The following is a 55500-nucleotide window of genomic DNA, read 5'->3' as shown; positions in this document are numbered from 1 at the left end:
CCCGGGGGCACGGCGGTGGGGGCCGGGGTGCGGGCGGCGGCGAGGGTGAGCAGGATGTGGCCGGGCGCAACCGTGCCGGAGGGTGCGGCGGTGACCCCGTAGCGGCCCGCGAGCTGCTGGGCGTCGGCCTTCGCACCGCTTCCGTAGGCGACGGTGGTGACCTTGGTCCTGGCCGGGGCGTCGCCGATCCTGCCCGCCTGGTAACCGAGTTCGGCCAGCGCCTTGGACTCGTTGGAGGCCGCGCCGGCGCCGGCCGCCGCGTTGACGTCGACCACCGCCTTCGCTTGCCCGCTCGGCTCGCTCCGCGCAGCGGACGCGGTCGTCGCGGCCGACGCGGAGGCGGCGGGAGCGGCGCCCGCGTCGCCCGGTGCGTCCCCGGCGGGAGCGGCCGCGGCGGCCGGATCGTGGTTGAACAACTGCCGGACGATCTTCTTGATCAGGTCCGGGTTGACGGTGTTGACCTCCTGCCCGCCGACCGTCCTGAACCCGGCGATCGGCAGGGTGTTGAACTCGACGTTGCCGCCCGTCAGGTTGGGCGCCTGCTGGGCGAAGTCGAGGATGTTCCACTCGTTGTCGATGACGACGTCCTTCTTCACCACCCCGAACAGCTTCTGCATCTGCCCGAAGTCGTTCAGGATCCCCTGCTGCTTGAGCTTGTACTCGACGGAGGAGATGAACGCCTGCTGCCGGTGGGTGCGGTCGAGGTCGCCGTTGGCGAGGTGGTGGCGCTGGCGGACGAAGGAGAGCGCCTGGGCGGCGTTGAGGGAGCTGATCCCGGCGGGCAGTTTGAGGCCGGTGCCGCCGCCCTCGTGGGTGGCGGTCCGGGCGGTGATCGGATCGTCCACCGGGTGGTTGAGGCAGACCTGGATCGGCTCCACCGCCTTGGCGATGTCGTAGAAGCCGATCAGGTTCACCTCCGCGAAGTGGTCGATCGGGACGTCCAGGAGGCTCTGCACGGTCTGGATGGTGGCCGAGCGGCCGGCCTCCCGGCTCTGCCGCTCCAGGTCCGCCTTGGAGAGCCCCTTGCCGGCCAGCTTCAGCTCGGCGGCGTCCTTCGCGATGCCGTACGCCTCCTTGATCTTGTGCATCCTGCCGTCGGCGCCGACGGTCTGCACGTAGTCGTCGCGCGGGACGGACAGCGCGGAGACCTTGCCGCCGTTGGCCGGGATGTGCAGCACGATCAGGGCGTTGGTGTTGTAGCCGCCGATCCCGCTGGAGCCCGCGTGCAGTTCGTCCTCCACGAACTGCTTGGGCAGGTCGTTGCCGTCCATGTCCTTGCGGCTGTCCAGACCGATCAGCAGCAGGTTGACGGACTTGTCGAGGTGCGGCGGGGCGTTCTTCTTCGCCTCGCTCAGCGCCATGGACTTGATCATGCCGTCGTCCAGGCTGCGGTACTCGTACCAGGTGAAGCCGCTGGCCCCGAGCACCGCGATGGAGACGGCGCAGGCCAGGGTGCGCCCGGCGACGGTCAGCGGGGCGGGGCCGCGATCCTGGGCCCGACCGCGCGGGCCGCCGGCCCGGCCGGCACCAGCGGCCCCACCGGCAGGAGGGGCACCACCGGTACGAGCACTGCCGTCGGTACGAGGGGCACCACCGGTACGACCGGGGACACCGGAACGGCCCGCGCCCCGGCCCCGGTTGTTGCGTTCAGCCACGACGGCTCCCCCCGGTCGGGGCGCCCGGACCGTCGGGTCGTCGCCGGTCGGGCACGGCCCGGCGGCGGTCGGCCACCGCCCGGCCGACGACCACCGCCAGCGCCACCCCCACCGCGGCGGCCATCACCGGGAACGCCTCGACGACCCAGCGCAGCGTGCCGGTCCCCAGGTTCCTGCCCCGGTACTTGTCGGGGTGCGCCGCGAACTCCACGCCCGCCGCGGCGAGCAGCACCACGACCGGAGCGGCCGTCACCACCCACCACCGGCCCGGCCGGCTGCACAGCGCCGCCGCGACGCCCGTCCCGAGCACCGAGCCGGCCGCGAACAGCAGGCCGACGCCGGGCCCGCCCGACTCGTCCGCGACAGCGCCCAGTACGGGCAGCCCGACCGCGGAGCACGCGGCCACCAGACCGCCGCGCCGACGCGCCTGCTGCCGGCGGCGCGCCGCCCCCGTCCGCGGTGCCCGCGCCGACGGCTCCGCGCCGGCGTGAGCGGCGTGCGCGGCGTCCACCGGGCCTCCCGGGGCTCCGGCCACCCGGGAGCGCTGGGCGGGGAAGGCACGGTCCTCGGGGCGCGGTCCCGCGTCCTGGTACGGCGTTCTCGCCCGCTGGCCGGCCATGCGCACTTCCCTCGATCGTTGCGGCTGCGGCGACGCGATCGCACCGCCGCGGTCGCCGGGACGCCTTCGGTCCCGGCGACGGACCCGTCTTCTACACCTCTGTAGAAGTAGGGCTGGAGCATACAAACCCATCTCACCAAAGTCACCCGCCGCCGACCGGCAGCAGGCGAACCGTTCGGTCGGCCGTCGTTAGGATGGTCATGATCCCCGCCACGTCGGCACACCATCAGGAACGCATCAGAGGAGCAGAGCGTCACCATGCTTGAGGGTCCGAAGAACCTGGCGGACAAGGCAACCGACCTCGCCCGCGAGCACGGTGACGTGATCGGGAAGGGCCTGGAGAAGGTCGGCGACGCGATCGACGACCGCACGGACGGCAAGTACAGCGGGCAGATCGACACCGGCGTCGAGAAGGCGAAGGACTTCCTCCGCACCCTCGACGGCGACCACGGGAGCGCCGAGTAACCTGCCGACGGAAGGCGGTCGACCGTACGGCGGTCGAACGGGCGCACGGGCGAAACGGGGAGGGACCGGCAGCGGTGAGCGAGGAACAGAAGGGCCCGGGCTGGGGGCGCTGGCTGGTGATCGGCGTCGTGGTCGTGGCCGGACTGGGCCTCGTCCGCGGCAACGGCCACGACGGCGCGACCTCCGCCGACCCCACGCCGTCCGCCGCGGCGTCGTCGGCGCCGACGTCCGGCGGCGCACCGTCGGCCGCCCCCTCGGCCGCACCGTCGAAGGCCTCGGGCCGCTACGACCCCGCCGACTACGCCGCGCCGGTGCGCCGGTTCGCCGCCGAGGCCGGGGTCAACCCGCAGCTGCTGATGGCGATCCTCTACAACGAGGCGTACAAACCGCACGACCCCGAGCTCGAACGGGCCTGGCAGCGCAGCAAGCCGGACGCCTCCTTCGGCATCGCCAACATGCACCGGGCCGCGTTCGACGACACCAAGCCCGGCCGCCCCTTCGCCTCCCGCCGGTGGGAGGAGCTCCCGGACGACCGCGACCTCGCCGTCCAGGCCGCGGCGTGGCACCTGCACGACCTCGCCGAGCAGCTCCCGGCCCACCCGGGCGTGTCGCTGAGCCGCGACGAACTCGTCGCCCTCGGCTACAACGCGGGCGCGGGCAACATGCTGGCCTTCGCCCGGGGCGTCAAGATCGGCTCCCAGGCGCAGTCCTACCTGGACCGGCTGCGCGACAACTGGACGAAGTCCGGCGAGGCCGTGAAGTAGGCCGCGCCGCCGGGCCCGTGGGGTGGAGCGGGCGGGGCCCGCCCCCGTCCGCCCGGCACGCGGCGACGGGCGGTACGCGGGCGGGCCCCGGGACTGCCGACCGGTCAGACGCCCAGGCGGGCGGCCCACTTGGCGCGCCAGGCGAGCGCGTCGGCGACCGCCTCGGCGATGCCGCGGCGCGGCTGCCACTCCAGCAGCTCGCGGGCGGTGTCGACGGCGGCGTAGCAGCCGATCACGTCGCCGGGGCGCGGGCCCGCCTCGCGGACGTCGAGCCGGGCGCCGACGGCCTCCTCGAAGGCGGCGATCAGCTCGCGGACGGTGGTGCCGTCGCCCGTCCCGACGTTGATCACGCGGTAGCGGTCCGCCGCACCCGGGGCGACCACCCCGTCGAACCGCAGCAGCGCCGCGACGTGCGCCTCGGCGAGGTCCTGGACGTGGACGTAGTCGCGGATGCCGGAGCCGTCGCGGGTCGCCCAGTCGACGCCGGTCACGGTGAACGGCGCGCCGGTGGTGTGCGCCTCGATCAGCTTGCCGAGGGCGTGGGTGGGGTTGAGGTCCTGCAGTCCGGTGCGCAGCTGCGGGTCGGCACCGATCGGGTTGAAGTAGCGCAGGGCGATGACCCGCTGCCGTTGGGCCCCCTCGCCGCGGGTCCAGTCCTGGAGCACCTGCTCCATCATCTGCTTGGTGCGCGCGTACGGGCTGTTGGCGTCGACCGGGCAGCTCTCGTCGACGCGGGCGTCGGGGGTGGGCGCGTAGATGGAGGCGGAGCTGCTGAAGACGACGCGGGTGCAGCCGTGCCGCTGGAGGGACTCCAGGAGTTCGACGGTCTTGGCGACGTTCTCCCGGTAGTAGTACAGGGGCTTGGCCACGGACTCCGGTACGACGATCTTCGCGGCGCAGTGCACGGTGGCGTCGATGTCCGGGTGGTCGGCGAAGATCCGGTCGAGCAGGGCGGCGTCGGCGATGTCGCCCCGGTAGAAGATCCGGTCCTCGACGAACTCGGCCCGGCCCTTCGAGAGGTCGTCCAGCACGACCGGGGTGATCCCCCGGTCGAGCAGGGCGGACGCCACCGTGCTCCCGATGAACCCCGCCCCGCCGGTGATCAGCACCTTCTTCATCCGCGGACGCTCCCTTGCGATCGGCCGGGCGCCCGGTGGCGCCCGATGACCGAGGAGGACGTCGGTTCGTGCCCTGCTGGTTCCCCGGCGGGGCGCCCCGACGGCCGGGGGCGAGCGGCTGCGGGCCGGCGGCTCAGGCCCGGCGGCGACGGAACCAGAGGCCGGCACCGGTCAGCAGGACGACCGCGACGGCGGTGCCGACGGCGGCCCAGGTGGTGGCGTCGGAGGTGGTCTCGTGCGCGGTGGCGGCCGTGGTCTCGCGGACGGGTCCGGCGGTGGCCCCCTGCGTGGCGGCGGGGCCGGAGGTGGCGGACCGGGTGGGAACGGGCGCCGGGGTCGGGGCGGTCCCGGAGCCCGTCCCCCGGGTCGGGCCGGCGGTCGGCTGGGGCGGCGTCGGGTGGGCCGCGGTGCCCGCGGGCACCGGGTCGTCGATCGCGGTCGCGTCGACGTCGAGCTCGCGCTGGGCGTGCCCCAGCGAGGGGAACGCGCACTCCACGGTCACCGTCCAGTGCCCGGCGGGGACGATCTCCCGGGTGGTGTACGTCCCCGGCTGACCCGGGACGGCGACCAGGCGCCAGGGCCCGACGGCACGGCCGTCCGCGGCGGTGGCGGAGAGCGTTCCGGCGAACTCCTCGGTGACCGGGTCGTGGTCGTTCTCCCAGGTGGCGACGGTGCTGACGTGGCCGTTCTGCTGGCCGGTGACGTCGAGGTGGACGGTGTCGCCGTGGGAGACCGCGGGCGTGGCGGCGGCGAGGACGGCGGCCGCGGCCAGGACGGCGGCGGCGAGGATCGAGCGGGTTCGCATGGCGGGACTCCTCGTGGCGGTGTGGGGAACGGGCGCGGGAAGCGGTGAGCCGGGCGCGGCCGCCACTGGGTCAGTGGCGGCCGCGCCCGGCGTGTCGGTCCGAACGGCGCACGGGCTCGGCGACTTTCGGCCGGCGGCTGTCGGCCGCCGACTAGCGAGCCGGTCCGACGGGCCCGCGGGCCGGCGATCCGGCCGGCATCACGAGGTCTTCAGCAGCGACCAGTTCTGGTACGGCTTGCCGTTCGGCTGCTGCAGCTCCAGCAGCCAACCGCCGTAGTACCAACGGTTGCTGAGCCCCAGCGCCAGCGAGCCGCCGTCCGCCGTCACGGTGAAACCGCCGTCACCGGCGTTGAGCTGCCACTTCTGCGCGGCGGCGTCCGAGCACGGCTGCTGGGCCACGTACTGGCCGGCGACCGCGGCACCGCCGAGCTGCAGGCACTTGTTGGAGCGCACGGACTTGATCCGCACCGCGCCGTTCCCGGCGTCCTCGAACTGCCACTTCTGGTTGGCGTAGCCGGTGCGCTGGTAGGCGATGGCCACGGTGCCGTCGTTCATCGAGCTGCCCCACAGGTCGGCCGCCTGGCCGGTGAGGCTGTTGACCATGGTGTAGCTCGCACCCGGCTGCGGGCGGCCCGCGTCGGTGACGGTGCGGAAGGTGGCGGCGCGGCCGGGCTTGCCGACCGCACCGGCGGCGTCGCGGACGGCGACGGCCACGGTGTACGAGGTGCCGGGGGCGAGGCGGACCACGCCGACCACGGTCGAGTGGACGGTGCCGATGGTCTGGCCGTTCAGCAGGACGTCGTAGCCGGCGGCGGCGGGAGCCGCCTTCCAGCTCAGCATCACGGAGTTCTGGGTGATCTGGCTGACGCCCACGTCAGGGCCGCCGGTGCCGGTCGTCGACGTCGGAGTCGGGGTCGGGGTCGGCGTCGGGGAGCCGGTCGGCGTGGGGGTGGTGCCGCCGGTGGGCGTCGGGGTCGGAGTGGGCGTGCGGGTCGGCGTGGCCGTCGGAGTCGGGGTCGGAGTGGGCGTGGGCGTCGGGTTCGGGTTGCTGCCGCCGCCGGAGATGAGGAAGCGGTTGTTGGCGACGTTCCAGTGCGTGGTGAGGTAACTGCCCGGCGCGGGCGAGGTGTTGTAGTAGTCGTCGTGGTTGCAGTCGAGCCGGTCGTCATGGGCGCGGTCCGGGCAGACGGTCCGCATCTGCGGGTAGTTGGGTGCGTCCGAGTAGCACATGATGTCCCACTCGTCGACGCAGTGCCCGGCCTTGCTGGAGTTGGGGGCGCTGTTGTTCACCGCACCCAGGTTGTGGCCGAGTTCGTGCGCCGCGGTGCTGCCGCTCCAGCAGCCGGAGTCGGTCCGGCCGTACGAGGGACCGAAGTTGCTGAGGTTGTCCTGGCTGGGGCGCTCGTCCCCGGCGAAGGTGCCGATCCCGCAGTACACCTTGGCGTCGGTGAACATCATGTACTTGCGGTCCTTGCGGTTGAACCCCTGCGCGGCCAACGCCCGGTTGCTCGCGTTGAAGTCCTGGATCTCGGAGTCGGAGATCTGCACGTTCAGCACGGACGCGGTGCAGTCGGACTCGGTGACGAAGCGGACGTGCCGCTCGCCGCCGGTCTCCGCGGCACTGGCGTTGTAGATGACGTCGACGTCGGCGGCCCACTTCTTGAACGAGGGCAGGTACTGGGCGAAGCGGTCGTTGCCCGGCGAGTGCACGTACACCACCTGGACGCGGTTGCCGCTGCTGCCGTCACCGTCACAGAGGACCTTGGACCCGGCGGGCGCCGTGGGAGCGGCCGGCGAGGCGTCCGCGGCGGCGCTGCCCGAGCCTCCGAGCAACGTCTTCTGGGTGGCGTCCAGGACGGGCGCGCCGCCCTTCAGCAGGTCGGCGGCGGCCGGCGGCTGGGCACCGGCCGACGGGGTGAGCGCGGGCGCCTGCGCGGCCGGGGCCGCGACCGGGGCGACGTCCTGACGGATGTCCACGCCCTTGGGCGGCACGTCCGGGCCGTGGCTGCACTGGGTGCTGCCGGTGACCTCCAGGGTGCCGCCGCAGCGGTCGCTGCTGGGCAGGCTCAGTCCGGCGTAGACCAGTCCGCGGTCGGGCTCGTCCTTGGGTATCGCCTTGAGCGGCGCGGCCTTCTGGTCGCGCTTCGGGGCGGGCGCCTGGGTGGCGCCCTCGGCGGTGCCGGTCTCGCCCGGCCCGCCGTCGTCGCCGACCAGTCCGGCCTGCGATCCCGAGCTGTCGACCGCGTCAGCCGCGGCCGTGACGGCGCTGTTCGCGCCCGTCGGCTCCAGCGCGGTGCGGATGCCGAGCGTCCCCGCCACCAGTCCGGCCGCCACTACTGCGGCGACCAGGACGCTCCTGCGGGTGAGCCTGCGGCGCTTGCGCCGGCGAAGCTCGCTGCTCCGGTGTCCCATCGCGTTCCTTTCCTCGTGCGACGACCCGCGCCCTGTGGTGAAGAGGGGCTCGGGCCTTCCGACACTCAGGAGAGCCAGTGGGACTGGTGGGAATAACAGAAACCTCTTGCGAATTTCTTCGACCAGTTCGACCGGGCCGTCGGCTCGGCGCGGTGGCATGCGAAGCACCGGGCGCCGGCCCGGCCGGCGGCGGGGATCGTCCGGTGCGGGTCAGGAGCCGGGGAGCGCACCCGGGGCGTGTGACGGTCGACACATGACGTGCGGCGGGTGACGGCCGGTGTGACGGTCGGTGTGTGACGGGCGGTGTGACGGCCGGTCACCCCGACACGGGATCAGGCCGCAGCCTTCTCGGCCCCCGGGCCGAAGGCCGCCGCGACCGCGGCGGCGCCGCAGCCGCCGTGCAGCCGGGCCAGGGCGCCCGCCAGGGCGACGCGGTCCCCGGTGAGCCAGAGCCGCAGGGCCGCGGAGAGCGCGGCGCTGGCCGACCCGGCGAGCGGCCCGCCGGTGCGGGCGAGCCGCTCGCCGAGCAGCGGCAGCAGGTCCGCGACCGGCGCGGGCAGCCACAGGGTCAGGGCGAAGGGCGCGGGCCGGGCCAGGACGCGCTGCAGCGGCAGGACGGACGCGTCGTCGTGCAGGGCGGGGACGATCTCCAGCAGGCCGTCCACCGCCACGTCGGACACGTCACCGCGGTGCCCGCGCGCCAGCTCGCGCAGCAGCGCCCGCTCGGCCGCGGTGATCCGGACGGTCAGCATGACCTCGTCGCAGTCCATGGTCCCGGTCCCCTGTCGTGGAGTTCGTGGAGTGGAGTACTGGCGTACTGGGAGTTCGTGGAAACCCGTGTGCGGTGGTGCCGTGCCGTTGTCGTGTCAGTTCCGTGCCGACAACAGGGTTCCTGCCCCGATCCGGCCGCCCGACACCGGCTCGATCAATCCGTAATGGCCGTCATAGCGGCGGTAGAGCACCCGGACGCGGTCGTCGCCGGGCCCGGTGTAGCCGACGAAGGGGCGGCCGCCGAGCCAGAGCCGGCGGGCCGCCTCGGCGAGTTCGAGCCGCGGCAGGGGCCGGCTGCCCGCGGCGCACGCCTCCACGACACCGCTCGACGGGCAGCGGTGCACCAGGCCGTCCCGTCCGGTCGTCACGTCCGCGAAGAGGTGGAACCGCCGGTCCAGCGCGAGCAGTTCGCGCGCGGCCTGCCCGGGGGTGCGGCGGGCGAGCAGCACGGTCTTGTGCCGGGCGATCCGCCGCCGGGCCAGCGGGCGCTCGACGTACTGCGGGCGGTAGGCGCTCTCGTACGTGACGGCGAAGCCGATGTCGCCCTGCTCGCGCAGCCGGACGGCCCGCCCCGCGAGCGTCCCCAGCACCAGGTCGACGGCCTCCCGGGCCGTTCCGGTGGCCAGCTGCACCCGCAGCGGCCCGGCGTCGTCGAGTCGGACGTCCGCCTGCGCGAGCGCGGGCCGGCTGATCGACCGGTCGCGCGCCCGGGTGAGCCGCAGCCGCAGCGCGCGGGCTCCGGGGCCGAGCGCGGTGGCCGTGTCCAGCGCCCGGGCCCTGGCATACTCGGCGTCCTCGCGCGGCAGCTCGCCGCGGATCTCCACCCGGACGTCGAGTGCGGGCCGGTGGCGCAAACGGGTCATCAGGCTCCTCCTTCTCCGCCACCATGCTGGCCCTCCCACGACCCCGCGGCGAGGGTCCAAAGACCCTGCGGCCGGGCCCCGTCGAGGACCTTCCGACCCGGGCCATCCGCGCAGGTCAGCCCGGATCTCCGGACGGGCCCGGACGACACGGCGGGATCGGCCGTTGGAGTGATCCCCGCGCGTTCGGCGCAACGCCCGTGGAACCGGCGCGTTTGCCATGGCGAGCGCCCTGGTGCGCGCGGGGTCCGCGCTGGCCGGGCCCCGAGCCGCGGTCGGCCCGCCGGTGCCCACCCGCACCGCCCGGCGCCTGCCCCTCTGTGGAAGGTTGTGTCATGACCCTGCTGACCGAGTCCCGGAAGCGGATCGTCCCCCCGAGAAGCGCGCCGCGCCCCTCCCCCCTGGCCCGGTCCGCCGTCCCGCCGCTCGCCCCCGGCGCGCTCCCCGGCCTCGGACACGCCGCCGCCCTGCTCCGCGACCCGCTCGGCTTCCTCGGCTCCCTCTCCCCCCACGGCGGCGTGGTCCGCATCCGCCTCGGTCCGCGGACCGTCTGCGTGGTCACCGACGCCCGGCTGGTCCACACCCTGCTGGTCGCCCTCGCCCACGACTGCCCGCGCGGCGCCGTCCAGGACACCCTCAAGACGGCCTTCGGCGACGGCCTGCTGATGTCCGAGGGCCAGGCCCACCGCGACCGGCGCCGGATCATCCAGCCCGCCTTCGGCCCGGACCGGATGGGCGAGTACCTGGCCGTGATGCACCGGGTCACCGAGGAGCGGGCCGGGCGCTGGCACCCCGGCCAGGTCCTGGACGTGGCCAAGGAGATGAACCACCTGGCGCTGGAGATCGTCACCCGCTCGCTGTTCGGCGCCCGGCTCAGCGAGGACGCCACCCTGGCCTTCCACCGGGCGCTGCCGGACATGGTGAAGGGCCAGATCGTCCAGTCCCTCTACCCGACCCCGTCGCTCGCCCGGCTGCCGCTGCCCGTCAACCGGCGCTTCGACGCCGCCGTGCGGGTGCTCAACCAGGTCGTCGACCAGGCCGTCAACGGCCCCACCGAGAGCCCGGGTTCGGAGGACGGACCCGGCCCTTCGCAGGAGGGACCCGGCACCCTGCCCGCCCTGCTGCGCGCCGCGACCGACCCGGCCACCGGCTGTCCGCTCACCGAGGCCGACGTCCGCTCCGAGGCGATCACCATGTTCGGCGCGGGCACCGAGACCGTCTCCACCACCCTCACCTGGCTGCTCGACGAACTGCTGCGCCACCCCGAGGTGGAGGCGCGCGTCCTGGCCGAGCTGGACGAGCACCTGCCCGCCGGCGCCGTCCCCACGCCCGCGGCGCTGGCCCGGCTCACGTACACCAGGAGCGTCACCCAGGAGGTGGTGCGCCTGCACGCGCCCAACGCCTTCCTGATGCGCACCGCCCGCGTCCCGGTCGAACTCGGCCCGTACCGGATCCCGGCCGGCACCGAGCTGCTGTACAGCCTCACCGCGCTGCACCGCGACCCGGTGCGCTACCCCGAGCCGCTCGCCTTCCGCCCCGAGCGCTGGCAGGACGGCGGCGGCGCCGGCCGGCCGTCCTTCCTGCCCTTCGGCGCAGGCAAGCACAAGTGCATCGGGGAGGCCTTCGCCTGGGCGGAGCTGACCGTCGCGGCGGCCGCGATCCTGCGCCGCTGGCGGCCGGTGGCCGTAGCGGGCTCACGGGCCCGGGAGGTGGTGTGGACGACGGTCCAGGCGCAGGGGCTGCGCGTCCGACTGGCGCCGCGCGAGCAGCGGGCGGGCGGCTCCCGGCGGGCGGCCCGCGGGGAGCGGACGGCGGACGGCCGGGGTGCGGCGTCCTCCTGCGACGAACCTGCGACAGCGGGCCGCTGTCCGTTCACCGGAGCCCCTGCGGCGAGCCCGGCGAGCCGCCCGCCCGGCGAGCTGCACGCCGCCGCACGACGACACGACGACTGGGCGGTCCGCCACGGCCTGCTCACCCCCGCGCAGCTGCCCGGCTACCGCGCCTACGCCCTGCAGGAACTGATCGGCCAGGCCTTCCCCCGCACCCGGGGCACCGAACTCGACCTGCTGCTGGACATGCTGGGCTGGTTCACCATCCTGGACGACCGCTTCGACGGCACCCCCGGACGCCGCCCCGCCGAGGCGCACGCCCTCGTGGACCCGCTGATCTCCGTCCTCGACGGCGGCGACACCCCGCCGCAGTCCCGACTCCTCGACTCCTGGCGGGAACTGTGGGACCGCCAGAGCGCCTCGATGTCACCCGCCTGGCGCGCCCGGGCGGCCCGCGAGTGGCGGGAGTGCCTGGCCACCTTCCCCGCCGAGGCCGAGCACCGCGCCCGCGGCACCGTGCCCGCCCACGGCCTCGGCCTGGCGGACACCATGCGGCTGCGCCGACACGGCAGCTGCCTCTACCCGTTCATGAACATACTGGAACGGGTCCACGACGCCGAGGCCCCCGCCGCCCTGCACGCGGATCCCGCACTGCACCGCCTGCGCGCCCACACCGCCGACGCCGCCACCCTGATCAACGACCTCTACTCGCTGGAGCGGGAGGAACGGCAGACCGCGGCCGCCTTCAACACCGTGCTCACCCTGCAGCGGGCCCGCGGCTGCACCCGCAGCCGCGCCGTCCGCGCCGTGCGGGACCGGGTGGCGGCGCTGCGCCGGGAGAGCGAGGCGCTGCGCCGCGACCTGCAGCGCCGCCACCCGGCCGGGCGCTGGTACCTGGACGGGACCAGGGAGCTCGTCGCGGGCGTGCAGGCCTGGAGCAGCACCAGCGGCCGCTACCTGGTCCCGGACGACGGGCGGCGCCGCTGAGCAACCGGCGCGGTCGGCACCCCTGAGCAGCCGGCGCGGTCGGCACCCCTGAGCAGCCGGCGCGGCCGGCGGCGCCGAGCCGGCCGCCCCGGCCGCGCTACTTCCGACCGCCGAGCGCGAACAGCAGCAGCACGAAGCCGGCGAACAGGTGCGTGGCGAAGATGTAGATGCCCGCGCGGATGAGCATCGCCTTGCGGCGCCTCTTCTCGTCGCTGGTGCCGTCGCTCGTGCTGTCGCTCATGGTGGGTGGTTCTCCTCGGATCTGTCGGACGGGCCGGGCGCGGCTCAGCGGAGCTGCCGGCCGCCGGACGCGCGCAGCTCGGTGAGCAGCGCGCCCTGGTCGGTGATCAGCTCGGTGAGGATCCTGCGCGCCGCGCGCAGCAGGTCGGCGACGTCCGGGGTGCTGAGCGCGTACACCACGGTGTTGCCCTCGCGGGTGGCCGTGACGAGCTGGGTGCGGCGGAGCACCGCGAGCTGCTGGGAGAGGTTCGACGGTTCGACCTCGATCTCCGCCAGCAGCTCGCGCACCGGCCGGGGTCCGTCCTGGAGCAGTTCCAGGACCCGGATCCGTACGGGGTGGCCGAGGGTGCGGAAGAACTCCGCCTTGGCCTGGTACAGCGGGACCGGCATCGTCCGCGCGCCTCCCTCGGGGCCGGATCGGGTCCGGCTCGGTGGTCGTCCTGGCCGGGCGGTCCGTGCCGCGGCCGGTAGGCATCATCGCGGACAGATGAAGACTTCTTCAAGTCGTCACAGCTTGACGACTCCCGGTCACCGCGCGCACGGGCGGCCCACCGCGCACCGGCGCCCGCGCCGAGGCATGCCGACGCCGAGCCCGGGACGCTGCCAACTCCCGGGCTCGGCAGTCACGGTGACGAGCCGTCAGCAGACTACAGGCACATCGACCGTGACCGGGGCCGGTCCTCGCCACATCGCCTCGACGGAGAAGGATGCGTGCACGGTCGAACCGCACGGCACCGTCGCGGTGATCCCGTCGACGCGCACCGTGCTGACCGTGAAGACGGTGCGACCGTTCACCGCGCCGAGCGAGTTGCCGCCGGCCACGTCGGCCGACAGCCGGGTGAGCAGCTCCTGCGGCGCCGGCGGCCACGGGGTGCCCGGGGACGGCGGACCGGCCAGCCCGATCTGCCCGTAGAGCACGACGCTGTCGCCGGTGACGTCGGCGCAGACCTTGGTGGACAGGCCGGCCTGGAGGCCGGACCACCCGCAGGTGGTGACGGTACCGGTGGCGGCGGGGGCGGCAACAGGGGCGGCGGCCGTCTGGGTCGCGGCGAATGCCGGCACGGGCGTCGCGAACAGGGCGACGGCGCCGGCGGCGCCCGCCGTGATCCTGGCGATGCGGTTCATGGGTTGCTCCTTGGGAGACGAGGACGGTCAGAGACAGGTGGCGTGGTACATATGACATTTCATAGGCCCACGGACAGAAACTGTGCCATGCGATTCCTATGCCCGAGTGCGTTTCACCCTTAGAAGTGCCGCCTCGACCGAAACCAGACCTTCGATGGCGCGATCACCCTCGGACGGGCGAACGCCCATAACCCGCCGGGCAACGCCCGCGTTGACCCCAGGTGAACCGACTCCGCACCGCCGCCGCAGCCGTCCTCGCCACCGTCGCCCTGCTGGCCGCCGCCCCACCGCCCGCGGCACTCCTGGGCACCGAGATCCGTCGACTCCCCACCGACGAACGCGTCCTCGCACTGACCTTCAACGCTGCCTGGAACGAGACCGGGCTCGACGCCGTCCTCACCGTCCTGCGCGACCGCGGCGTCCCGGCCGCATTCTTCCCCACCGGCGACTTCGCCGACCGCCACCCCGGAGCGGTCCGCGCCATCGCCGCCGCCGGGCACGGCCTCGGCAACCACTCCTACAGCCACCCCCACTTCTCCGCCCTCACCGCCGACCGGGCCCGCTCCGAGGTCCGGCGCGCCGACACCGCGATCCGCCGCGCGGCCGGGACGGAACCGCTGCCGTTCTTCCGCTTCCCGTACAGCGAGACCACCCCGCAGAGCATCACCACCGTCAACGAACTCGGCTACGCCGACCTGGAGTTCACCGCCGACACCAACGGCTACCTGGGCCCCGGCCACGGCATGACGGCGGACCGCGCGGTCGAACGCGCCCTCGCCGCGCTCACCCCGGGCGCCGTCCTCCAGCTCCACGTCGGCGCCACCGACGAGGGCGGGCCGGACACCTGCCTCGACGCCGAAGCGCTCCCGCGCATCATCGACGGGGCACTGGCGCGCGGCTACCGCATCATCGACCTGCGGACACTGCTCGACCGGTGAGCCCCGCCGGCGGGCCGGCCGGGCCTCGAAGCACCGGCGCCCCCGCCCGCCGGCCGCCCCGACGGTCACCCGAGCGAGGCGCGCAGGGCGTCGACCCGGGAGACGGCGGCGGTGAAGGCGCGGCGGTCGAGCCGGCCGTCGTCGAGGGCGGCGGCCAGGGCCACCGCGGCGTCCTCGGCCTGCTGCGGGTCACGGGCGGAGCAGAGCATCAGGTCCATCCCGGCCTCGGCGGCGGCCACCGCCCGGTCCCCGGTGTCCCCGTACGGGGCGAGCGCGCCGGCCTCCATGGCGTCGGTGACGGTCACGCCGTCGAAGCCGAGCCGCACGCGGAGCTCGCCCTGGATGACGGCGGGCGACAGCCCGGCCGGGCGTTCCGGGTCCAGCGCCGGGTACACCGCCCAGGAGGCCATCACCAGCCGCACGCCCGCCGCGATGGCGGACCGGTAGGGGGCCTCGTCGTGGGCCCGGATCCGCGCCAGCGGGGCGGTGAGGGTGACCGGGCCCTCGTCGGTGTTGGCCCCGCGGACGGCGGCGCCGAGGCCCGGGAAGTGCTTGGCGGTCGCGGCCACACCGAGACCCTGCTGGGCGGCGAGGAAGGCGGTGCCCAACTCGGCCACCGTGGAAGGGTCCTGGCTGTAGGAGCGCTCGGCGTGGTCGATGAAGTTGTCCGGGGTGTCGTAGACGTCGAGCACCGGGGCGAGGTTGACGTTGAGGCCGGCGTCGGCCAGGTTCCGGGCGGCTCCGATCCCGGATTCGACCGCGGCGGCCGGCGGGTTCGCAGCCGACCCGGTGCGGCGGGCGGAGAGTTCGGGCGCGCCCGGCAGTCGACGGACCTTGCCGCCCTCCTGGTCGGTCATCAGCAGCAGGGCCCGCGGCTCCGGTGCCTCGGCGGCGGCCTGCTTCAACGCGGCGACGGCCTCGGCCAGTTGGTCCGGGCCGGTGATGTTCTCACCGAACAGGATGACCCCGGCCGCGCGCCCCTCCCGGATCGTCTGCAGCACCCCGGGCGGTGGCGTCGGCCCCGCGTACGAGAGCACGATCCGCCGTCCGGCGAGCACCCGCGAGTCCTCCTGGTCCTGGGTGGCCACGGCGACGGTCCTCTCGGGGTGGGCGCTACCGGCCACGGAAGCCGATCCGACCGGTACGGGGCCGAGCGCGGCCCCCAGGGCCGTCAGCACCACTCCGAACCGGGCGGCTCGTCGGAAGGCGGCCATCACGTCTCCTGGATCGATGGGAGTGACTGGAGCGATGCAACGTCGGAGCGATGCAGCGTCGGAGCGGTTCGGTCGACGGCGGACCACGGCCCGTCAGCGTACCCGGGCCCGACCCGCCGGTTCCCTCCCCGCACCAGCTTCGTCCGGTACTCCGATCGGCGCTACACCGCAGGGCCATAGGGTGGACGCGTGTTCGACCGACTGGAGATCAGGATCCTGCCGCCGGGCCGGCGCCTCACCGCCGAGCTGCGGGTCCGCGTCAACGACGAGGACCTGGTGGCCGAGGCGGCCGGGCCCGACGGCCAGGGGCCCTGGGCCGGTCTGCTGTTCCCCGACGGCCGCCCGAGCCCGCTGCACGCGACCGGCGAACCGCACCGCGTCCGCCTGGGCGAACCGGAGTGCACCGGCGGGTGCTGCGGTTACCTCTCCGCCGAGGTGCAGCGCTTCGGGAACGTCGTCCGCTGGTCCGCCTGGGAGGTGCCTGACCAGCAGTCCCGCCCGCCGGAGTTCGACTTCGAGGCGGAGCAGTACGACGCCGAACTCGCCCGTGCCGCGGCCGACCCCTGGTGGCACGCCGCCCGGCCCGCCCCGCCCCCGGCCGTCACGACCGACGGAGCTGCGCCGGGAGCGTGAGGGCGGGCAGGCCCTCCGGCTTCCCCTCGTCGTCCACCCGGGTGTCCTCGGGGTAGCGGGCGCACTCCGCGCCGGCGCTGAGGTGGAGGTAGCCGTTCGCGTAGTCCACGGTGGCGGAGACACTGGCCGGGACCGCGTCGGCGGCGGACCCGGCGGAGCCGGAGGGCGCGACGGCGCCACCCGGCTTCGGCGGCTCCAGGACGAGCCGGACGCGGTCGGGCTCCCGGGACACGGTGACCGTCCACCCCTGGTCGTTCAGCGTTCGCTCCGCGCTCCGGACGGCGGCCTCCGCCTGCGCAGCAGTGAGCCCCCGGACGCTGAAGCCCGCGTGGATCGCGGCGGTGCGGGGCTCGTGCGGAGCGGAGTCGTCGATGCCGTCGAGGGCGTGGGCGAACCCCCGGCGGTGGCAGTCGTAGACGTCGGCCTCGACGGCCGGGGTGACCTGCGGGTCGAGCTCCGGAGCCCGCGACAGGCCGAACGCGTCGTAGGCGGCCAGGAGCCGGTCGTTCACCCGCGTCGCGGTGGCGGCCGGGTCGGCCGTCGGGTACGGCTCGCCCGCCCAGGCGCGGCCGAGGCTCCGTACGCCGAACACGACGCCGAACACCAGGGTGGTCGCCAGGCCCAGGCCGATGAACAGGTAGGCCGCGTTGCGAGCGCGTCGAGGGGTCGGGGATCCGTTCTCCATGGTCGTCATCGTGCCCGGAGCCGGCCGGCCGCCGCCTGAGTAGCCCTCCGCTTCCGTCCTGAGTACGCGTACTCGTTTGCCCGCCGGCCGGCTGCTCCGCCGGGCGGGCGTCCGGGCCGCCCGCTCACCCCGACCGGCGGAGCAGTCGGCCGAGGACGGCGACGCCCTCGGTGATGTCGGGCGGTGAGCCCGCCGCGTAGCCGAGGACGAGTCCGGGCGGGTACGGCAGCCGGGTGTGCCAGGACAGCGGCTGGACCTTCACGCCCAGGGCCAGCGCGGCGGTGGCCAACTCGGTGTCGGTGCAGCCGGGTTCCTCCGGCAGGGTGAGCATCAGGTGGAGACCGGCCGCCGCGCCGTGGACGGTGGCGCCGGGGAGGTGGGTGCGGATGGCGGCGATCATGGCGTCCCGGCGGCGCCGGTGGCGGCGGCGCAGCAGCCGCAGGTGGCGGTCGAGTTCGCCGGATTCCATCAGCCGGGCGAGGACGAGCTGCGGCAGCACCGGGTTGCCGAGGTCGGCGAAGCGTTTGGCGTCGAGGACGGCGTCCCGGAGGCGGGCCGGCACCAGCAGCCACCCGGTGCGCAGCGCGGGGGCGAGCAGTTTGGAGATGCTGCCCGCGTAGCAGACCCGGTCCGGCAGCGCGGCCCGCAGCGCCGGGACGGGCGGGCGGTCGTAGCGGTGTTCGGCGTCGTAGTCGTCCTCGATGACCAGGCCGCCCTCGGCTGCCCAGCGCAGCAGTTCCCAGCGGCGGTCGCCGCCGAGGACGACACCGGTCGGGTACTGGTGGGCGGGGGTGAGCAGGACGGCCGGCGCTCCGGTGGCGCGCAGGGCGTCGACCCGGATGCCCTCGGCGTCGACCGGCACGGGCGGGGTGGCGGCGAGCCAGTGGGCGAGGTGCTGCCGGGCGCCGAGCGAGCCGGGGTCCTCGACGGCGACCTCGGTGATGCCCGTCCGCCCGAGGGCGCGGCCGAGCAGGGCGAGGGCCTGGGCCGTGCCGGCGACGACCAGCACCTCGTCGGGGTCGGCGCGGATGCCCCGGTTGCGGGCGAGCCAGTGGGCGACGGCCCGGCGCAGCGCCGGGGTGCCGCGGACGTCACCGTAGCCGAGGTCGGGCGCGGCGAGGCCGTCGAGGACGGCGCGTTCGGCGCGCAGCCAGGCGGCGCGGGGGAAGGCGGCGAGGTCGGGCACGCCGGGGGTGAGGTCGATCCGGGCGGGGGTGCCGCGCAGCAGGTCGAACACCTCGGGGTCGGGGTCGTCCCGGAAGAGGGCGGGCGCCAGGGCGGGCGCCGTCGGCGCCGGAGGGCGGAGCGGTTCCGGGACGGGCACGGCGGGCGGGGCCGGGGCGGCGACCACGACGGTGCCGCCCCGGCCCCGTCCGGCGATCTGCCCCTCCTCGGCGAGGCGGCGGTAGGCGTCGGTCACCACGCCGCGGGAGACGCCGAGTTCGGCCGCCAGCACCCGGCTGGCGGGCAGCCGGCTGCCGGCCGGGAGCCGGCCGTCGGCGACGGCCTCGCGCAGTCGGCGGGCGAGCCAGTCGGTGAGGCCGCCCGACGGGGCGTCGGCGGTGTCGAGCTGCAGGAAGTCGGCGCCGGTCTCCCGGGGGCCTCCGGGCTCTTTGGACCTGTCGGTCGGGCTGGTTTTGGACCTGTTCACCGGACCATGGTGACGCGAGGGTGGTGGCCATGACCACGGAAACGGCCCGGCCGACACACCGGAACGAGAACGAGAACGACGGCACGACCTACGTCCACGGCTACTCGGACACCGAGGCGCGGCGCCTCGGGGACCAGGCGGACACCCTGGCCGAGTTGCTGCACGCGGGCACGGCGTACCCGGCGGGCAGCCGGGTGCTGGAGGCGGGCTGCGGGGTGGGGGCGCAGACGGTGCACCTGCTGGCCGCCGGCCCGGGGATGCTGCTGACCGCGATGGACCTCTCCGCGGACTCGCTGGCGCAGGCCCGCGCCCGGGTGGCGGCGCAGGCACCGGACGCGGACGTCAGCTGGCACCACGGCGACCTGCACCGGATGCCGTTCCCGGACGGCGCGTTCGACCATGTCTTCCTCTGCTTCGTGCTGGAGCACCTGCCCGACCCGGCGGCCGGGCTGGCCGCGCTGCGGCGGGTGCTGCGGCCGGGCGGGACGATCACGGTGATCGAGGGTGACCACGGCTCGGCCTTCTTCCACCCGCAGAGCCCGGCCGCCGGCCGCACGATCGACCACCTGGTCCGTCTCCAGGCCGCGGCGGGCGGCGACGGTCTGCTCGGCCGTCGCCTGCACCCGCTGCTGACGGCGGCCGGGTTCACGGACGTGACGGTGCGCCCGCGGGCGGTCTACGCCGACGGCGGCCGCCCCGAGCTGGCGGAGGCCTTCACGCTGCGCACCTTCGTCGCCATGGTCGAGGCGGTCCGGGCGGAGGCGCTGGCCGCCGGGCTGACCACGGCGGAGGACTTCGACCGGGGCATCGCGGACCTGCGCCGCGCGGCCGAGCCGGACGGGACCTTCCACTACACCTTCTTCAAGGCGGTCGCGGTCAACCCGTGAGGATCCGTCAGTCCGGGCTGTCCCCGAGGGTCGCCAGCAGGGTGCGCATGGCGTCGACCAGCGCGGCCGTCCGGGCGTCGTCCAGTCCCTCCAGGAGGCCGAACTCGGTGGCGAGGTGGTCGGGCAGGGCGCGGTCGATCAGGGCGTGGCCCTCGGGGGTGAGGGCGACCTCGCGGCTGCGGCCGTCCTGGTCGCTGCGGGTCCGGGTGACCAGGCCGCGGGCCTCCAGCCGGTCCAGGCGCTGGGTGATGGCGCCGGAGGTGACCATCGAGGACTGCATCAGGCCGGTGGGGGTGAGGCGGTAGGGCGGGCCGCTGCGCTTGAGGGTGGCGAGGACGTCGAAGGAGGCGGCGTCCAGGCCGTGTTCGGCGAAGGTGCGGTTGAGCGCCGCGTCCACCAGGCGGTACAGGCGCTTGAGCCGGCCGAACACCTCCATCGGGGAGACGTCGAGGTCGGGACGCTCGGCGGCCCACTGCGCGACTACGCGGTCCACATGATCTGCCACGGCACCAGGGTAGGCGATCGAACCCCGGTCCCTTAGCGGTGAGGTAACTGTGAGCCACGTCACCCACGGGCGACGGTGAAGAATGTCTTAGCGCTGAGATACATTGGCTTAGTGCTAAGACATCGCCTCGCCATCGTGCTGGTGACGGCCCTCGCCCCCGCCGTCTGGGGGACGACGTACCTCGTCACCACCGAGCTGCTGCCGCCCCACCGCCCCCTGCTCGCCGCCGTCATCCGCTGCCTGCCCGCCGGGCTGCTGCTGATCGCCCTCACCCGCCGACTGCCGAAGGGCAGCTGGTGGTGGCGCTCCCTGGTCCTCGGCGCGCTCAACATCGGAGCGTTCCAGGCCCTGCTCTTCATCGCCGCCTACCGCCTCCCCGGCGGCATCGCCGCCACCGTCGGCGCCGTCCAGCCGCTGCTGACCGCCGGCCTCTCGGCCGCCGTCCTCGGCGACCGGCTCACCCTGCGCACCGTGCTGTCCGGCATCGCGGGCGTGGCGGGCGTGAGCCTGCTGGTCCTGCGGGCCGGCGCCGAACTCGACGCGCTCGGGGTCACCGCCGCGCTCGGCGGCGCCGCGGTCATGGCCGCCGGCGTCGTGCTCTCCAAGCGCTGGGTGTCGCCCGCCCCGCTGCTCGCCACCACCGGCTGGCAGCTCACCGCCGGCGGCCTGCTGCTGGTACCGCTCACGCTGCTCACCGAAGGCGCGCCGCCGACCCACTACACCGCCGCCAACGTGCTCGGCTACGCCTACCTGTGCCTGATCGGCGCGGCCCTCACCTACGCGCTCTGGTTCCGCGGGCTCCGCTCGCTGCCGCCGACCTCGCTCTCCTTCCTCTCCCTGCTCAGCCCGGTGGTCGCGACCCTGATCGGCTGGCTGGCGCTCGGACAGAACCTCAGCCCGCTGCAGGCGCTCGGCGCCCTGGTCGTGCTCGGTTCGCTCGTCGTCGCCCAGACCCGGCGGCCCGGCGCCACCGCCGGGTCGACGCCGGTGGCCCGCTCGGCCGCCGCACCGCCGGTGCGCGAGAACGTCTGACCTTCCCGGTCGGAGTCCCGCGCCGGGGGATCCCCACCGGTGTCCCGGACCCCGCGCCCCCGAGCCGGCGTCCCGAGCCCCCGTTCCCGATCCCGCATCCCGCGTTCCCGAGCCCGCATCACGCATCCGGTCCGGCCCCCGGTCCGGCCCCCATCCGAGGAGAACTCCCCATGCGCATCACCGTGTTCGGCGCCACCGGAAACGTCGGCAGCCGGGTCGTGGCCGAGGCGATCGCCCGCGGCCACGAGGTCACCGCCGTCGTACGGGACCCGGCCAAGCCGCACGGCCTGCCCTCCGCCGTCACCCTCGCCGTCGCGGACGCCCGCAACCCCGAGGACGTCACCCGGGTGACCGCGGGGCAGGACGCGGTGATCACCGCCACCCGCCCGGTGCCCGGCAGCGAGCACGAACTGGCCGTCGCCACCGAGGGACTGCTGGCCGGCGTCGCCGGCACCGGCGTCCGACTGCTGGCCGTCGGCGGCGCGGGCAACCTCGTCGTCCCGGGCACCGACGGCACGACCCTCGTCGAGACCCCCGGCTTCCCCGCCGAGATCCGGCCGATCGCGCTGGCCTGCGGCGAGCAGTTCGACCTCTACCGCGCGGCCGACGCCGACGTCGACTGGACGTACCTCAGCCCGGCTGCGCTGCTCGAACCGGGCGTGCGCACCGGCCGGTTCCGGCTCGGCCGGGACGAGCTGCTGCTCGACGCCGACGGCAACTCGGCGATCTCCATGGAGGACCTCGCCGTCGCCCTCCTCGACGAGGTCGAGACGCCCGCCCACCGCCGCGCCCGGTTCACCGCCGCCTACTGACGGCCGGCGGCGGCCTCCACGGGGGTGGGGCCGCCGCCCGCCACCCCCGCCCGGAACTGGAGGCTTCCTCCGGGCGGGGGTGTAGCCAGCACCACCCCGAAGACGGCAGCACGGGTGATCGATCGTCAGGCCCGGCTCGGACAGGATCATTCCCGTGACGAACACCGCATCGACGAACCCCGCCCCGACCGCCGCCGCACCGGCCGCCACCGCCCCGGCCCGCACCACTCCGGCCGCCACCAGGCCCCGCACCCGCCGTGCCGCGCTGGCCATGGCCGCCGCCGTGCTGACCGGCCTCGCCGTTCCCGCCACCGCCAGTGCCGACACCGCCCGCGATCCGGGCGACGCCGACCCGGCACCCGCCCGCTACACCCACCAGACGCTGAACTGGCAGCCCTGCACCACGCAGCCCGCCCTGGACTGCGCCACCATGACCGCCCCGCGCGACTGGCACCACCCCGGTGTCGGGGCCGACCTCACCATCGCCGTCTCCCGGCACAAGGCGTCCGCCGACCCGGCCAAGCGCAAGGGCACCCTGCTGATGGCGGCCGGCGGCCCCGGCGGCTCGGGTCTGCTGCGCCCGGCCGGACTGGCCACGGCCGCCCCGGCCGTCGGCGCCGCGTACGACATCGTCGGTTTCGACCAGCGCGGGGTCGGCGCGAGCACCAAGGCCGTGTGCCAGACCCCGGAGGAGTTCCAGGAGTTCCTGGCCGGCGACTACCGCGACCAGTCCCCCGCCGCGGTCGACCACGTGATCGCCGAATCCACCAAGCTGGCCGCCGATTGCCAGGAGCGCAGCGGCGACCTGATCCCCTACCTCACCACCGAGCAGACCGCCCACGACATCGACCTGTTCCGCTCCCTGCTCGGCGAGCGCAAGCTCAGCTACTACGGCCCGTCCTACGCCACGATGATCGGCGCCTACTACGGGACGCTCTTCCCGCACCGGGTCGAGCGGATGGTGCTGGACAGCAACATCGGTTTCGACGGCACCTGGGAGAAGTTCCAGCTCGGCCAGCCGATGAGCTTCCAGCGCCGCTTCGACGAGGACTTCGTGCCCTGGCTGGCGGCCCAGGACGCCACGTACCACTGGGGCACCACGCCGGAGCAGGTGCGGGCGCACTGGGAGCAGCGGCGGGCCGCGCTGCACGACTCCCCCATCGTCGAGGGCTCGCTGACGATCGGCCCCAACCAGCTGGACAACATCGCGATCTCGGCGATCTACTCGGCGTCCCACTTCCCCGACCTCGCCCGCCTGTTGGCCGTCCTCGACAACTGGCAGACCACCGACGCCGCCACCCGGGCAGCGGTCGCGACCATGTTCAACAGCTACCTCAGCCCGGACTTCCTCGCCGAGTACTTCTCGGTGACCTGCAACGACACCGCGTGGACCAGGGACATGGACACCTGGGTGCGGCTCGGCGCCGAGAACACCGCCCGCTGGCCGCTGGTCGGCGCCCGGACGCTGGCCTTCAGCGCGGTCTGCGCCGCCTGGCCGGTCGCCCCGGCACCCAAGGTCAAGGTCACCGGTGCCCACCTGCCGACCACGCTGATGCTCAACTCGGTGCACGACCCGGCGACGTACTACGAGGCGGCCCTCGGCGCCCACCGCGCGCTGCGCGGCTCGAAGCTGGTCACCGTCACCGGGAACGGCGACCACGGCCAGTACCCCGGGACCAACTCCTGCGTCACCGACGTGGTCGAGCGCTACCTGCTGGACGACAAGGCGCCCGCGCACGACCTCACCTGCGCCTCGCCGCAGGCGGGTTGACGGCCCGGGTCAGTTCCGGGGCCTGGCGCCCAGCCGGGCGCGGAGCCAGCCGAGGCCGACGGCCATCGCGGCGAAGCCTCCGACGGCGAGCTTGATGCCGGCCTTGGCGACGAGCCAGCCGATCCCCGGGACGGCCCACCCCAGCCAGTGGAACACGGCCAGCAGCACCGCCGCACCGCACAGCGCGGCCAGGACGGTGACCGCGACGGCGGCGGCCCGCGAGAGCTCCTGCGGGCCGTCTGCGTCGGAGGCGGACACCGGAACCGAACTCGACGTCGCACCGTCCGTACCGTCGCCGGTCTCGTTCACCATGTCGTTCGTACCCCCCTCAGCCATGAGGTGATGATACGACTTCAGCGCCGGGCGTGGTGGGTGTCCCCGAGGTGCTCGCCGGTCTCGTCGTCGGGGAAGCTGACGGCCAGGGTGACGCGGTACTCGTGGACGTCGTCGCGGTGCCCCGGCACCCGGGCCCAGGCCAGCGAGTGCACCTCGGCGCCGGGGGCCTGACGGCACCAGGCGGCCGCCTCCTCCAGGGCGCGGGCGGCCGACAGTCCGGTGCACACCACGGCGGTGTACGCGGCGACCGCGACGTCCCCGCCGGAACGGCAGGTCCGCGACACGGCCCGGACGGCGGCGGCGGCCTGGGTCAGGTCACGGGCCAGGTCGTCCACCACCCGAGGGGGCGCCGGCAGGACGACTGCTCCCTCGGCGACGGTCTCCGGCAGGTTGGGGCTCACGGTCTGGACCTCCATCCGCATCATCACGCGGCACAGCATGCCGGGCGGTGATTCCTGGCATGCCCACTTTCACCAGAACGTCACCCGTCCAGGGGCGAGTTGGGAGGGCGCCCTGGTGTCCGGGGGCCCGTCCTGCTAGGGGAGGCCGACCGGGGCGCCGGACGTTCCGGCAGGTCAGGGAGGTCGGGGGCGGGCGCCGCCGGGGAGCCCGGAACACCGCGCACGTACCACCCCCGTGCTCCGAACCGCCGGTCCGGCGCCCGCGGCGTCCGTCCCACTGCCGTTGGGCCCTTGGTCAACTCCCGGTACCGGAAGGGGAGCTGCCGCCGGACGCGGGTGAAGCGACCGCCGGCCACGGGACCGCTCCGGAGTGCGGTCCGCGGCGTCGTCCGCAGGCCCGGGAGCGGCGCACCCCCGCTGAAGTGCCGAGTTAACCCCTCGGAGGGCCTCGGGCCGCCTCCCGGTCACCCTGTCCCTGTCAGATCGTCGTGATACTAATCGTGCGGTGGCGGGCCCCTTATCAGGTGGACGGGCACGATGACGACAGCTCAACCGTTCCGGGATCGTCCGGGCGGTGACGGGGAGGGGAATCGGATGACGGCGAGGTTCGGCAGCAGCCAGGGCGGGCGGAAGCTCCGGGTCGGCAAGCGGGTCACGGGGACGGCGGCGGCCTTCGCCGCGCTCGCCGCGCTGACCGGCTCTCAGGTGACGGGAATCGGGCTCGCCCCCGGCGCGGCCGCGGACACCGGCCCGACGAGCGGTGCCAGCGCCCCGGACGCCGACCACCAGGGCACCGGCTCGCCGTTCGGCACCCCCGCGCCCGGCACCGGCATTCCGGCCGACGGCGGCGGCACCCTCCAGCTCCCGCAGCCGCCCGGCACGCTGCCGGGCGCTCCTGACGCCGGCCTGTTCGCGGCCACCGGGCCCGCCCTGCCCGCCACGGTGCTCGCCGCCTACCGCCAGACCGAGGCCTCGCTGGCGCAGCGCTCCCCCGGCTGCCACCTGCCCTGGCAGCTGCTGGCGGCGATCGGCCAGGTCGAGTCCGGCCAGGCCAACGGCGGCCAGGTGGACGCCTCCGGCACGACGCTGACCCCGATCCTCGGCCCGGCGCTGGACGGCAACGGCTTCGCCGCGATAGCCGACACCGACGGCGGCCGCTACGACGGCGACTCCCGCTGGGACCGCGCCGTCGGACCGATGCAGTTCATCCCGTCCACCTGGGCCACCTCGGGCGTGGACGCCAACGGCGACGGCAAGGCCGACCCGAACAACATCTTCGACGCCGCCGAGGCCGCCGGGCGCTACCTGTGCGCGGGCGGCCGCGACCTCTCCGACCCGGCGCAGCTCGACCGCGCGGTGCTCAGCTACAACAACTCGGGCGAGTACCTGCGGACCGTCCGCAACTGGATGGCCCACTACGGCAGCGGCACGGTGACGACCGTCCCGAACAGCCCCGGATCCTCGATACCGTCGCCCTCGCTGCCCTCGCCGTTCCTCCCGGTCCTCGGCGGCCCGACGGTCGGCGGCGGATCGGGCTCCGGCGCGACCGGCACCGGCACGACGCCCGCCCCGGCTCCGACCCAGCAGCCGACCACGCCGACCACGCCGGTGACGCCCACCCAGGACCCGTCGCCGACGGCGCAGCCGACGCCCACCACGACGCCGACGCCCACCGGCTCGCCGTCGCCGACCGCGACGCCGACGCCCACCCCGACCGGCACCCCGACGGCGACGCCCACGGGCACCCCGACCGGCACGCCCACAGCCTGCCCGGACCCGACGGCCACCGCCACCCCGACCGGTACGCCCACGGGCACGCCCACCGGTACGCCGACGGCGACGCCCACCCCGACGGGTTCCCCGTCCCCCACCGCCACGCCCACGGGCACCCCGACGGCGACGCCGACCGGCCTCCCCGGCTGCCCGACCCCGGCGCCGACCGCGACGGGCACCCCGAGCGCGGCGCCCAGCACCACCCCCAGCGCCTCGTTCTCGCCCTCGGCGGCCCCGAAGAAGTGACCTGACGTGGTGACCTGACGACGTGCCCGACGGGGGCGCGGTTCCCGGTGCGGAACCGCGCCCCCGTCGCGTCCTGTCGTGTCCGGTTCGGTCGCGGCCGGCCTTGTCGCGTGTCCCGCCGGGCAGGTCGGGCGGGCGCACGGGTCGGGTGCGCGCCCGCGGGAGCATCAGAGGTGCTTGACCAGCTCCGGCATCAGGTCCTGGAAGGTCCGCCCGGTGGCGGGCTGGCCGATCGCGGTCATCTGCCAACCCGTCCCCGTGCGCTGCACCTTGGCCATGATCTGCGCGGTGTACGGGCCGCCGCCGGTGAGGGTGTAGCGCGCCAGCTCGGCGCCGGTGGTCTCGTCCACCAGCCGGCAGAAGGCCGCCTCGACCTCCTGGAAGGTCTGCCCGGTGAAGGAGTTGACGGTGAAGAGGATCTGGTCGACCTCGGCCGACACCGTCGACAGGTTGACCGTGATCGACTCGTCGTCGGTCGCGTTGCCGGAGCCGCCGACCAGGTTGTCCCCGCTGTGCCGCACCGAGCCGTCGTTGCTGGTGAGGTGCTGGAAGAAGACCACGTCGACCGGACGACCCTGGGCGAACAGCACCGCCGAGGCGTCCAGGTCGATCTCCCGGCCTGCGGCGAGCAGCTTGGCGAGGAAGCCCTTGCGTTCCGCCGCCTTCCAGCCCAGCCCCATCCGGACCAGGCTCAGCTGACCACCGCCCGGCTTCTCCAGGCTGATCTTCTGTCCCTTGGCCAGCGAAACGCTCATCGCGCCCTCCTCGTTCTGCCACCGCCGCGTGCCGCGAATCTACAGCACTGTAGAAAGTTTGTGATCATCCGACGGCGTCCTGGGAGCACCCCTACCCCGCACGCCCCCGCGCCTCACCCCCGGCAACGGTCCGTACACCGAGGAACCAGCGGCCAGAGGCGCCGTGTCCGGCATCCGGCACCCGGCGTCCGGTTCAGCCGCCGGGCCGGGAGCGCCGTCACCCGGCGCCGCGCTCCAGCCGCACCAGCGCGTCCACCGCGACGCCACCCGCACCCCCGCCCCTGTGCCCGGACCCGCCACCGACCGTACGGTGCACGCGCTCGGCGCGGACGGTGCGCAGTCCGAGGTCGGCGAGGTCCGCCAGGACGTCCTCCGGGGTGAAGAGCACGGCCGGGTCCTGCGGCCCGCCGACGCCCTCGGTGAGGTTGCTCAGGTCGTGCCCGACGACCAGCAGGGTGCCGCCGGGCGCGAGCGCGTCGGCGGCGCGGCGCAGCGCCGTGCGGCGGTCCCCGGCGGGCAGCTGGAGGTAGGCGACCAGGACGAGGTCGTAGCCGCCGACGGGGGCCTCGACGGCGCGGGCGTCGCCGTGGCGCCAGGTGAGCCGGTCGGCGACCTCGTCGGGCAGGTCGGCGGTGAGCCGTTCGGCCCGCTCCAGCGCGACGGCGGAGAAGTCCAGTCCGGTGACCTCCCAGCCCTGGGCGGCCAGCCAGATGGCGTTGCGGCCCTCGCCGGCGGCCAGGTCGAGGGCGTGGCCGGGGGTGCGGCCGGTCAGTTCGCGGACCACCCACTGGTTGGGTGCCGTGCCCCACACCAGCTCGCTCGCGGCGTAGCGGTCGTCCCAGTCCTGGCTGTCCATCGCGCGTCCTCCGTTCGGGGGCCTGCCGGTACGGGTCAACCTACCGGGCGGCCGCAACGGAGAGGGGGCGGGCGGACGGTCCGCGTGGGCCGTCCGTCCGCCCGGATTCTCCCGATGCCCGGGAGCACCGGGGCCGGCCCCTCCCGGAGGGGATCAGCCCTTGAGGTTCAGCGACGGGAAGAGGTCCTCGAACGGCTGGGTGGTCACCGAGACGCTGCGGGCGAACGGGTCGTCGAAGTCCCAGATCATGAACAGCAGGAAGGCGATCAGCACGCTGAAGCAGAGCGCCAGCGTCAACTCCCGTGGTGTGCGCCGGATCTGCAGGGCGAACAGCATGCCGACGGTCACCACCGCACCGCCGATCAGCCCGAACCAGACGATCCCCGGCATCGTCGAGCCGGCGTTCTGACCACGCGCCTGGCGGGCCTCGGAGGCCTGGCTGATCCGGTCCATGATCGGCTGGTAGGCCTGGGACTCCAGGTCGGAGGCCGGCGGCCGGGTGGCGACGTCGGTCTGCAGCTTCTGCAGCAACTGGTCGCCCTTCTCGGAGATCCCGCCGTTCTCGCGCATGTAGTCCCACTCGGTGTTCACCACGTACGTGACGTAGGCGTCCACGTCGGCCCGGATCTGGTCGCGGAACTCGACCGGGTAGACCACCGCCCGGTCGCTCACCTCGCGCAGGGACTGCGCCTCGCGGAACAGGTCGTCCTGGGCGACGCCGCGCGCCTCCCAGACGCCCGCGATGGCGAGGCCCAGGACGATCGCGTAGACCACCCCGATCATCATCGTGATGTACTCGATGACGTCCGGGGTCTCGTCGGCGTTCTCCTCTGCGGCGCCCACCCGGCGGTTCCTCAGCAGGACCACCGCCACCACGACGGCACAGGCCGACGCCATGGCGATGGTCAACGCCACCCACTCGGACATGGGAACTCCCTTCTCTGGCTTGGCTTGTGACGAAACGAAAAAGGTCTGGGGCAGGCCCGGGCCGACGGACGTCGCAGGATCGGACGGCGGGCGGCGGGGCCGCGACCGGTCAGGACCGGCCCGAACCGCCTCGGCCTCGGCCCTGGCCTCGACCCGGGCGGAGGGCCGCCGCCGCGAGCACACCGGGCACCATGATCAGCAGCAGCGTGGTGGTCATCGGGGCGCCGTGGTGGCGCTGCGGCATCGCCACCGGCAGCGCCGCCGGGGCGCGGAACGTCGGTCGCGGCGCGGGGGCCGGCCACGGCGCGCTCGGGCGTGCCGGGCTCGACGGGGCGGGGCTCGGGGCCGCCGGGGCCGGGGCCGCGGGAACGGCGGGCGGCGGCGGATCGGCAGGCGCGGGCGCGGGTGGCGGCGGCGCGGGGGGCGACGGCGGGGTCGGCGTCGGCGTGGGGGTGGGTGTCGCGGTCGGCGACGGCGTACGAGTCGGCGTGGGAGTGGGGGTCGGGGTACGCGTTGGCGTGGGAGTGGGGGTCGGGGTCGGGGTCGGCGTACGGGTCGGGGTCGGCGTGGGGGTCGGAGTCGGGGTCGGACACGGGTGGTGGTGGTGTCCGGCCGGGGGCTTGTGGTCGTCGTGGTGTCCGGTGCCGGCGTTCGGCGCGACGCTGACACCGACCTGGACGTCCACGCCCACCCCGACGCCCACGCTGCCGCCCGGCCCCACCGACACCGACACGTCGGTCCGGGTGCAGACGCAGGTGTCGACGGACGTGCCGTGCGAGTGCCCTCCGTGGCGTTCGGCCCCGGACGCGGTCGCGCCGGTGACCAGTGCGCACATCGCGACCACGCCGACCGAGGCACCGGCCAGCCGCGTCCACCGCCCGGAGGCCGCCGCCCCACCGCCGTGCAGCGGTATCCGTCGTAACTGCCGACGCTGGGACATGGGCTCCACACACCTCTCGGATCACCTGGGGACGGAACGGGCGGAACGCATCGGGACCGGACCGGTAGGGCTCCGGTCGACGGATCGCCGTAGGACCGGCGGAACGGCCGACAGCGGTCGCTCCCCGATCAGAAGTCGATCGGGCACGACCAGAAACGATCGGACGCGATCAGCCGGACGGCCCGCCTTCCGGGGGGCGGGCCGTCCGTCATCAGGTCAAACGATCATCGAGCCCGGCCGGTTACGGCCCGCGCCCGTTGTTGTGCGCGATCAGTGGCGACGGTGCGCGATCTCCACGTTCTCCAGCACGCCCACGGCGTCCGGCACCAGGATCGCGGTCGAGTAGTAGGCGCTGACCAGGTACGAGATGATCGCCTTCTCGTCGATCCCCATGAAGCGGACCGAGAGCGACGGCTGGTACTCGTCCGGGATGCCGGTCTGGTGCAGACCGATCACGCCCTGGTTGTCCTCACCGGTACGGATCACCAGGATCGAGCTCGTGTTCTCCTTGGTGATCGGGATCTTGTTGCACGGCAGGATCGGTACCCCGCGCCAGGCCGGCACCTGCTGCCCGCCGAGGTCGACGTGGGTGGGGTACAGGCCGCGGGCGTTGAACTCGCGGCCGATCGCGGCGATGGTCCGCGGGTGGGCCAGCAGGTAGTCGGGGTCACGGCGGCGGTTGAGCAGCTCGTCCAGGTCGTCCGGGGTGGGCGGGCCCGAGTGGGTCTGGATCCGCTGGTCGAAGTCGGCGTTGTTGAGCAGGCCGAACTCCGGGTTGTTGACGATCTCGTGCTCCTGCCGCTCGCGCAGGGCCTCGATGGTCAGCCGCAGCTGGTGCTCGGTCTGGTTCATCGGCTGGTTGTACAGGTCCGCGACCCGGGTGTGGATCTTCAGGACGGTCTGCGCGACGCTCAGCTCGTACTCGCGCGGCTTCAGCTCGTAGTCGACGAAGGCGCCGGGGAGCTCGAACTCGCCGTGGTGGCCGGCCGACATGGCGATCTCGGCCTCGCCGCGCTCGTTCTGGGCCTGCAGCGGCAGGGCCAGGAACGCCTGCAGGTGCTCCTGGAGGCTCGGCGCGTTGTCCCGGATGGCGACGAAGTCCGCCCGGGACAGGGTGAGGGCGACACCGGAGGTGGCGGTCTTGGCGGTGAAGTCCCAGGCGGCGTCCGGGTTCAGCAGCGCGTCGTCGCCGAAGCGGTCGCCGTCCGCGGCCACGCCGATCTCGGTCTCGTCACCGTACTTGCCGGTGCCCACCAGGTTGACCCTGCCGTGCGCGATCAGGAAGATCCGGTCGGCCGACTCGCCCTGGGTGGTGAGCACCTCGCCGGGGCCGAAGTCCCGCTGCTGGCAGCGGTCGGCGAGGGCGGTGAGCACGTCCTCGTCCTCGTAGCCGCGCAGCAGGGCCAGCTCGCCCAGCTCGGCCGGGATCACCCGGACCTGGGAGCCGGTCTTGATGAACTCCACCACGCCGTTGCCCACGGCGTAGGTGAGCCGGCGGTTGACCCGGTACGCGCCACCGGCGGCCTGCACCCAGGGGAGCACCTTGAGCAGCCAGCGGGAGGTGATCTCCTGCATCTGCGGTGCGGACTTGGTCGTGGTGGCAAGGTTGCGGGCAGCGGCCGTCGCAAGGCTCTGCTGCTTGACCTGCTCTGTCTCCGGGCTCGTGTCCACGGGCATCGGCAGGGTCTCCATTCCTGTGGTCGGGTCACGCGGCCAGGGCCATACGAACCGCCCTGGGGCACATGCCGTGACGGATCATCAGATCCGTAGACTGGTGGGGGCGTTGGCGAAGTATCGCGAGTGAGGCCACCGTCCGGCGGCGGCCCCTCCGGAACCCTAGATCACCAGGACCCGGCCGAGCCCGTACGGACGCCCAGTACCCCCCGATAGGGTGAATCTCGCGCGGTCCGCCCCCATCACGCCGAGGACCGGAGGAACATCCGTTCACCCCGGCGGTTCCCCGCTCTGCCAACGGCTCCCCCGTCCCGGCCACGCCCCCGCGGGCCGGCTCGGAGCCCACCGCCCGGCGTCAACCCGGCACACCGGTGGACCCGCTTCGGGGCGTCTGCGGCCGGTGCCGTACGGGGTCGAACCGAACCGCCCGGCCCACCGGGGCCGTCCGGGCGCCGGGCCCGCCACCGCCGTGCGGAAGAGCCCGTCAGGTGCCGGCACGGGGGAGGCCGGCACCTGACGGGGGTACGGGGATGCGCAGTGGGGTGCGCACCGGGGAGGGACGCCGGGGTCGGACGCCGGGGCCGGTCGGCGTCGCTCGTGATCAGGCGCAGGCGACCTGGGTGCCGGGGACGTCGACGATGCCCGAGTTGTTGTTCAGTCCTCCGTTGTACTCGTAGTACAGGTAGGAGTAGAAGTCGATCCGGGTGGCGTCACCGCAGGCCGAGTCGGGGGCGATGGCGTAGGTCACCGTGAAGGTGCTGCTCGCGCCCGGTCCGAGCGGCACGTCGTACCGGGCGATGCCGCCGTGGACGTTGTCGCTGCAGCCGTTGGTCTGGGTGCCGCAGGCCGTCTCGGTGAACCTGAGACCGGTCTCCAGGCTGGTCCCGTAGGTCTCCTGGACGCTCTGGTAGACGAACTGGATGGGGGTGTCGTACGGGTTGCTGAGCGTCAGGGTGAGCGTGAACTCGCCGCCGCGGACGGTCGCCTGCCGGTCGGAGACGACCGTGAGGGGCAGCGGGGAGTCGGCCCGGGCGGGAGCGGCGGAGAGGAGCAGACCGACGACGAGGGCCGGGCACGCGACGAGCGCGGCGCGGATCGGATGTGTTCTGCGCATGACCATGGAGCGTAGGCCGGGGCACCGCCGGGGTTGCCCGCCGCTGCCCGGTTCCGTACCGACGCAGGAGCGGCGAGCGGACGCGGCGGACCGGTCGGTCCGGTCACGGCCCCGCCCGGACGTCCGGGGGCCTATGCTTCGCGCCGCCCGGCCCGGCCGCCGTCCCGGTGCCCTGCCTCCCCACCGGTCCCCGGCGCCTCCGCTCCCCCGCCACCGGCCGCCGCCTCCGGCCCCGTTCAGGCCGACGGCGGCAGGATGTCGCAGAGCGCCGCGAGCGCCGCCGGGTAGGCGTGGTCGGGCGGAGTGGCGTAGCCGACCACCAGTCCGTCGACGACGGGCATGGCCGCCGGGGCGATCGCCGGGTGCCGGAAGTCCGCGAGGCCGTCGACGGCCAGGCCCCGGTAGGCGGCGGCCTTGAGCACCGAGCGCTCGGTGCCCGGCTCCAGCCGCAGCACGGCGTGCAGGCCGGCCGCGATGCCGGACACCTCGACGTGCGGGGCGCTCGCCGCCAACGCGGCCACCAGCTGGTCGCGGCGGTCGCGGTAGCGGCGGCGCATCCGGCGCACGTGCCGGTCGTAGCCGCCGGAGTCGATGAACTCGGCGAGGGTCAGCTGGTCCAGCGCGCTGGCCCAGCCCTCGCGTTCGCCCTTGGCGGCGAGCACCCGGTCGACCAGGTGGTCCGGCAGCACCATCCAGCCGAGGCGCAGCGCGGGGCTGAGGCTCTTGCTGGCGCTGCCGAGGTAGACCACCCGCTCGGGGTCGAGGCCCTGGACGGCGCCGACCGGCTGGCGGTCGTAGCGGAACTCGCCGTCGTAGTCGTCCTCCAGGACGAGCCCGCCGCGGCCGCGCGCCCAGTCGATCACCGCGGCGCGGCGGCCCGGGTGCAGCGGGCCGCCGGTGGGGAACTGGTGGGCGGGGGTGAGCAGGGCCGTACGGACGTCCCCGTGGTGCGCCAACTCGTCGACGCGGGCGCCCTGTTCGTCGATCGGCAAGGGGACGGCCGTCACCCCCGCGGTGGCCAGCAGCCCGCGGTGGAAGCCCAGTCCGTAGGCCTCGACGGCCAGCGGGCCGTTCTCGGCGGGCGGCAGGACGGGCCGCGCGCCATCGAAGAGCAGTCGTAGCGCGTGGGCGAAGCCGGAGCAGATCACGATCCGGTCCGGGTCGGTGCGCACCCCCCGGGCGCGGGCCAGGTAGTCGGCGAGGACGGTGCGCAGCTCGCGCCGACCGTGCGGATCGCCGGGCCCGAAGGCCTCGTTGGGCGCGGCGGTGAGGGCCCGGCGGGCGGCGGCCAGCCAGGCGGTGCGGGGGAAGGAGGCGGCGTCGGGCTGGCCCTGGCGCAGGTCGTGCCGGGGCCCGGGGCGGCGCGAGGGGCGGCGGGCCCGGGTGGCGGGGACGGGCTCGGCCCGTTCGGCGACGGCGGTGCCGGATCCCTGACGGGCGGTCAGCCAGCCCTCGGCGACGAGTTCGGCGTAGGCCTCGGCGGCCGTGTTGCGGGCGAGGCCGAGGTCGGCGGCGAGGGTCCGGTAGGGCGGCAGCCGGGTGCCGGGTGCCAGTCTGCCGCTGCGGATCGCCTCGCGCAGGGCCGTCATCAGCGCGGCGCGGCGGCCGCCGGTGGCGGGGAGGTCGAGGTGCAGGTCGCTGCCGGTCGGGTGGGCGGGCTCGGAGAGGTGCGTGCCCCGCGTGTCCGTCATGTTCACGCACCCTACCCGCCGCCCCGCTCCCGCCCTGCGGCCGGTCGGCCCGGGGCCCTCCGGCCCCCGTTCCACCGGGTCCGGAGCCACCGACGCCCGGCAGTTCCATGCCTAGGGGACGACGGTCACCGGCCAACGGCCCGCCTTCACCAGTCGGACGGCCACCGATCCGATCACCTTGTGCCCGGCCTGCTCGGAGACGCCGACCACCACGGCGTCGGCGCGCAGCTCGTCGGCGAGCTTGGCCAGCCCGCCGTACGCGTCGCCGCGCATGGTCAGGAACCGCCAGTCCACCTTCCACACCTCGCGCACCCGCAGCTCGGCCTCGCGCAGGGCGGTCAGCAGTTCCTCGGCGACCTCCTGGGTGGTCTCCTCCACCGCGGCCCCGGCCAGGGCGGTCGCGGCGGCGAGGATCGGCTGGATGTAGGCCACCGCGAGGACGGCGCCCTGCCGGCGGGCCAGTCCGGCGGCGTAGGCGGTGGCGCGCCAGGAGGAGTCGGAGCCGTCCAGCCCCGCCAGGATCACCTTGGGCCCGTCGGTCCCCAGCTCGAAGCCCTGCGGTGCGGCCGCGGCCTCGTGCTCCTCGGCTCCGAACGGTCCGGCCGATCCGAACGGTCCGGCCGATCCGGTCGGCCCGGTCGGCACCGCGGCCCCGCCCGTCCCTCCCGCACCGGCATCCGCAGCCCCCGCGCCCGCCGCACCCGCTGCATCGCTCTCTTTGCTCATGGCCACGAGGCTATGCGCGGCACCGTGCGTGAGCGCCGGGGGCACTCCGGGTGAGCCGTGTGGTGCGGGCCACCCGGGGCGGCGGCGGGCACGGCGGATCCGGCACCGGCGGCGGGCGGGCCGTCACGCGCTGTCGACGATGTGCGCGGCCTCACAGCACTTTCGCTGTGGCCCGGGCCACTTCACCGGGGGGTTTGATCTTGGAAATGGATGGAAATCGGGCGAAATCAGCACAATTCCTTGATCCTTACTTCCGGTAACAGGCCTCTGACGTGCCCAAACCTTCGAATCCTTGAATCGGCCCCGACCGGACCCGTAACTTCGAACCCGTTGCACCGAGCGATCCGCTCCGGACAGGCCTCACCGCCCGCCCGCCGAGCAGGAACGGTGCCGAACCACGCGAGTGACGTGTCCCCGAAACCACCGGCCTTCCGAGGGCCTGGTTCCGCGCGCTCGCAACCCTCCGAAAGGAAATCCATGACCTTCCGTAACGAGACCGCCGCTGCCACCACCACTGCCACCCCGAAGCGCCGCAACCGCGTCCGGATGGCTCTGATGGCCGGGGCGCTCACCGCCCTGCCCGTGGCCGGCCTCGTCACGGCCACCAGCGCCTCCGCCGCTCCGGCCGGCGTCTGGGACAAGGTCGCCGCCTGTGAGGCCACCGGCAACTGGGCCATCAACTCCGGCAACGGCTTCTACGGCGGCCTGCAGTTCACCTCCAGCACCTGGGCGGCCTTCGGCGGCACCTCCTTCGCCCCGCGCGCCGACCTGGCGACCAAGGACCAGCAGATCTCCATCGGCGAGAAGGTCCTCGCCGCCCAGGGCCCGGGCGCCTGGCCGATCTGCTCCGTCAAGGCCGGTCTGGGCAAGTAGGACCACCACGCTGCCGCCGCATCCCCCACGGGATGCGGCGGCTTCGTCGTCCCCGCGCCTTCCGGCCCCGTCAGGCCGGCCGGGCCGGGAGCGGCAGCGGGAGGGCGGGCAGCCCGTCGAGGCTGGTCCCGACGAGCGGCTTGCGCTCGCAGTAGGCGCCGAACTCCTCCTCGTCCTTGCGGTCGAAGTACTGCGCGTGCAGGTCGCGGTCGGCGCGGTAGTCCATGAACGGCACCGCGTAGCCGCAGGAGTCGCTCACCCGCTCGGCCTTGACCAGCACGATCGCCCGCAGGCCCGACCCGTCGGCGGCCGGGTCGAAGTGGCCGAGCAGCCCGGCGAAGCGCGGGTCGTCCCGGAAGACCGCCTCGCCCGTGCCGTGTACCCGCACCACGGTCGGCGGCCCCTCGAAGGAGCACCACATCAGGGTGATCCGGCCGTTCTCCCGCAGGTGGGCGACGGTCTCGGCCTGCGATCCGCCGAAGTCCAGGTAGGCGAGGGTGAGTTCGTCGATCACCGCGAGGGTGCCGGAACGGCCCTTCGGCGAGAGGTTGACGTGCCCGTCGGCGGCCAGCGGGGCCGTCGCCACGAAGTAGACCGGCTGGCGCTCGATGAAGGCGCGCAGTCGGCCGTCGATCGATTCGTACTGCTTTCCCATGTGCGCGATTGTGCACGCATCTCGACTGGCGGGAAAGAAGAATCCGTTCCGTGAGACCCACCTGACCTGCCGTCGACCCGCCCGGGGAGGTCGAGGACGGGCCCTAGAATGGTCTGCGTACATGTCACCCACCCCGCCCAGCACGGGAGTCGATATGTCCCGGAGCACCGTCCCGCCGACCGCGCCGGGGATGGTCCTCGGCACACCCGCCGCACCGCTGCGCCGGTACGTCCTCGGCTACCGCGGCTACCGGCTGGACCTGCGGCAGCCGCGCCGCCGACTGGAAGTGCCGACCGACGTGGTCACGGTGGCCCTCGCCTTCGAGGGCAGCATGCGCCTCACCGACGCCGTCTCCCCCGCGCCCGCCGCCTCCTTCGGATCGGTCGTGGCCGGGCTGCGCCGCACCGCGACGATCGCCCAACACTCGGGCGTCCTGCACGGGTTGGCCGTCTCGCTCACCCCGCAGGGCGCCTTCCGGGCGTTCGGTCCGCTGGCCGGCGACCTCGGCGGGCAGTGGGCCGAACCCGGGGACGTCCTCGGCCCGCGGCTGCGCGCGCTGACCGACCGCCTCGCCGACACCCCGAGCTGGTCCGCCCGGTTCGCCATGCTCGACGGCTACTTCGCCGCCCTGTTCGCGTACGGCCCGGACTGGGAGCCGTCCGTCCGCTGGGCCTGGCACCGACTGCGGCGCTCGCACGGGATGGTCCCGATCCACACCCTGGTCGAGGGCACCGGGTGGAGCCGCCGCCGACTGGAACTGCGCTTCCGCGAGCACCTCGGGCTGGCCCCCAAGCAGGCCGCCGGGATCCTCCGGCTCCAGCACACCCTCGGCGTCCTGGCCGCCCGCGCGGACCGCCCCACCGGCGCCGACCTCGCCGTGCTCTGCGGCTACTACGACCAGTCCCACCTCGACCGGAACTTCCGCGGCATGGTCGGCTGCTCGCCGCGCGAGTTCCTGGCCTCCCGCACCGGCACCGGCACCCTGCCCGAGCCCACCGACCGGGTGGCGGGGCGGGTGACCAGCGCACTCCTCGACCCCGGCGCGGCCTGAGCCGGGCCCCCGGCCCCGCTCCGGAGCGCGTGCGCATTCTTACAAGACGCACGGCGGCCCCGTCCGGCACCTTCGAAGAGCCCGGCCGGCACGGGGGGCCGGCCGGTCACGCTCACGGGCGCGGACGGGGCCGGGGCTCGACTCGGTGGCGGCCGAGCCCGGTCACTGCGTCAGGTCATCGCGGCGGGTCACCGCGACGCATCACCGCGTCGGGTCACCGCGGCGCATCACGGCGGCGGGCCGCCGGGGCGGGTCACTGCTTCATGTAGACGCTGTCCATGAAGTCGATGATCTGCTGGTCCGTCAGCCGCTGGCCGTCGCGGTGGCCCATCGCCAGGTCCGCCTCGCTGATCATGCCCACCAGCCGCTCCCCGTCGATCACGGGGATGCGCCGGATCTGGTGCTGCTCCATCTTGCGCAGCACCATGTCCATGCTGTCGTCGGCGCGCACGCAGTGCAGGTGGCCGGACAGGTCCATGGCCGTCATCTTGGACGGGTCCTTGCCCTCGGCGATACACCGCAGCACGATGTCGCGGTCGGTGATGATGCCCTTCAGCTTCTGGTCGTCGCCGCAGATCGGCAACGCGCCCACGTTCTTGTCGCGCATCATCATCGCGGCCTCGGCCAGCGTCTGGTGGGCGCCGATGCACTGGGCGCCGGTGTGCATGATGTCTCGGGCAGTGGTCACGGGGACTCCTTCGTCGGTGGTTCCCCCCGCATCCCCCCGGAACGGTGCGCCCCCGCGCCCGACACGGGCGCGAACGGGGTGACCGCGCCCTCACCATAAGCAACGCCGCGCCGGTCCGCGACCGCGCCGGACCCGCCGGGGAGGCAGCCGCGCCGGCCCGGCTGCCGGCCCGGCGACCCGGCGCCCGGCCTGCGGGAGCGCCGATACTGGGAGGGTGACCACGGACACCGCAGGGCCCGGTGCCGGGACCGTCGACGAGGCCGTCCGGGCCCGGCCCGCGACCGCGCTGCGCCCGTACGTGGCCTGGTACTCCGGCTACCGGCAGCGCGGCCTCGCCCCCGCCGTCCACCGCGGCCTGCCCTCCCCCCACCTGACCTTCATCCTCACCCTCGACGAACCCCTGGTGATCGCCGGCCACCCCGACCCGGCGCAACCGCCCGGCAGCTACCCGACCCTGCTCGGCGGCCTACACACCACCCCCGCGCTGATCACCCACGAGGGTGCCCAGTCCGGCGTGCAGATCGCCGTCCACCCGCTCGCCGCCCGGGCGCTGTTCGGCCTGCCCGCCGGGGAGTTGGCCGGGATCGACGTCCCCGCCGACGAGGTGCTCGGCGGGCTGGGCCCGCAGCTGCAGGACCGGCTGCGGGCCGCACGGACCTGGGAGGATCGGTTCGCCGTGCTGGACGGGGCGCTGCTGCGGGCCGCCCGGCCGTCCGGGCAGGTGCCGCCCGAGGTCGGCTGGGCCTGGCGGGCCCTGCGGCGCAGCGGCGGCGCGCTGCCGGTGGCGGCGCTGGCCCGGGAGACCGGCTGGAGCGCCCGGCACCTGCAGGAGCGGTTCCGGCGGGAGACCGGGCTGACGCCGAAGGCCGCCGCCCGGGTGATCCGCTTCGACCGGGCCCGGCACCTGCTGGCCGCCCCGGACCCGCCGTCCCGGTTGGCGGAACTGGCCGTGCGCTGCGGGTACTTCGACCAGGCGCACCTGGCCCGCGAGTTCCGCGCGCTGGCCGGGGCGGCGCCGAGCGCCTGGCTGGCGGCGGAGGGCCCGGACGCGGCGAAGTTCCGAAACGTCCAAGGCGGCGCCGCCGGGGCGGTCGCAGAGTGGGAGGCGTAGCGGATTCCCGCACCCACCCGAGCCGATCCCGAGGAGAGAGCCATGGACGCCACCGAGACCCCCGCCCCGCAGGTCTGGCCCAGCCTGCGCGCCACCGATGCCCGGGCGCTGATCCGCTTCCTGGTCGAGGCCTTCGGCTTCCGGGAGGTCGTCGCCTACGGTGAGGGCGAGTTCGTCGCCCACGCCGAACTGGCCTGGCCCGAGGGCGGCGGCGTGATGCTCGGCTCGGACCGCGAGACGCCCGACGGCGACTCGCCCTGGCCCGGCAAGCCGGGCGGCTTCACCGCCTACGTGGTCACCGCCGACCCGGACGCCCTGCACGCCCGCGCCGTGGCCGCCGGCGCCCGGATCACCACCGGGCTCCACGACACGGACTACGGCTCGCGCGACTTCGCCGCCACCGACCCCGAGGGCAACCGCTGGTACTTCGGCACCTACCCGGGCGCGCCCCGGCCCGCCGCGGGGTAGCGCCGTGCCCGGGGCGGCCCGCGGGCCGGTGGACCGGCTGCGGGCGCTCTGCCTGGCGCTGCCGGAGGTCGAGGAGCGGGTCAGCCACGGGGAGCCGACCTGGTTCGCGGGCTCCTGCCGCCGGGCCCGGGTGTTCCTGATGCTCTCGGACCACCACCACGACGACCGGCTCGGCTTCTGGTGCGCGGCGCCCGGCGGGGCGCAGGGGCGGCTGGTCGCGGAGGCCCCCGACCGCTACTTCCGGCCGCCGTACGTGGGACACCGGGGCTGGCTCGGCGTGTACCTGGACGGGCCGGCGCCGGACTGGGCCCGGATCGAGGACCTGGTCGCGGACGCCCACGCGCTGGTCGGCCCCGGAGGGTGACCGCCGCGCCCCCATGCGGGCCGGCGCCGGGAGGCGCCCGCCCGCCCCGGGCGGTGGCCGCCGAACCGCGGCAGACTGACTGCGGGGGCCACCCACCGGAGGCTTCGGAGACGGACCGTGCCGCAGATGACGGTGGACGGGCGCACCCTCGCGCTCTCCCACCTCGACAAGGTGTACTACCCGCGCACCGGAACCCCCAAGGGCGAGGTGCTGCGCTACTACGCCGCCGTCCACGCCGCGCTGCTCCCCCACCTGCGCGACCGCCCGGTCTCCTTCCTGCGCTGCCCGGACGGGGTCGAGGCGGAGGTCTTCGTCGCCAAGAACCCGCCCCCGGGCACCCCCGACTGGGTGCGCACCGTCGAGGTCCCGAGCAACACCGGGGAGCTGCGGCAGGTGGTGCTGGAGGACGGCGCGGCGCTGCTGTCCGTCGCCAACCTGGGCTGCCTGGAGCTGCACGTCCCGCAGTGGCACGCGGCCGCGCCCGCCCTCGCCGACCGGCTGGTGCTGGACCTCGACCCGGGCGAGGGCGCGGACGTCCTCACCTGCCGGGCGGTCGCGCTGCTGCTGCGCGAGCGGCTGGCGGCGGACGGCCTCACCGCCTGGGTGAAGACCTCCGGCTCCAAGGGCCTGCACCTGCTGGTCCCGATCGAGCCCACGCCCAGCGCCCGGGTCTCCGCGTACGCGAAGGAGCTCGCCGCCGCCCTGGAGGCCGAGCACCCGGAGCTGGCGGTGCACACCATGGCCAAGGCCCGGCGGCGGGGCCGGGTGCTGGTCGACTGGTCGCAGAACAACGCCAAGAAGACCACCGCCGCGCCGTACACCCTGCGGGCCCGGCCGCTGCCGACGGTCTCCACCCCGCTGTCCTGGGCCGAGCTGGAGCGGGCCGGCGGGGAGCGCGACCTGACCTTCACCCTCGCGGAGGTCCCGGACCGGCTGGCCGCCGACGGCGACCTGTTCGCCCCGCTGCTGGCCCCGGAGCAGGCCCGCCCGCTGCCGACCGCCCCCGCAGCCGGGCCGCGGCAGTCGGCACGCGACAGAAGGGGGCAGCCGGCGGCCCGGCGGGCGCGCGAGGTGCGGCAGATCCTGCAGCCGCCCGTCGAGGTGATGCGCCCCGCCGCCGTCACCGCCGTGCCGCCCGCCGACGGACTGGGCGGCGGTGGCGTGCAGTACGAACTGAAGCTGGACGGCTTCCGCTGCGTCGCGTTCGCCCGCGGCGACCGCCCGCCGGTCCTGCAGTCCCGCAGCGGACGCGACCTCGCCCCCGAGTTCCCGCCGATCGCCGACGCCGTCGCCCGGCTGCCCGAAGGGCTGGTGCTGGACGCCGAGCTGGTCGCCTGGCGCGGCGGCCGGTTCGCCTTCGGCGAGCTGCTGCGCACCCGCCGGGCCCGGGCCGCCGCCACGGACGTCGCACTCGGCCTGATCGCCTTCGACGTGCTGGCCCTGCCCGGCCGCGATGTCCGCCGGCTCCCGCTCACCGACCGCCGCCGGCTGCTGCTCGCGGCGCTGGCGGACGTCCCGCCGCCGGTCCAGCCGGTGCTGGCCACCACCGACCGGGCGGAGGCGCTGGAGTGGATGGAGCAGCTCGCCGACACCGGGGTGGAGGGCCTGGTCTGCAAGGCCGCCGCCTCCCCCTACCGGCCGAGCGGCGCCGGCCGGGTCTGGGTCAAGTACCGCCGCAGCGACACCCTGGACGCCACCGTCAGCGCCGTCACCGGCCCGGCCGCCCACCCGCACGCGCTGGTCCTCCGGCTCGACGACGGCCGGGTCTTCCTGACGACCCCCCGGCTCACCCCCGTCCAGTCCCGCGAGGTCGCCGACGTCGTCCGCCCCCTCCTCGGCCCGGCCGGCACCGACCCCGACCACGGCCCGGTCCACCCCCTGACCGCACCGCTGCGCGCCGAACTCACCCTCACCGGCCGCCCGCCGAGCGCCACCTTCGTCCGCCTCCGGGGCGACTGAGACCGCTCCCCCGCCGCTGGAGCCGCCTGCGGTCCCGCCGCTCGCTGCCGCCGCCGCTTCCACGCCGGTGCCGCTGCTACCTGTGCCGCTTGGCCGTGGCGTGGGCGAACTCCGTGACGAGCGCGTCCTCGAAGAGCGGCAGGTCGCCCGGCTTGCGGCTGGTGACGAGCGGGCCGGGTCCGTCGTGGCAGACGTGGACCGGTTCGTCGACCCAGTGCGCGCCGGCGTTGACCAGGTCGGTGCGCAGGCTGGGCCAGGAGGTGAGGGTGCGGCCCCGGACGGCGTCGGCCTCGATCAGGGTCCAGGCCGCGTGGCAGATCGCCGCGACCGGGCGGCCGCCGGCGCAGCAGGCGTGCACGAAGGCGACCGCCGGGCGGTCCAGGCGCAGGTGGTCGGGGTTGGCGACGCCGCCGGGCAGGATCAGACCGTCGTAGTCGGCCGGGTCGGCCTCGGCGACGAGGGCGTCCACCGCGAAGGTGTCGCCCGGGGCGCGGTGCCGGACGGCCTGGACCCGGCCCTTCGCGGTGGACAGCAGGCGCGGCGTGCCGCCGGATTCGGCGACGGCCTGCCAGGGGGAGGTCAGCTCGGCCTGCTCGACCCCGTACGGCGCGGCCAGGAAGGCGATCGTCCGGCCGGTGAGCGTGGTGGACGGCCAGGGCATGGCGCCGGGCCTCAGCGCGGGCGGGGGGCGGTCAGGTCGACGGCGGCGGGCGGCGCCGAGCTGAGCCTGGCCCGTGGGCAGTCGAGGTGGACGGCGAGGACGAGGTGGTCGACCCGGGCGACCGCGCCGACCGGGACGAGCACCCGGGTGCCCGGCACCCAGGGCTCGGCGTCGACCAGCAGGTGGTCCCCGGTGTCCTGCTCGACCGTGCCGACCGGGCCGTCGGTGGCCTGCACCTCGTACCCGACCAGGCCCGGGTCGGCGGCGGGATGGGAGCCCGGGCGGTGCTCCCAGAGGTCGGTGGTCATCGCGTCACGCCTCCGGTCGGTCCCAGGGCCGCCGTTCACGGCGTTCGCGGCGTTCCTCCGCCTCGGCGGTCTCGATCCGGCCCTCGCGGGCGGCGCTGCGACGGCGCAGCAGCTCCGAGGTGGCGACCGCAGCCGCCACGGTGGCCGCCCAGACCACGGCGAGCGCGGCCAGCACGGCGGTGGTCGGGGTCCGCGCGCCCACGCCGAGGCAGATCGCCGTCATCACCAGGACGGTCAGCACCACCCCCGCGGTGGCCCGGCGCCCGACGGCGCGGAGCACGCGCCGGACCCGGCTGGGCCGCTTGGCGCCCATCGTGCTCAGCTTCCGGTCGAGCCGCGTGTCCTGGCGCAGATCGGACTCGATCTCCTCAAGGAGCCGCCGCTCCCATCCGCTCAAAGCGGGACCGTCCATCTCGGTCACCTCCGACACTTCCGGTGACGTGCTCGCACCGGCTCGGTTTCCCGGTGCGGGCCGGCGCTAACCGTTCCGGGCACCGCCTGTTCCGGCGCCCACCGGTCCGAAGGCCCGGGGACGGGCCAGCAGGCTGTCGTCCAGGACGCGCAACAGGGCGGCGGCGTCGCGGTGGACCTCTGCCGCGCCCGCCGCCCGCAGCTCCGGACCGGCGTCACCGCCGGTCTCCAGGGCGACGCACGGCACTCCGGCCCGCCACGCCGCCCGTACCTCGCGCACGCTCCCCGCGACGGCCACCGCGTGCGAGGGCGTGCCGTCCAGCAGGTCCAGCGCGGCCCGGACCGGATCGATCCCGGGGTCGGCCACGGTCAGGGCCGGGGCCCCGGCGGGTCCCGGCCCGGTCAGCACGACCGTCCAGCCCCGGGCGGCGCACTCACGCAGCAGGTCCGCGCCACCGGGCGGCGCGGGCCGCCAGTCGGTACCGAAGAGAGCCGCCGAGATCACCGTCATGGCCACCGCTTCCGTTCGCAGGCCACGCGCCGTATGCGCCCTTCCAGGTTAGGCCGCTCCTCCGCCCGGCGCGCTGCCTGCCGGGCCGGGGCTTCCGGGAGCGGTGCAACGGGCACCGCGGCGGGACGGGCACGGCAGGACGGAAGCAGCCGGAAGGAAGCGGCGGGACGGGAGTGACCGCGCCCGGGTGGGGCGGCCCTAGCCGGCGAAGGGGTCCGAGGCCAGCCGGGCGTGCAGGTGTTCGTCCTGGTAGTCGCGCCCTTCGAAGCGCCACGAGGCGCGCAGGGTGCCCTCGTACGGGAAGCCGGCGCGCTCGGCGACCCGGCAGGAGTCGTCGTTGCCGACGGCGTGGAACAGCTCGATGCGGCGGGCGTCGGCGGTCTCGACGGCCCAGCGGGTGACGGCGGTGGCCGCGCGGGTGGCCAGGCCCCGGCCGCGGGCGGCGGCGAGCAGCCAGTAGCCGATCATGGCGACGCCGTCGGCCTGGTTGCTCCAGCGCAGGAAGGCGTTGCCGAGGAGGGTGCCGTCGGCGGCGTCGGTGACCGCGAAGCCGGCCATGGTGCCGTCGGCCCAGTGGGCGTCGCAGCGGTCCAGGTAGGCCTCGGCGGCGGCCGGATCGGTGGCGCTCAGCGGGTTCCAGCGGGCGATCTCCGGGTCCGTCGACGCCGCGACGAGCGCGGGGACGATCCCGCCGGGCACGTCGAGGGCCCGCCCCCAGGGGTGCAGCAGGGCGTCGCCGAGGTCGAGGACGGCGGGGCGGAAGACGCGCCGGTCGGTGGTGGGGTCGCTGGTGGTGGTCACCCGCTCTTCCTATCGTCCGCTCGCCCGGGGCCGCCAACGATTAATCCGGGTCGCCGACGGACGGGGTGACCGCGCGCCGACGGACGGGGTGACCGCGCGGCGCAGGGCGCCGGGCCCCGCGCCGAGCGGTCATGACGGCGGTTCAGATCCGGGCCAGGTAGCCGTTCTCCACCAGCCAGAGGACGTTCAGCCTGGCCGGGCCCGCGGGCAGCAGGGCCGCGTCGAGCTGGTACTGCAGGCCCCAGCCGGGCTGGTCGAACCAGGGCGCGATCGGGCCGGCGTGCACCGTGAACGCCTTGACCACCTTGTAGTCGTGGTAGTTGCAGGCGGCCGGCGGATTGCCGTCCAGGCTCTGCGGCGGTATCGCGCGGTTGGCGTAGGGCAGGCCCTCGGGGGCGAGGAAGGAGCCGTACTCGCTGCCGTAGCGGTCGATGTTCTGGTCGGGGTGGAGCGTGATGTCGAACTCGATCGGGCTGCCGTCGGGCAGGGTGACGTAGCCGTCGGCGGGCGGGTAGATCCAGCCGCCCTTGCCGCCGTTGGCGGTCGCGTCGTAGTAGTGCGCGAGGAAGGCCTGCTCGCTCGCGCCGCCGGTGCGCCGGTAGCCGGTCAGCTGGCGGCCGACGCGGCCGGTGGTCGGCAGGTCCTGCGGGCCGAGGCGGGCGTCGTCGTGGTGGAAGGCGGCGGAGCACTGGTCGGAGGGGGCGGCTGACGGGGCGGCCGCGATGGCGGGGATGCTCGGGGCGAGCACGGCGGCGGCCGCGGCGAGGGGTGCGACGAGCAGGCGAAGGCGAAGGCGCACGGTGTCTCCGTCGGACGGGTCGGCGGTCGGGTGGGAGCCGCGGAGGGGTGTGCGGAGGGGGCGTTCCGCTCACTCTTCGTGGCTGATTCGACACCAGGCAATCGGATCACCTGATCATTCGTCAACATGACCCTGACATCAGCCCGTTCGCCTCTGCCGATTCGGCCGAAGCCCTGACACGACGACCGCCCACCCGCGAGGATGGGCGGTTCGGCGGTCCCGCGGTCAACGCCCCGGCGCGACCCGCCCGAGCAGGTGGAGCAGCCGGTCGAGGGAGTCCTTGGAGTTGGGCTCGGTCAGGTTGACCATGAGCCGGAACGCCACCTTCAGCAGCGCCGGGCGGCCGAGGCCGGCGGCCCCGGCGGCACCGAGCAGCTTGGGCCGCCCCAGCAGGTCGGCGGCCAGGCGGCCGAGTGCGAAGTAACCGGCGTAGGCGGAGTGCAGCGTCCGCGGGTAGGCGCGCAGGGCGAGCTCCCGGCCGCGGTCGGTGCGGCGGGCCAGGGCCTGGACGATGGTCTCGGCGGCGTAGCGGCCGGATTCCATCGCGTAGGCGATGCCCTCGCCGGTCCCCGGGCTGACCGTGCCGCCCGCGTCGCCGACCAGCAACAGGCCGTCCGCGTAGTGGGGCCGGCGGTTGAGGCCCATCGGGAGGGCGGCACCGCGGATCGGCTCGGTGACGCCGTCGGGGCTGTAGCCGTACCCGGGCGGCAGCTCCTCGCACCAGCGGCGCAGCAGTTCCCGCCAGTCCACGTCGGTGCCGGCGGTGTCCAGGACGCCGAGGCCGACGTTGGCGGTGCCGTCGCCCATGCCGAACACCCAGGCGTAGCCGGGCAGCAGGCGCCGGGTCCGGTCGCTCGGGTCGCGCAGGTCGAGCCAGGCCTCCAGGTAGCGGTCCTCGTGGCGCGGGGTGGTGAAGTACGTCCGGTAGGCGACGCCCATCGCACGGTCGGTGCGGCGGTAGCGCTTCATGGCGACGGACAGCCGGGTGGAGTTGCCGTCGGCGGCGACCACGACCGGGGCCCGGTAGGCGACGGGCTTGCGGTCCTCGCCCAGCCTGGCGGTGACTCCGGTGATCCGGCCGGTCCGCTCGTCGACCAGGGGGCCCGCGACATTGGCGCGTTCGATCACCCGGGCACCGTAGGAGGCGGCCTTCTGCGCGAGCAGGTGGTCGAAGTCGGCGCGGCGGCGCACCAGTCCGTACCCGGGGAAGGCGGAGAGCTCGGGCCAGTCGAACTCCATCGAGCGCCGGCCGGAGACCAGCCGCAGGCCCCGGTTGTGCAGCCAGCCGGCCTCCTCGGAGACGTCGATGCCGAGGTCGGTCAGCTGCTTGACGACGCGCGGGGTGAGGCCGTCGCCGCAGACCTTCTCGCGCGGGAAGGCGGACTTCTCCAGCAGCAGGACGTCCAGGCCGGTCCGCGCCAGGTGGGCGGCAGCGGTGGAGCCGGACGGGCCGGCGCCGACCACGATGACGTCGGCGCTCTCCTCGGCGGTCTGCTCGGGGCCGGGCATCGCACTCTCCCACGGGTCGGCTCGGCTGCACGTGCAGCGGAGTCAGCGGACTGGGCGGTTCCAGACGGACGATAGAGAAACCTGGCGCCCGCCCGCCGCCCCGACACGCAGGCCGCGCCCGGGGACCGGTCAATACCGGCCACGTCGGTGTCACGGGTTCACCCGCCGGATCGGGGACCGGAGTTGACCGGCGCCGACCGCAACACCGACTGGAGCGCACACGATTCCATGACAACCGGGTGATCGGATCGTTGTAACGAACTAGTCGGGACCAACCGACCAGAGCAACGCATTTCGGCCAAACCTCCCTTGCGTCACGTTTCTCTCTGCGGGAACTTTTGTGCCCCTCACGTCGTACGGCACCGGCTCCGGCCGAACGGCCGACCAGAGGCTCCCTCCCACCGCGCAGGTGCGTCCCGGCCTGCCGTACCCGATGGAACACCCATGCACATCCGCTCCACCGCCGCGCGCTCCCTGGTGGCCGTCCCGACCGCCGCCGCCCTGATGCTGCTCGCCCCCGCCGCCGCGCACGCCGTCGCCGGTGGCGGTGGCAAGGGTGGTGCCCCCGGCAACAACGGCACCGTCAAGATCCACGACGCCGCCACCGGTCAGGAGGACGTCCGCAACGAGCCCAAGGTCTGCACCTTCTACCTGGACTCCTTCGGCTTCGACGCCAACCAGGACGTGATCTGGGCGATCACCACCGTCGGCGGCGGCCCGAACGAGAAGCTCGTCGCGTACGGCGACATCCCGGTCGACGGCCACGGCCACGTCCGCACCGAGGACATCCACCTGCCGGACGGCCACTACAAGCTGTACTGGCAGTCCGTCGAGCTGGTCAACGGCGAGCTGCCCGAGGACACCAAGCTCAACAACCCCAAGCAGAAGGTCTTCAAGGTCGACTGCGGCGGCGAGACCCCGGCCCCGACCGGCAAGCCCTCGCCGACCGGGACGCCGACCCCGACCAAGACGCCCACCAAGGCCCCGACCGGCAGCCCGACCTCCGTGCCGACCACGCCGGCGCACAGCCCGTCCGCTCCGGCCACGCCCTCGGCCCCGGCCACGCCGACCGCCACCGCGAAGCCGTCGGAGACCCCGACCGCCACGCCCACCACTCCGGCGGCCACCGCCCCGGCGACCGGCGAGCCGACCGCCGCCCCCACCGACGTCCCGAGCGCGGGCCCGTCGACCCCGCCGACCGCCACCGTGCCGGTGCACACCCCGACCACCGACACCCCGGTCAACCCGGACGCGCCGCTGCCGCTGCCCAAGAAGGTCAGCGTCCCCACCCCGATCCCGGGCGCCCCCTCGGACGGCAAGAAGCTGGCCACCACCGGTAGCGACGGCACCCTGCTGTACGCGGGCGCCGGCACCGTCCTGCTGGCCGCCGGCGCGGGCGCGGTGGTCTTCGCCCGCCGTCGCCGCACCTCGGCCTGAGGCACCTCCGCCTGAGGCCCACCCGTCCCCGGGCATGCCTCAGGCGGGGCGCCGGATGTCGGCGCACCCGGTGCCGATGCACCTGGTGCCGGGGGCAGCTGTTGCCCCGTGACACCGAGCCCGCCCGGGGCGCTGACCCCGCCCCGGGCACCCGCCGCGTCTGAGCCGCGGCACCACGGAGCCCCTGACCCCGCGAGCAGCCGCGGGGCCAGGGGCTCCGTGTCGTACGGCGGCGCCCGTGGCCCGCGCGGGCCACGGCCGACGGCGCCGCCGACGACGACGAGGGCCCCGGATCACGGGGGTGGGACCAGGGGCCCTCGATCTGACCTACGGCCGGCCCGCCGCCCGGGGTTCACCGCCGGCACCACGAATGCCACGGCGTTACGAACGCCACGGGCTCCACGGGCTCCACGGGCTCCACGGCCACGGTTCCGGAGGGCGGAAGCCCCCGGCCCCATGGGGGAACCGGCCAGGGGCTTCCGCCCTCCAGAACGGACGACCTGCCGTCGGCGGTTCACCGCCCGCTCCGCCCGCTCAACCGACGCCGACGCCGGCACCGGCACCGGCACCGGCTCCGGCTCCGAAAGACCGGAAGCCCCTGGCCCACGGGGGAACGGGCCAGGAGCTTCCACCCCGGACTACGGCCGACCGGCCGTCACGGGTTCACCGCCAGCACCACGTACCCCGCCAGCACCGCCAGGTGCACCGCGCCCTGCAGCGGCGTCGCCCGGCGCGGGATCACCGTGAGGATGCCCACCACGACCGTCAGCGCCAGCAGCACCATGTGCGCCGGGCCGAGGCCCAGGACGAGCGGGCCGGACAGCCAGGTGGAGGCGATCGCGACCGCCGGGATGGTCAGGCCGATGCTGGCGAGCGCGGACCCCAGGGCCAGGTTGAGGCTGGTCTGCACCCGGTTGCGGACGGCCGCGCGCAGCGCCGCGATGGTCTCCGGCAGCAGCACCATCATGGCGATCACGACACCGACGACGGAGTGCGGGAGTCCGGCGTCGTCCACCGCCTTCTCGATGGTCGGCGAGACGCCCTTGGCCAGGCCCACCACCGCGACCAGCGCGACGGCGAGCAGCAGCAGGCTGACCCCGGCGGCCCGGAGGGTGGGCGGGCTCGCGTGGTCCTCCTCGTCCAGCACCCGGCCCTCGGGGGTGACGGCCAGGAAGTAGTCCCGGTGCCGCACCGTCTGGGTGGTCACAAACAGCCCGTAGAGCACGAGCGAGGCGGTGGCCGCGTACGCCAGCTGGGTGGTCGAGAACTGCGGGCCCGGCGAGCTGGTGGTGAAGGTCGGCAGCACCAGGCTGAGGGTCGCGAGGGTGGCGATGCAGGCCAGTGCGGCGCCGGTGCCCTCGGCGTTGAACACGGCGGTGCGGTACTTGACCGCGGCGACCAGGATGGACAGGCCGAGGATCCCGTTGCAGGTGATCATCACGGCGGCGAACACGGTGTCCCGGGCCAGAGTGGCGGACTTGTCCCCGCCGTCGGCCATCAGCGTCACGATCAGCGCGACCTCGATCACGGTGACCGCCACCGCGAGCACCAGCGATCCGAACGGCTCCCCCGACCAGTGCGCGATGACCTCGGCGTGGTGCACGGCGGCCAGCACGGCGCCCACCAGGAAGCAGGCGACCACGCCCACCACCCAGCCGGGCAGGTCCTCGTGCCAGGTCAGGGCGAGGACGACGAACGACACCACCGGAACGACGACGGTCCATTGCACGGCAGCCGCACGGAGCTTCGTGATCATGCCGCGAGGATCCCAGACCGCCGGCCGCTCGCCCGGGTGCCCGCGCCGGGATGCGTATGGATGTGGCACAACTCGTCCCGGCCCCCGCCCTCACCCTCCGTAGTCGGCGAGGTAGCGGAGCACCTTGTCGACATGGGCGCGGACCCGGTCCGGGACTCCCCCGGCCGACTCCACCGTCTTGTCGCTGGTCCGGTAGGCGGCCGAGACCAGCGCGGGCAGGTCGCGGGTGAACCCGGCCCGTTTGAGCTGCTGGTCCAGCCAGCAGACGTAGTTGCCCATCGCGGCGATGGCGTCGCCCGGGTCCAGGTAGGACTTGGGGCCTGCGTGGGTGGCCGCCTTGGCCCAGGCGTCGAAGACGGCGGGCGTCCACATGGCGATGCCGTACTCGCCGGTCTCCGGGCGGGCGGCGTTCGGGTCGAAGCCGCTCTCGGCCTTCAGCATCGCGGCCAGCAGCACCGGGGTGACCTCCCGCTCGGGGCAGCGGCGGGCGGCGTTCAGGATCATGTCCCGGTAGGCGACCGGGACGTCCGAGTCCGCCGGGATCGCGCCGGGCAGCGGGGGCGGGCCGCGGTGGGCGCCCGGGCCGGCGGGTTCCGGCCCCCCGGTCAGTGCGAGGACGGTGAACGCGCAGGCCAGCGCACCCGCACCGGCCCGCAGCGCGGCGCGGCGACGCCGGGCCGGACCGGCGGTCGCCCGGGCGACCAGCGCGGCGAGGTCGACGCGGGCCCGCTCCTCCCGCCCGGGGGCCAGGCAGGCGGCGACCACGGGCCGCCAGGGTGCGGGCAGCGCCTCGTCCAGCCGCAGCGGCGCGGCGCCGCGCGCGTACGCCTGGGCGGCCAGCGAGCGGGCCCGGGCGGTGGCGCCGAGGAAGGGGTGCAGCCCGCCGGTGAGCAGCTGGTGGGCGATCACCCCGAAGGCCCAGACGTCGGCACTGGGGCGCACCGCGACCCCGCGCGCGCCGGTGCGCTGGGACCACCACTCGGGCGGGACGTGGTCGGGCGAGCCGAGCGGCGGGGCGTACGCGTGGGTGCCCTCCAGCTCGGCGGTGAGGCCGAAGTCGGCGATCCTGGCGCTGCCGTCGGGCATCAGGAGGATATTGGCCGGTTTCAGGTCCCCGTGTACCCAGCCGGCCCGGTGCATGTGGGTCAGCCCCGCGCAGACCTCGGCGAGGACGCGCTCGGCGCCGGGCACCGCCGTGCCCGGTCGGGCGACGGCCAGCACGTCCTGGAGGCTGCGGGCGGCACGCTCCATCACCAGGGCGACGGCGCCGTCCAGGGCCGGGTGGTCCGGGTCCTCGACGGTGACCACGGCGAGGGTGCGGATGAGGTTCGGGTGGTCGGCGCGGCGGCTGAAGCGCTGCTCGCTGCGGGCCATCTGGGCCACCGTCCGACGCTGTCCGGGGCTGAACCGGGCGGCCCCGAGCAGTTTGACGGCGGCCCGGGTGCCGTCCGGGCCCTCGGCGGCGTGGACGCTGCCCCAGGCGCCCGCGCCGAGGAACGCGCCGAGGCGGTAGCCGGCGATCGGGTAGCCGTCCGGGACGTCGAAGGGCGGGCCGCCCTCCGGCCCACGGCTTTCCGGCCCACGGCTTTCCGGCGGGCGCGCCTCCGAGGGCTCGGGCTGTTCGGACGGCCCCTGCGCCCCTGGCTGTTCGGACGGCCCGTGCGCCCCGGACGGCTCCGGCCCGGGCCCGGCGGCGGGCTTCACGGCCGGGCGGCCGCGCGCCGGGGCGGGAGCAGGGCCAGGTGCTCCTCCCGGACGAGGTCGAACTTCAGTGCCAGGGCGGCGAGTTCCTCGCGCTTGCCGCCACCCGGGCCCTCCTCGTACGGCTCGCGGAGCCGCAGCTTGGTCTCCACCAGGTAGTCGATGTGGTAGTTCACCGCCGAGCGGGTCAGCCCGCGGCAGGAGGGCAGGGCGCGCAGCCGGCCCAGCACCTCGGTCACGCCCGGGACGACGGCGGCGGAGGGCGAGCGCAACCGCGGCTCGCACAGCGCGAGCAGCACCAGGAAGTACTTGGCGGTCGGGTCCAGGGCGAAGGGGCTGACGGTGTGTTCGCCGTCGGCGCCGCCGGGCCGGCCGTCCAGGTAGGCGTGCTGCGGGGCGAAGACCTTGAAGGAGGCGGGTTCGCCCAGCGCGGGCAGCAGCACCCGGGAGAGCTCGAACGGCACGGGCGCGCCGAGCCGGCCGGGGGCGACCTTGATGTGCTCGCCCGCGCCCTCCAGGTTCTCCACGACGTAGGTGGCGGAGCCGCTGAAGTTGGACAGCCGCCAGTAGTCCTCGGCCGCGACCACCTCGCCCGCGCGGCGGGAGACACCTTGGTCGGGCAGTGGGATGGCGACCGGCCGGCCGGGCTCGCCGCGGCCGAACACCGCGGCCTCGCCGGGGCCCATCCGCACCAGACCGGGCGCTTCTCGGAGCGCCATCTCGGGCCCCGGACAGGGAAGTTGCACGATGACCGTGTCCACGCAGCCACCTCCGTGGGATCGGATCGATGGTATCCGCCCGATTCGCCCCGGAGGCAAACCGCCACCCGGACGAGTGAAGGGACACCGCCAACCCCGCCCGGCCCGCCGGGAGTTGCCGTCCACTCACCGCGAGGAGCACGTCGGCGACGCGCTCCGGCGACCGTTTCGGGGGCCGTGCCGCGCCGGGCACCCACGTGACCAGAGAGGCAAAGGGTGATCCAAGAGACGGTCAAGGAGGCGTGGAGGACACGCCGATCCGCCGCCGTCCGGACCGCACGGACCCCTTCGGCAGCACGGGCACCGTGTCCGTCCACCCCCGTACGGCGACCCGGGCGCCTTCCGGGCGCGGCCCGGGACGACCCGCGGACCGCGAAGCGTCGGGCAACGGTTTCGGCCGGGCGATCCCACCCCGTTCACCCGGGAATACCGGTGCTGAGCTGGGGAGATGCTGCGCGTCGGACCGGCACCCCGGCACCGCCGGACGGCGGGGCGGAGGCAGAACGCCGGACGGTGCCATCGCGCACGAACTGATCATCCGTCAGATCGGCAGCTGTCCGGATACCGAACACTCGGTGAATGGTTGCAGCATGTAGTTGAATGGTCACCATGAGTGTGACGCAACGCACACACGCGACGTCCACAATGTGTGCAACACTCATCCCAAGGAGTGAGATTCCCTTAATTTCCAAGGAGGTTCGCATCATGCGCACTCGGATCGCAGCTGTGATGATGACGGTGGCAGGGATCGCCGGGCTGACGGCGGGCCCGGCCCTGGCTGCCACGGCAACGTCCGAGACCGACGCCGTGGCCTGCGTCACGGTGCTCAACCGCCCCTGCGTCTCGCACCAGACCGACGGCGAGGGCTTCGTCGGCGTCGCCCAGGTCACCGCCGACCCGGGCCAGTTGACGATCGTGAAGGTCGAGGTCCGCACCCAGGCCGCGTGGGGCAGCCCGTGGGAGACCGCCGCCTCGGCCACCACCGTACGGTTCGGCTCCGCCAAGGCCGTCACCCCGCGCGTCGTCACCACCGACCTGCACATGATCTGCGCCACCGCCGGCCCGGCGCTGGACGCGGCCAAGCAGGTCACCACCTGTACCAACCCGTTCTGATCACGGGGCCCTTGACGGGCAGCACGCGCGCCGCCGCCGGCACGACCGAACGGCAGCGGTGACGACAGGACGAGCCGGGGCGCCGCCCCGCTCGGGGCCGGTCGCCGGGACCCCCGTTCCCGGCGACCGGCCCGTCGGCGTTCGGGCCTGTCGGAGTTGGGACCCGTCGGCATTCGGGCTCGTCCGACGCCCTGGCCCGGGCCGGGCCGACACCCAGGCCCCGCGCCGGGGCCCGGCCACCCACCACCCGGCCACCACCCGGCCACCACCGCGCGGAGTCCCCACCCCGGAGCCCGGCGGGAGAACAGCAGGCCACGGACCGGCTCCGACCGGGCCCCGGGTGGACCTGGGGCACCCGTTCACGGCAAACTGGTCTAGACCTCGGAGGTCTAGACCTCAGACGCGCCTCAGAACGGTGGACCCAGTATGGAAATCGTGATCGTCCCAGACGCCCGGGCGGCCGGCGAACTCATCGCCGCGGCGATCACCGATCTGCTGACCGACAAGCCCGACGCCCTGCTCGGCGTGGCGACCGGTTCGACCCCGCTGCCGATCTACCAGTCCCTCGCCGCCCGGGTCGGCGACGGCCGGCTGGACGCGTCCCGGGCGCGCATCTGCCAGCTGGACGAGTACGTCGGCCTGCCGGCCGGCCACCCGGAGTCCTACCGCTCCGTGGTGCTGCGCGAGGTCGTGGAGCCGCTCGGTCTGACCGAGGACTCCTTCCTGGGCCCGGACGGCAATGCGGCGGACATCGCCGGCGCGGCCGCCGCCTACGACCGTGCACTCGCCGAGGCCGGCGGCGTCGACCTCCAGCTGCTCGGCATCGGCACCGACGGCCACATCGGCTTCAACGAGCCCTGCTCCTCGCTGGCCTCCCGGACCCGGATCAAGACCCTGACCCGGCAGACCCGCGAGGACAACGCGCGCTTCTTCGACAGCATCGACGAGGTCCCGCACCACGTCATCACCCAGGGCATCGGCACCATCCTGGAGGCCCGCCACCTGGTGCTGCTCGCCACCGGCGAGGCCAAGGCCGAGGCCGTCGCCCTCGCCGTCGAGGGCCCGCTGTCCGCCGTCGTCCCCGCCTCGGCGCTCCAGCTGCACCCGCACGCGACCGTGGTGGTCGACGAGGCCGCCGCCTCCCGCCTCAAGCTCGCCGACTACTTCCGCGACACCTACGCGGCCAAGCCGTCCTGGCAGAAGCTCTGAGCGCTCCCGCGGCGCAGCCGTGACGGCCGGGGGGGCGGGGCCCCCCCCCCCCGGGGGGGGGGGGCCCCCGCGGGGGGGGGGCCGGGGGGGGGGCGCCCGGGGGGCGGGGGGCGGCCCCCCCCCGCCCCGCGGCGGCGGCC

53 protein-coding genes and 2 pseudogenes (1 of these 55 running past the window's edge) are annotated in these 55500 nt (G+C 74.8%); 20 read left to right on the top strand and 35 right to left on the bottom strand.

The annotated features are described in order from the left end of the window. Together ACIRST_RS18425 and ACIRST_RS18420 are read right to left on the bottom strand one after the other, a co-directional pair. A protein-coding gene (locus tag ACIRST_RS18425) for an LCP family protein (protein ID WP_402803129.1) crosses the window boundary here: on the bottom strand, positions 1-1655 show its 5' portion. 97 nt of this gene lie to the left of the window's left edge; only the first 1655 of its 1752 coding nucleotides appear in the window; the start codon lies at positions 1653-1655; the stop codon falls past the left edge of the window. Further along, positions 1648-2274: a DUF6542 domain-containing protein gene (locus ACIRST_RS18420; RefSeq protein WP_402803128.1), complete on the bottom strand. Its 627-nt coding sequence runs from the start codon at positions 2272-2274 to the stop codon at positions 1648-1650. The genes ACIRST_RS18425 and ACIRST_RS18420 overlap by 8 nt, the downstream gene beginning before the upstream one ends. Before the next feature lie 258 nt (positions 2275-2532). Here ACIRST_RS18420 and ACIRST_RS18415 point away from each other — a divergent pair, with 258 nt between their 5' ends. Then, positions 2533-2739: an antitoxin gene (locus ACIRST_RS18415; RefSeq protein WP_402803127.1), complete on the top strand. Its 207-nt coding sequence runs from the start codon at positions 2533-2535 to the stop codon at positions 2737-2739. 74 nt (positions 2740-2813) lie between these two features. Then, positions 2814-3503, top strand: a complete 690-nt coding sequence (locus ACIRST_RS18410) for a lytic transglycosylase domain-containing protein (protein WP_402803126.1) — start codon at positions 2814-2816, stop codon at positions 3501-3503. Between the two features lie 104 nt (positions 3504-3607). Here ACIRST_RS18410 and galE read toward each other — a convergent pair whose 3' ends face one another. The 5 genes from galE to ACIRST_RS18385 all read right to left on the bottom strand — a co-directional run bounded on the left by galE (position 3608) and on the right by ACIRST_RS18385 (position 9472). Further along, a complete protein-coding gene (gene galE / locus ACIRST_RS18405; RefSeq protein WP_402803125.1) occupies positions 3608-4621 on the bottom strand; it encodes a UDP-glucose 4-epimerase GalE in 1014 nt (337 codons plus the stop codon). A 133-nt stretch (positions 4622-4754) separates the two neighbouring features. Continuing rightward, positions 4755-5426 carry a hypothetical protein gene (locus tag ACIRST_RS18400; protein ID WP_350520911.1) on the bottom strand — a complete coding sequence of 224 codons (672 nt, stop codon included), beginning with the start codon at positions 5424-5426 and terminating at the stop codon, positions 4755-4757. Between the two features lie 198 nt (positions 5427-5624). Further along, positions 5625-7838 carry an RICIN domain-containing protein gene (locus ACIRST_RS18395; protein WP_402803124.1) on the bottom strand — a complete coding sequence of 738 codons (2214 nt, stop codon included), beginning with the start codon at positions 7836-7838 and terminating at the stop codon, positions 5625-5627. Positions 7839-8170: 332 nt separating this feature from the next. Further along, positions 8171-8608, bottom strand: a complete 438-nt coding sequence (locus ACIRST_RS18390) for a hypothetical protein (protein WP_402803123.1) — start codon at positions 8606-8608, stop codon at positions 8171-8173. Between the two features lie 96 nt (positions 8609-8704). Then, positions 8705-9472, bottom strand: a complete 768-nt coding sequence (locus ACIRST_RS18385) for a sigma 54 modulation/S30EA ribosomal C-terminal domain-containing protein (protein ID WP_350520914.1) — start codon at positions 9470-9472, stop codon at positions 8705-8707. A gap of 332 nt (positions 9473-9804) precedes the next feature. On the opposite strand from ACIRST_RS18385, the gene ACIRST_RS18380 reads away from it, so the two are divergent. Beyond that, the gene (locus ACIRST_RS18380) at positions 9805-12285 is read left to right on the top strand and encodes a cytochrome P450 (RefSeq protein ID WP_402803122.1); all 2481 of its coding nucleotides are present in this window, start codon (positions 9805-9807) and stop codon (positions 12283-12285) included. A gap of 97 nt (positions 12286-12382) precedes the next feature. On the opposite strand, the gene ACIRST_RS18375 is transcribed toward ACIRST_RS18380, so the two are convergent. The 3 genes from ACIRST_RS18375 to ACIRST_RS18365 form a co-directional block, all read right to left on the bottom strand. Continuing rightward, entirely contained in the window at positions 12383-12526 is a 144-nt protein-coding gene (locus ACIRST_RS18375) for a DUF6126 family protein (RefSeq protein ID WP_350520916.1), read from the bottom strand. A gap of 44 nt (positions 12527-12570) precedes the next feature. Then, positions 12571-12915: a metalloregulator ArsR/SmtB family transcription factor gene (locus tag ACIRST_RS18370; RefSeq protein ID WP_350520917.1), complete on the bottom strand. Its 345-nt coding sequence runs from the start codon at positions 12913-12915 to the stop codon at positions 12571-12573. 249 nt (positions 12916-13164) lie between these two features. Then, entirely contained in the window at positions 13165-13650 is a 486-nt protein-coding gene (locus ACIRST_RS18365) for a hypothetical protein (RefSeq protein ID WP_402803121.1), read from the bottom strand. 221 nt (positions 13651-13871) lie between these two features. Here ACIRST_RS18365 and ACIRST_RS18360 point away from each other — a divergent pair, with 221 nt between their 5' ends. Next, positions 13872-14588, top strand: a complete 717-nt coding sequence (locus ACIRST_RS18360) for a polysaccharide deacetylase family protein (protein ID WP_402803119.1) — start codon at positions 13872-13874, stop codon at positions 14586-14588. 65 nt (positions 14589-14653) lie between these two features. Here the strand turns inward: ACIRST_RS18360 and ACIRST_RS18355 are convergent, their stop codons facing one another. Continuing rightward, positions 14654-15802 carry a glycoside hydrolase family 3 N-terminal domain-containing protein gene (locus ACIRST_RS18355; protein ID WP_402803118.1) on the bottom strand — a complete coding sequence of 383 codons (1149 nt, stop codon included), beginning with the start codon at positions 15800-15802 and terminating at the stop codon, positions 14654-14656. A 189-nt stretch (positions 15803-15991) separates the two neighbouring features. On the opposite strand from ACIRST_RS18355, the gene ACIRST_RS18350 reads away from it, so the two are divergent. After that, the gene (locus ACIRST_RS18350; protein ID WP_402803117.1) at positions 15992-16435 is read left to right on the top strand and encodes a hypothetical protein; all 444 of its coding nucleotides are present in this window, start codon (positions 15992-15994) and stop codon (positions 16433-16435) included. Here ACIRST_RS18350 and ACIRST_RS18345 read toward each other — a convergent pair. Then, positions 16404-17120: a hypothetical protein gene (locus ACIRST_RS18345; RefSeq protein WP_402803116.1), complete on the bottom strand. Its 717-nt coding sequence runs from the start codon at positions 17118-17120 to the stop codon at positions 16404-16406. The genes ACIRST_RS18350 and ACIRST_RS18345 overlap by 32 nt on opposite strands. Before the next feature lie 124 nt (positions 17121-17244). Further along, a complete protein-coding gene (locus ACIRST_RS18340; RefSeq protein WP_402803115.1) occupies positions 17245-18771 on the bottom strand; it encodes a PLP-dependent aminotransferase family protein in 1527 nt (508 codons plus the stop codon). Positions 18772-18800: 29 nt separating this feature from the next. On the opposite strand from ACIRST_RS18340, the gene ACIRST_RS18335 reads away from it, so the two are divergent. Continuing rightward, positions 18801-19658, top strand: coding sequence for a methyltransferase domain-containing protein (locus tag ACIRST_RS18335; protein WP_402803114.1), 858 nt, complete (start codon positions 18801-18803; stop codon positions 19656-19658). A gap of 7 nt (positions 19659-19665) precedes the next feature. Here the strand turns inward: ACIRST_RS18335 and ACIRST_RS18330 are convergent, their stop codons facing one another. Continuing rightward, positions 19666-20163, bottom strand: coding sequence for a MarR family transcriptional regulator (locus ACIRST_RS18330; protein WP_350520925.1), 498 nt, complete (start codon positions 20161-20163; stop codon positions 19666-19668). A gap of 111 nt (positions 20164-20274) precedes the next feature. Between ACIRST_RS18330 and ACIRST_RS18325 the strand changes: the two genes are divergently transcribed. The 3 genes from ACIRST_RS18325 (at position 20275) to ACIRST_RS18315 (ending at position 23778) form a co-directional block, all read left to right on the top strand. Beyond that, positions 20275-21195, top strand: a complete 921-nt coding sequence (locus tag ACIRST_RS18325; protein WP_350520926.1) for an EamA family transporter — start codon at positions 20275-20277, stop codon at positions 21193-21195. Positions 21196-21365: 170 nt separating this feature from the next. Beyond that, complete coding sequence (locus tag ACIRST_RS18320; protein ID WP_350520927.1) at positions 21366-22007, top strand: NAD(P)H-binding protein; 642 nt, start codon at positions 21366-21368, stop codon at positions 22005-22007. A gap of 154 nt (positions 22008-22161) precedes the next feature. After that, a complete protein-coding gene (locus ACIRST_RS18315; RefSeq protein WP_350520928.1) occupies positions 22162-23778 on the top strand; it encodes an alpha/beta hydrolase in 1617 nt (538 codons plus the stop codon). Between the two features lie 9 nt (positions 23779-23787). Here ACIRST_RS18315 and ACIRST_RS18310 read toward each other — a convergent pair whose 3' ends face one another. Further along, entirely contained in the window at positions 23788-24114 is a 327-nt protein-coding gene (locus ACIRST_RS18310; protein ID WP_350520929.1) for a hypothetical protein, read from the bottom strand. A gap of 17 nt (positions 24115-24131) precedes the next feature. Continuing rightward, positions 24132-24542, bottom strand: a complete 411-nt coding sequence (locus tag ACIRST_RS18305; protein ID WP_350520930.1) for a hypothetical protein — start codon at positions 24540-24542, stop codon at positions 24132-24134. 567 nt (positions 24543-25109) lie between these two features. On the opposite strand from ACIRST_RS18305, the gene ACIRST_RS18300 reads away from it, so the two are divergent. After that, on the top strand, positions 25110-26534 hold the full coding sequence (locus ACIRST_RS18300) for a lytic transglycosylase domain-containing protein (protein ID WP_350520931.1): 1425 nt from the start codon (positions 25110-25112) through the stop codon (positions 26532-26534). Between the two features lie 167 nt (positions 26535-26701). Here the strand turns inward: ACIRST_RS18300 and ACIRST_RS18295 are convergent, their stop codons facing one another. From ACIRST_RS18295 to ACIRST_RS18265, 7 genes are all read right to left on the bottom strand, one after another. Continuing rightward, positions 26702-27289 (bottom strand): TerD family protein, encoded by a 588-nt coding sequence (locus tag ACIRST_RS18295; protein ID WP_350520932.1) that lies wholly within the window; start codon positions 27287-27289, stop codon positions 26702-26704. 217 nt (positions 27290-27506) lie between these two features. Beyond that, a complete protein-coding gene (locus ACIRST_RS18290) occupies positions 27507-28145 on the bottom strand; it encodes a class I SAM-dependent methyltransferase (RefSeq protein WP_350520933.1) in 639 nt (212 codons plus the stop codon). A gap of 153 nt (positions 28146-28298) precedes the next feature. Then, positions 28299-29072: a hypothetical protein gene (locus ACIRST_RS18285; RefSeq protein WP_350520934.1), complete on the bottom strand. Its 774-nt coding sequence runs from the start codon at positions 29070-29072 to the stop codon at positions 28299-28301. 1210 nt (positions 29073-30282) lie between these two features. Then, positions 30283-31689 carry a family 2B encapsulin nanocompartment shell protein gene (locus tag ACIRST_RS18280; RefSeq protein WP_350520935.1) on the bottom strand — a complete coding sequence of 469 codons (1407 nt, stop codon included), beginning with the start codon at positions 31687-31689 and terminating at the stop codon, positions 30283-30285. Positions 31690-32287: 598 nt separating this feature from the next. Further along, on the bottom strand, positions 32288-32800 hold the full coding sequence (locus ACIRST_RS18275; RefSeq protein ID WP_402803113.1) for a hypothetical protein: 513 nt from the start codon (positions 32798-32800) through the stop codon (positions 32288-32290). A 236-nt stretch (positions 32801-33036) separates the two neighbouring features. Further along, complete coding sequence (locus ACIRST_RS18270) at positions 33037-34491, bottom strand: PLP-dependent aminotransferase family protein (RefSeq protein ID WP_402803112.1); 1455 nt, start codon at positions 34489-34491, stop codon at positions 33037-33039. Positions 34492-34602: 111 nt separating this feature from the next. Then, entirely contained in the window at positions 34603-35037 is a 435-nt protein-coding gene (locus tag ACIRST_RS18265) for a universal stress protein (protein WP_350521077.1), read from the bottom strand. A gap of 657 nt (positions 35038-35694) precedes the next feature. On the opposite strand from ACIRST_RS18265, the pseudogene ACIRST_RS18260 reads away from it, so the two are divergent. Then, positions 35695-36081: pseudogene (locus ACIRST_RS18260) on the top strand (transglycosylase family protein); the annotation flags it as partial. A 79-nt stretch (positions 36082-36160) separates the two neighbouring features. Here ACIRST_RS18260 and ACIRST_RS18255 read toward each other — a convergent pair. Further along, positions 36161-36745, bottom strand: a complete 585-nt coding sequence (locus ACIRST_RS18255) for a pyridoxamine 5'-phosphate oxidase family protein (protein ID WP_350520938.1) — start codon at positions 36743-36745, stop codon at positions 36161-36163. A 154-nt stretch (positions 36746-36899) separates the two neighbouring features. On the opposite strand from ACIRST_RS18255, the gene ACIRST_RS18250 reads away from it, so the two are divergent. Further along, positions 36900-37796 (top strand): helix-turn-helix domain-containing protein, encoded by an 897-nt coding sequence (locus ACIRST_RS18250; protein ID WP_402803111.1) that lies wholly within the window; start codon positions 36900-36902, stop codon positions 37794-37796. Positions 37797-38049: 253 nt separating this feature from the next. On the opposite strand, the gene ACIRST_RS18245 is transcribed toward ACIRST_RS18250, so the two are convergent. After that, positions 38050-38484, bottom strand: coding sequence for a CBS domain-containing protein (locus ACIRST_RS18245; RefSeq protein WP_350520940.1), 435 nt, complete (start codon positions 38482-38484; stop codon positions 38050-38052). 214 nt (positions 38485-38698) lie between these two features. On the opposite strand from ACIRST_RS18245, the gene ACIRST_RS18240 reads away from it, so the two are divergent. From ACIRST_RS18240 to ACIRST_RS18220, 5 genes and pseudogenes are all read left to right on the top strand, one after another. Continuing rightward, positions 38699-39595 carry a helix-turn-helix domain-containing protein gene (locus tag ACIRST_RS18240; protein ID WP_402803110.1) on the top strand — a complete coding sequence of 299 codons (897 nt, stop codon included), beginning with the start codon at positions 38699-38701 and terminating at the stop codon, positions 39593-39595. Positions 39596-39637: 42 nt separating this feature from the next. Further along, complete coding sequence (locus ACIRST_RS18235; protein WP_350520942.1) at positions 39638-40063, top strand: VOC family protein; 426 nt, start codon at positions 39638-39640, stop codon at positions 40061-40063. Positions 40064-40067: 4 nt separating this feature from the next. Beyond that, entirely contained in the window at positions 40068-40427 is a 360-nt protein-coding gene (locus tag ACIRST_RS18230) for an MmcQ/YjbR family DNA-binding protein (RefSeq protein ID WP_402803109.1), read from the top strand. A 126-nt stretch (positions 40428-40553) separates the two neighbouring features. Beyond that, a pseudogene (gene ligD, locus ACIRST_RS18225) lies at positions 40554-41423 on the top strand (non-homologous end-joining DNA ligase); the annotation flags it as partial. A 108-nt stretch (positions 41424-41531) separates the two neighbouring features. Next, positions 41532-42386, top strand: coding sequence for a DNA ligase (locus ACIRST_RS18220; protein WP_402803162.1), 855 nt, complete (start codon positions 41532-41534; stop codon positions 42384-42386). Positions 42387-42462: 76 nt separating this feature from the next. Here the strand turns inward: ACIRST_RS18220 and ACIRST_RS18215 are convergent, their stop codons facing one another. The 7 genes from ACIRST_RS18215 to ACIRST_RS18185 form a co-directional block, all read right to left on the bottom strand. Next, positions 42463-43047 (bottom strand): type 1 glutamine amidotransferase domain-containing protein, encoded by a 585-nt coding sequence (locus ACIRST_RS18215; protein ID WP_402803108.1) that lies wholly within the window; start codon positions 43045-43047, stop codon positions 42463-42465. Between the two features lie 11 nt (positions 43048-43058). Then, the gene (locus tag ACIRST_RS18210; protein ID WP_350520945.1) at positions 43059-43355 is read right to left on the bottom strand and encodes a PRC-barrel domain containing protein; all 297 of its coding nucleotides are present in this window, start codon (positions 43353-43355) and stop codon (positions 43059-43061) included. 4 nt (positions 43356-43359) lie between these two features. Continuing rightward, positions 43360-43767 carry a DUF3040 domain-containing protein gene (locus ACIRST_RS18205; protein ID WP_396546231.1) on the bottom strand — a complete coding sequence of 136 codons (408 nt, stop codon included), beginning with the start codon at positions 43765-43767 and terminating at the stop codon, positions 43360-43362. Between the two features lie 66 nt (positions 43768-43833). Then, the gene (locus ACIRST_RS18200; protein ID WP_350520947.1) at positions 43834-44277 is read right to left on the bottom strand and encodes a hypothetical protein; all 444 of its coding nucleotides are present in this window, start codon (positions 44275-44277) and stop codon (positions 43834-43836) included. 198 nt (positions 44278-44475) lie between these two features. Continuing rightward, positions 44476-45078 carry a GNAT family N-acetyltransferase gene (locus ACIRST_RS18195; RefSeq protein ID WP_402803107.1) on the bottom strand — a complete coding sequence of 201 codons (603 nt, stop codon included), beginning with the start codon at positions 45076-45078 and terminating at the stop codon, positions 44476-44478. 142 nt (positions 45079-45220) lie between these two features. Then, on the bottom strand, positions 45221-45877 hold the full coding sequence (locus tag ACIRST_RS18190) for a TNT domain-containing protein (protein ID WP_402803106.1): 657 nt from the start codon (positions 45875-45877) through the stop codon (positions 45221-45223). A gap of 225 nt (positions 45878-46102) precedes the next feature. Next, positions 46103-47386, bottom strand: coding sequence for a geranylgeranyl reductase family protein (locus ACIRST_RS18185; protein WP_350520950.1), 1284 nt, complete (start codon positions 47384-47386; stop codon positions 46103-46105). A gap of 444 nt (positions 47387-47830) precedes the next feature. Between ACIRST_RS18185 and ACIRST_RS18180 the strand changes: the two genes are divergently transcribed. Then, complete coding sequence (locus tag ACIRST_RS18180) at positions 47831-48823, top strand: LPXTG cell wall anchor domain-containing protein (RefSeq protein WP_402803105.1); 993 nt, start codon at positions 47831-47833, stop codon at positions 48821-48823. Positions 48824-49478: 655 nt separating this feature from the next. On the opposite strand, the gene ACIRST_RS18175 is transcribed toward ACIRST_RS18180, so the two are convergent. The 3 genes from ACIRST_RS18175 to ACIRST_RS18165 all read right to left on the bottom strand — a co-directional run bounded on the left by ACIRST_RS18175 (position 49479) and on the right by ACIRST_RS18165 (position 53041). Next, entirely contained in the window at positions 49479-50579 is a 1101-nt protein-coding gene (locus tag ACIRST_RS18175) for an ionic transporter y4hA (protein ID WP_350520952.1), read from the bottom strand. Positions 50580-50669: 90 nt separating this feature from the next. Continuing rightward, positions 50670-52283 carry a serine/threonine-protein kinase gene (locus ACIRST_RS18170; protein WP_402803104.1) on the bottom strand — a complete coding sequence of 538 codons (1614 nt, stop codon included), beginning with the start codon at positions 52281-52283 and terminating at the stop codon, positions 50670-50672. Further along, complete coding sequence (locus tag ACIRST_RS18165; RefSeq protein WP_402803103.1) at positions 52280-53041, bottom strand: serine/threonine protein kinase; 762 nt, start codon at positions 53039-53041, stop codon at positions 52280-52282. Before ACIRST_RS18165 ends, ACIRST_RS18170 begins: the two co-directional genes overlap by 4 nt. Before the next feature lie 702 nt (positions 53042-53743). On the opposite strand from ACIRST_RS18165, the gene ACIRST_RS18160 reads away from it, so the two are divergent. After that, positions 53744-54151: a hypothetical protein gene (locus tag ACIRST_RS18160; protein ID WP_350520955.1), complete on the top strand. Its 408-nt coding sequence runs from the start codon at positions 53744-53746 to the stop codon at positions 54149-54151. A gap of 426 nt (positions 54152-54577) precedes the next feature. Further along, on the top strand, positions 54578-55360 hold the full coding sequence (locus tag ACIRST_RS18155; RefSeq protein ID WP_396546223.1) for a glucosamine-6-phosphate deaminase: 783 nt from the start codon (positions 54578-54580) through the stop codon (positions 55358-55360). The last annotated feature ends 140 nt before the right edge of the window (positions 55361-55500 follow it).

This window comes from Kitasatospora sp. NPDC101447 (assembly GCF_044767225.1).
Taxonomy (GTDB): domain Bacteria; phylum Actinomycetota; class Actinomycetes; order Streptomycetales; family Streptomycetaceae; genus Kitasatospora.
This window is presented reverse-complemented; position numbering and strand designations above follow the sequence as displayed.

Excerpts from the sequence above, each read along its gene's own strand:
- ACIRST_RS18420 (WP_402803128.1), bottom strand. The coding sequence starts at position 2,274 with ATGGCCGGCCAGCGGGCGAGAACGCCGTACCAGGACGCGGGACCGCGC.
- ACIRST_RS18415 (WP_402803127.1), top strand. The coding sequence starts at position 2,533 with ATGCTTGAGGGTCCGAAGAACCTGGCGGACAAGGCAACCGACCTCGCC.
- galE (WP_402803125.1), bottom strand. The coding sequence starts at position 4,621 with ATGAAGAAGGTGCTGATCACCGGCGGGGCGGGGTTCATCGGGAGCACG.
- ACIRST_RS18400 (WP_350520911.1), bottom strand. The coding sequence starts at position 5,426 with ATGCGAACCCGCTCGATCCTCGCCGCCGCCGTCCTGGCCGCGGCCGCC.
- ACIRST_RS18395 (WP_402803124.1), bottom strand. The coding sequence starts at position 7,838 with ATGGGACACCGGAGCAGCGAGCTTCGCCGGCGCAAGCGCCGCAGGCTC.
- ACIRST_RS18390 (WP_402803123.1), bottom strand. The coding sequence starts at position 8,608 with ATGGACTGCGACGAGGTCATGCTGACCGTCCGGATCACCGCGGCCGAG.
- ACIRST_RS18385 (WP_350520914.1), bottom strand. The coding sequence starts at position 9,472 with ATGACCCGTTTGCGCCACCGGCCCGCACTCGACGTCCGGGTGGAGATC.
- ACIRST_RS18380 (WP_402803122.1), top strand. The coding sequence starts at position 9,805 with ATGACCCTGCTGACCGAGTCCCGGAAGCGGATCGTCCCCCCGAGAAGC.
- ACIRST_RS18375 (WP_350520916.1), bottom strand. The coding sequence starts at position 12,526 with ATGAGCGACAGCACGAGCGACGGCACCAGCGACGAGAAGAGGCGCCGC.
- ACIRST_RS18370 (WP_350520917.1), bottom strand. The coding sequence starts at position 12,915 with ATGCCGGTCCCGCTGTACCAGGCCAAGGCGGAGTTCTTCCGCACCCTC.
- ACIRST_RS18365 (WP_402803121.1), bottom strand. The coding sequence starts at position 13,650 with ATGAACCGCATCGCCAGGATCACGGCGGGCGCCGCCGGCGCCGTCGCC.
- ACIRST_RS18355 (WP_402803118.1), bottom strand. The coding sequence starts at position 15,802 with ATGGCCGCCTTCCGACGAGCCGCCCGGTTCGGAGTGGTGCTGACGGCC.
- ACIRST_RS18345 (WP_402803116.1), bottom strand. The coding sequence starts at position 17,120 with ATGGAGAACGGATCCCCGACCCCTCGACGCGCTCGCAACGCGGCCTAC.
- ACIRST_RS18335 (WP_402803114.1), top strand. The coding sequence starts at position 18,801 with ATGACCACGGAAACGGCCCGGCCGACACACCGGAACGAGAACGAGAAC.
- ACIRST_RS18320 (WP_350520927.1), top strand. The coding sequence starts at position 21,366 with ATGCGCATCACCGTGTTCGGCGCCACCGGAAACGTCGGCAGCCGGGTC.
- ACIRST_RS18310 (WP_350520929.1), bottom strand. The coding sequence starts at position 24,114 with ATGGCTGAGGGGGGTACGAACGACATGGTGAACGAGACCGGCGACGGT.
- ACIRST_RS18300 (WP_350520931.1), top strand. The coding sequence starts at position 25,110 with ATGACGGCGAGGTTCGGCAGCAGCCAGGGCGGGCGGAAGCTCCGGGTC.
- ACIRST_RS18295 (WP_350520932.1), bottom strand. The coding sequence starts at position 27,289 with ATGAGCGTTTCGCTGGCCAAGGGACAGAAGATCAGCCTGGAGAAGCCG.
- ACIRST_RS18290 (WP_350520933.1), bottom strand. The coding sequence starts at position 28,145 with ATGGACAGCCAGGACTGGGACGACCGCTACGCCGCGAGCGAGCTGGTG.
- ACIRST_RS18285 (WP_350520934.1), bottom strand. The coding sequence starts at position 29,072 with ATGTCCGAGTGGGTGGCGTTGACCATCGCCATGGCGTCGGCCTGTGCC.
- ACIRST_RS18280 (WP_350520935.1), bottom strand. The coding sequence starts at position 31,689 with ATGCCCGTGGACACGAGCCCGGAGACAGAGCAGGTCAAGCAGCAGAGC.
- ACIRST_RS18275 (WP_402803113.1), bottom strand. The coding sequence starts at position 32,800 with ATGCGCAGAACACATCCGATCCGCGCCGCGCTCGTCGCGTGCCCGGCC.
- ACIRST_RS18270 (WP_402803112.1), bottom strand. The coding sequence starts at position 34,491 with ATGACGGACACGCGGGGCACGCACCTCTCCGAGCCCGCCCACCCGACC.
- ACIRST_RS18255 (WP_350520938.1), bottom strand. The coding sequence starts at position 36,745 with ATGGGAAAGCAGTACGAATCGATCGACGGCCGACTGCGCGCCTTCATC.
- ACIRST_RS18250 (WP_402803111.1), top strand. The coding sequence starts at position 36,900 with ATGTCCCGGAGCACCGTCCCGCCGACCGCGCCGGGGATGGTCCTCGGC.
- ACIRST_RS18235 (WP_350520942.1), top strand. The coding sequence starts at position 39,638 with ATGGACGCCACCGAGACCCCCGCCCCGCAGGTCTGGCCCAGCCTGCGC.
- ACIRST_RS18220 (WP_402803162.1), top strand. The coding sequence starts at position 41,532 with ATGCGCCCCGCCGCCGTCACCGCCGTGCCGCCCGCCGACGGACTGGGC.
- ACIRST_RS18215 (WP_402803108.1), bottom strand. The coding sequence starts at position 43,047 with ATGCCCTGGCCGTCCACCACGCTCACCGGCCGGACGATCGCCTTCCTG.
- ACIRST_RS18210 (WP_350520945.1), bottom strand. The coding sequence starts at position 43,355 with ATGACCACCGACCTCTGGGAGCACCGCCCGGGCTCCCATCCCGCCGCC.
- ACIRST_RS18205 (WP_396546231.1), bottom strand. The coding sequence starts at position 43,767 with ATGGACGGTCCCGCTTTGAGCGGATGGGAGCGGCGGCTCCTTGAGGAG.
- ACIRST_RS18200 (WP_350520947.1), bottom strand. The coding sequence starts at position 44,277 with ATGACGGTGATCTCGGCGGCTCTCTTCGGTACCGACTGGCGGCCCGCG.
- ACIRST_RS18185 (WP_350520950.1), bottom strand. The coding sequence starts at position 47,386 with ATGCCCGGCCCCGAGCAGACCGCCGAGGAGAGCGCCGACGTCATCGTG.
- ACIRST_RS18180 (WP_402803105.1), top strand. The coding sequence starts at position 47,831 with ATGCACATCCGCTCCACCGCCGCGCGCTCCCTGGTGGCCGTCCCGACC.
- ACIRST_RS18175 (WP_350520952.1), bottom strand. The coding sequence starts at position 50,579 with ATGATCACGAAGCTCCGTGCGGCTGCCGTGCAATGGACCGTCGTCGTT.
- ACIRST_RS18160 (WP_350520955.1), top strand. The coding sequence starts at position 53,744 with ATGCGCACTCGGATCGCAGCTGTGATGATGACGGTGGCAGGGATCGCC.
- ACIRST_RS18155 (WP_396546223.1), top strand. The coding sequence starts at position 54,578 with ATGGAAATCGTGATCGTCCCAGACGCCCGGGCGGCCGGCGAACTCATC.